At 60.4% G+C, this 57,671-nt stretch carries 45 protein-coding genes and 1 tRNA gene (1 of these 46 only partly in view); 22 read left to right on the forward strand and 24 right to left on the reverse strand.

From position 1 onward, the window contains the following. The 12 genes from ABI_RS25690 to ABI_RS12100 form a co-directional block, all read right to left on the reverse strand. Window positions 1–206: hypothetical protein (locus tag ABI_RS25690; protein ID WP_040309202.1), on the reverse strand; the 206-nt coding region annotated here is incomplete at its 3' end. Further along, window positions 206–1,600 (reverse strand): EH signature domain-containing protein, encoded by a 1,395-nt coding sequence (locus ABI_RS12050; protein WP_040309203.1) that lies wholly within the window; start codon window positions 1,598–1,600, stop codon window positions 206–208. The genes ABI_RS25690 and ABI_RS12050, both read right to left, overlap by 1 nt. Further along, the gene (locus ABI_RS12055) at window positions 1,597–2,355 is read right to left on the reverse strand and encodes an OmpA/MotB family protein (RefSeq protein ID WP_050808284.1); all 759 of its coding nucleotides are present in this window, start codon (window positions 2,353–2,355) and stop codon (window positions 1,597–1,599) included. Before ABI_RS12055 ends, ABI_RS12050 begins: the two co-directional genes overlap by 4 nt. Continuing rightward, a complete protein-coding gene (zorA, locus tag ABI_RS12060; protein ID WP_157138879.1) occupies window positions 2,352–4,145 on the reverse strand; it encodes an anti-phage ZorAB system protein ZorA in 1,794 nt (597 codons plus the stop codon). The genes ABI_RS12055 and zorA overlap by 4 nt, the downstream gene beginning before the upstream one ends. Window positions 4,146–4,481: 336 nt before the next feature. Beyond that, complete coding sequence (locus tag ABI_RS12065) at window positions 4,482–6,563, reverse strand: 3'-5' exonuclease (protein WP_006273270.1); 2,082 nt, start codon at window positions 6,561–6,563, stop codon at window positions 4,482–4,484. Next, on the reverse strand, window positions 6,564–7,601 hold the full coding sequence (locus ABI_RS23695) for a phospholipase D family protein (protein ID WP_006273271.1): 1,038 nt from the start codon (window positions 7,599–7,601) through the stop codon (window positions 6,564–6,566). 69 nt (window positions 7,602–7,670) lie between these two features. Beyond that, a complete protein-coding gene (locus ABI_RS12075; RefSeq protein WP_006273272.1) occupies window positions 7,671–8,321 on the reverse strand; it encodes a hypothetical protein in 651 nt (216 codons plus the stop codon). An 11-nt stretch (window positions 8,322–8,332) separates the two neighbouring features. After that, a complete protein-coding gene (locus tag ABI_RS12080; protein ID WP_006273273.1) occupies window positions 8,333–11,212 on the reverse strand; it encodes a site-specific DNA-methyltransferase in 2,880 nt (959 codons plus the stop codon). Then, window positions 11,205–11,957 carry a hypothetical protein gene (locus tag ABI_RS12085; protein ID WP_006273274.1) on the reverse strand — a complete coding sequence of 251 codons (753 nt, stop codon included), beginning with the start codon at window positions 11,955–11,957 and terminating at the stop codon, window positions 11,205–11,207. Before ABI_RS12085 ends, ABI_RS12080 begins: the two co-directional genes overlap by 8 nt. 2 nt (window positions 11,958–11,959) lie before the next feature. Beyond that, the gene (locus ABI_RS23700; protein WP_006273275.1) at window positions 11,960–12,868 is read right to left on the reverse strand and encodes an ORF6N domain-containing protein; all 909 of its coding nucleotides are present in this window, start codon (window positions 12,866–12,868) and stop codon (window positions 11,960–11,962) included. A 42-nt stretch (window positions 12,869–12,910) separates the two neighbouring features. Further along, window positions 12,911–14,854 carry a DUF262 domain-containing protein gene (locus ABI_RS12095; protein ID WP_006273277.1) on the reverse strand — a complete coding sequence of 648 codons (1,944 nt, stop codon included), beginning with the start codon at window positions 14,852–14,854 and terminating at the stop codon, window positions 12,911–12,913. Window positions 14,855–14,860: 6 nt separating this feature from the next. After that, window positions 14,861–17,917 (reverse strand): BPTD_3080 family restriction endonuclease, encoded by a 3,057-nt coding sequence (locus tag ABI_RS12100; protein WP_006273278.1) that lies wholly within the window; start codon window positions 17,915–17,917, stop codon window positions 14,861–14,863. Between the two features lie 1,380 nt (window positions 17,918–19,297). On the opposite strand from ABI_RS12100, the gene ABI_RS12105 reads away from it, so the two are divergent. Further along, a complete protein-coding gene (locus ABI_RS12105) occupies window positions 19,298–20,152 on the forward strand; it encodes a bifunctional DNA primase/polymerase (RefSeq protein WP_006273280.1) in 855 nt (284 codons plus the stop codon). A 192-nt stretch (window positions 20,153–20,344) separates the two neighbouring features. Here the strand turns inward: ABI_RS12105 and ABI_RS12110 are convergent, their stop codons facing one another. From ABI_RS12110 to ABI_RS12120, 3 genes are all read right to left on the reverse strand, one after another. Beyond that, window positions 20,345–20,695, reverse strand: coding sequence for a helix-turn-helix domain-containing protein (locus ABI_RS12110; RefSeq protein ID WP_040309205.1), 351 nt, complete (start codon window positions 20,693–20,695; stop codon window positions 20,345–20,347). After that, window positions 20,695–20,913 (reverse strand): hypothetical protein, encoded by a 219-nt coding sequence (locus tag ABI_RS12115; RefSeq protein WP_006273282.1) that lies wholly within the window; start codon window positions 20,911–20,913, stop codon window positions 20,695–20,697. The genes ABI_RS12110 and ABI_RS12115 overlap by 1 nt, the downstream gene beginning before the upstream one ends. A gap of 777 nt (window positions 20,914–21,690) precedes the next feature. Beyond that, window positions 21,691–21,767 (reverse strand) — tRNA-Arg (locus ABI_RS12120). Between the two features lie 351 nt (window positions 21,768–22,118). On the opposite strand from ABI_RS12120, the gene ABI_RS12125 reads away from it, so the two are divergent. The 4 genes from ABI_RS12125 (at window position 22,119) to ABI_RS12140 (ending at window position 28,834) form a co-directional block, all read left to right on the forward strand. Next, complete coding sequence (locus ABI_RS12125) at window positions 22,119–25,037, forward strand: helicase-related protein (RefSeq protein WP_245531344.1); 2,919 nt, start codon at window positions 22,119–22,121, stop codon at window positions 25,035–25,037. Window positions 25,038–25,089: 52 nt separating this feature from the next. Continuing rightward, a complete protein-coding gene (locus tag ABI_RS12130) occupies window positions 25,090–25,347 on the forward strand; it encodes a type II toxin-antitoxin system ParD family antitoxin (RefSeq protein ID WP_006273284.1) in 258 nt (85 codons plus the stop codon). Further along, window positions 25,344–25,637, forward strand: a complete 294-nt coding sequence (locus ABI_RS12135) for a type II toxin-antitoxin system RelE/ParE family toxin (protein WP_006273285.1) — start codon at window positions 25,344–25,346, stop codon at window positions 25,635–25,637. The genes ABI_RS12130 and ABI_RS12135 overlap by 4 nt, the downstream gene beginning before the upstream one ends. A 134-nt stretch (window positions 25,638–25,771) precedes the next feature. After that, window positions 25,772–28,834, forward strand: a complete 3,063-nt coding sequence (locus ABI_RS12140) for a glycoside hydrolase family 2 protein (protein WP_006273286.1) — start codon at window positions 25,772–25,774, stop codon at window positions 28,832–28,834. On the opposite strand, the gene ABI_RS12145 is transcribed toward ABI_RS12140, so the two are convergent. After that, window positions 28,821–29,909 (reverse strand): calcium:cation antiporter, encoded by a 1,089-nt coding sequence (locus ABI_RS12145; protein ID WP_006273287.1) that lies wholly within the window; start codon window positions 29,907–29,909, stop codon window positions 28,821–28,823. The two genes, ABI_RS12140 and ABI_RS12145, sit on opposite strands and share 14 nt — an antisense overlap. Before the next feature lie 30 nt (window positions 29,910–29,939). Next, entirely contained in the window at window positions 29,940–32,441 is a 2,502-nt protein-coding gene (locus ABI_RS12150; protein WP_006273288.1) for a glycoside hydrolase family 9 protein, read from the reverse strand. Between the two features lie 140 nt (window positions 32,442–32,581). On the opposite strand from ABI_RS12150, the gene ABI_RS12155 reads away from it, so the two are divergent. The 6 genes from ABI_RS12155 (at window position 32,582) to ABI_RS12180 (ending at window position 41,677) form a co-directional block, all read left to right on the forward strand. After that, window positions 32,582–32,941 (forward strand): cupin domain-containing protein, encoded by a 360-nt coding sequence (locus tag ABI_RS12155; RefSeq protein WP_006273289.1) that lies wholly within the window; start codon window positions 32,582–32,584, stop codon window positions 32,939–32,941. Between the two features lie 103 nt (window positions 32,942–33,044). After that, window positions 33,045–34,265, forward strand: a complete 1,221-nt coding sequence (locus ABI_RS12160) for an ROK family transcriptional regulator (RefSeq protein WP_006273290.1) — start codon at window positions 33,045–33,047, stop codon at window positions 34,263–34,265. A gap of 254 nt (window positions 34,266–34,519) precedes the next feature. Further along, the gene (locus ABI_RS12165; protein WP_006273291.1) at window positions 34,520–37,546 is read left to right on the forward strand and encodes a TonB-dependent receptor; all 3,027 of its coding nucleotides are present in this window, start codon (window positions 34,520–34,522) and stop codon (window positions 37,544–37,546) included. A gap of 92 nt (window positions 37,547–37,638) precedes the next feature. Beyond that, complete coding sequence (locus ABI_RS12170) at window positions 37,639–39,165, forward strand: tryptophan halogenase family protein (protein ID WP_006273292.1); 1,527 nt, start codon at window positions 37,639–37,641, stop codon at window positions 39,163–39,165. Then, window positions 39,162–40,673, forward strand: coding sequence for a tryptophan halogenase family protein (locus ABI_RS12175; RefSeq protein ID WP_006273293.1), 1,512 nt, complete (start codon window positions 39,162–39,164; stop codon window positions 40,671–40,673). The genes ABI_RS12170 and ABI_RS12175 overlap by 4 nt, the downstream gene beginning before the upstream one ends. Further along, window positions 40,670–41,677 carry a cupin-like domain-containing protein gene (locus ABI_RS12180; RefSeq protein ID WP_006273294.1) on the forward strand — a complete coding sequence of 336 codons (1,008 nt, stop codon included), beginning with the start codon at window positions 40,670–40,672 and terminating at the stop codon, window positions 41,675–41,677. The genes ABI_RS12175 and ABI_RS12180 overlap by 4 nt, the downstream gene beginning before the upstream one ends. Here ABI_RS12180 and ABI_RS12185 read toward each other — a convergent pair. The 6 genes from ABI_RS12185 to ABI_RS12210 all read right to left on the reverse strand — a co-directional run bounded on the left by ABI_RS12185 (window position 41,674) and on the right by ABI_RS12210 (window position 46,840). Beyond that, complete coding sequence (locus ABI_RS12185) at window positions 41,674–42,363, reverse strand: DUF6445 family protein (protein WP_006273295.1); 690 nt, start codon at window positions 42,361–42,363, stop codon at window positions 41,674–41,676. The genes ABI_RS12180 and ABI_RS12185 overlap by 4 nt on opposite strands. Before the next feature lie 82 nt (window positions 42,364–42,445). Continuing rightward, the gene (locus ABI_RS12190; protein ID WP_040309206.1) at window positions 42,446–43,339 is read right to left on the reverse strand and encodes a DMT family transporter; all 894 of its coding nucleotides are present in this window, start codon (window positions 43,337–43,339) and stop codon (window positions 42,446–42,448) included. Between the two features lie 133 nt (window positions 43,340–43,472). Then, window positions 43,473–45,182 (reverse strand): M16 family metallopeptidase, encoded by a 1,710-nt coding sequence (locus tag ABI_RS12195; RefSeq protein ID WP_040309207.1) that lies wholly within the window; start codon window positions 45,180–45,182, stop codon window positions 43,473–43,475. Continuing rightward, window positions 45,176–45,859 carry a M16 family metallopeptidase gene (locus tag ABI_RS12200; RefSeq protein ID WP_040309208.1) on the reverse strand — a complete coding sequence of 228 codons (684 nt, stop codon included), beginning with the start codon at window positions 45,857–45,859 and terminating at the stop codon, window positions 45,176–45,178. Before ABI_RS12200 ends, ABI_RS12195 begins: the two co-directional genes overlap by 7 nt. After that, a complete protein-coding gene (locus ABI_RS12205) occupies window positions 45,804–46,352 on the reverse strand; it encodes an insulinase family protein (RefSeq protein WP_040309209.1) in 549 nt (182 codons plus the stop codon). The genes ABI_RS12200 and ABI_RS12205 overlap by 56 nt, the downstream gene beginning before the upstream one ends. 26 nt (window positions 46,353–46,378) lie before the next feature. Continuing rightward, window positions 46,379–46,840 (reverse strand): hypothetical protein, encoded by a 462-nt coding sequence (locus ABI_RS12210; protein WP_006273300.1) that lies wholly within the window; start codon window positions 46,838–46,840, stop codon window positions 46,379–46,381. Between the two features lie 158 nt (window positions 46,841–46,998). On the opposite strand from ABI_RS12210, the gene ABI_RS12215 reads away from it, so the two are divergent. Then, the gene (locus ABI_RS12215) at window positions 46,999–48,366 is read left to right on the forward strand and encodes an MFS transporter (RefSeq protein WP_006273301.1); all 1,368 of its coding nucleotides are present in this window, start codon (window positions 46,999–47,001) and stop codon (window positions 48,364–48,366) included. Between the two features lies 1 nt (window position 48,367). Further along, window positions 48,368–49,015, forward strand: coding sequence for a DUF3885 domain-containing protein (locus ABI_RS12220; RefSeq protein WP_006273303.1), 648 nt, complete (start codon window positions 48,368–48,370; stop codon window positions 49,013–49,015). Window positions 49,016–49,348: 333 nt separating this feature from the next. Here the strand turns inward: ABI_RS12220 and ABI_RS12225 are convergent, their stop codons facing one another. Beyond that, window positions 49,349–50,545: a heparan-alpha-glucosaminide N-acetyltransferase domain-containing protein gene (locus ABI_RS12225; RefSeq protein ID WP_040309372.1), complete on the reverse strand. Its 1,197-nt coding sequence runs from the start codon at window positions 50,543–50,545 to the stop codon at window positions 49,349–49,351. 120 nt (window positions 50,546–50,665) lie between these two features. Here ABI_RS12225 and ABI_RS12230 point away from each other — a divergent pair, with 120 nt between their 5' ends. The 9 genes from ABI_RS12230 to pheT form a co-directional block, all read left to right on the forward strand. Then, a complete protein-coding gene (locus ABI_RS12230; protein WP_006273307.1) occupies window positions 50,666–51,442 on the forward strand; it encodes a DUF3885 domain-containing protein in 777 nt (258 codons plus the stop codon). A 127-nt stretch (window positions 51,443–51,569) separates the two neighbouring features. Further along, complete coding sequence (gene rpmI, locus ABI_RS12235) at window positions 51,570–51,767, forward strand: 50S ribosomal protein L35 (protein WP_006273308.1); 198 nt, start codon at window positions 51,570–51,572, stop codon at window positions 51,765–51,767. A 15-nt stretch (window positions 51,768–51,782) separates the two neighbouring features. Then, complete coding sequence (rplT, locus tag ABI_RS12240; RefSeq protein WP_006273309.1) at window positions 51,783–52,142, forward strand: 50S ribosomal protein L20; 360 nt, start codon at window positions 51,783–51,785, stop codon at window positions 52,140–52,142. A 109-nt stretch (window positions 52,143–52,251) separates the two neighbouring features. Beyond that, window positions 52,252–53,499, forward strand: coding sequence for a hypothetical protein (locus tag ABI_RS12245; RefSeq protein WP_040309210.1), 1,248 nt, complete (start codon window positions 52,252–52,254; stop codon window positions 53,497–53,499). Window positions 53,500–53,502: 3 nt separating this feature from the next. Next, window positions 53,503–53,838 carry a hypothetical protein gene (locus tag ABI_RS12250; RefSeq protein WP_006273311.1) on the forward strand — a complete coding sequence of 112 codons (336 nt, stop codon included), beginning with the start codon at window positions 53,503–53,505 and terminating at the stop codon, window positions 53,836–53,838. A gap of 39 nt (window positions 53,839–53,877) precedes the next feature. Next, window positions 53,878–55,560 (forward strand): phosphocholine-specific phospholipase C, encoded by a 1,683-nt coding sequence (locus tag ABI_RS12255; RefSeq protein WP_006273313.1) that lies wholly within the window; start codon window positions 53,878–53,880, stop codon window positions 55,558–55,560. Continuing rightward, on the forward strand, window positions 55,551–55,955 hold the full coding sequence (locus ABI_RS26255) for a phospholipase domain-containing protein (protein WP_006273314.1): 405 nt from the start codon (window positions 55,551–55,553) through the stop codon (window positions 55,953–55,955). Before ABI_RS12255 ends, ABI_RS26255 begins: the two co-directional genes overlap by 10 nt. Before the next feature lie 64 nt (window positions 55,956–56,019). Then, on the forward strand, window positions 56,020–57,093 hold the full coding sequence (gene pheS, locus ABI_RS12260; RefSeq protein ID WP_006273315.1) for a phenylalanine--tRNA ligase subunit alpha: 1,074 nt from the start codon (window positions 56,020–56,022) through the stop codon (window positions 57,091–57,093). 21 nt (window positions 57,094–57,114) lie between these two features. Next, a protein-coding gene (pheT, locus tag ABI_RS12265) for a phenylalanine--tRNA ligase subunit beta (RefSeq protein WP_006273316.1) crosses the window boundary here: on the forward strand, window positions 57,115–57,671 show its beginning. 1,819 nt of this gene lie beyond the right edge of the window; only the first 557 of its 2,376 coding nucleotides appear in the window; the start codon lies at window positions 57,115–57,117; its stop codon lies off the right edge, out of view.

Consider the following 57,671-nt stretch of genomic DNA (forward strand, 5'->3'; position numbering starts at 1 on the left):
CTGTTGTCGGAGGCGATCCGGCCGTCTTCGATTTCCACCAACACCTTTGTGAGCGCCGTGGCGACATTCGATGCCGCGGCCGCCCACCGCTCGAACGGCACTGACTTGGTACCGAACAACGTCTTTTCCTGCGCCGAGATCAGGACGTCTTCGCCATCCTGGTCAAAGCAAAAGACAATGGATTTGGAAGGCTTAGTGGTGAACATTATCGGCCAAAGCGCTTCGGAACCCAGGAGTATTGCTGCGTCGAAAAGCCGGTTTCGACATCGACTATCCGGGCAATCTTTCTCTGCCAGGTGAAGTTATCGGACCCGTGGTGCGACCCGTCGATCAGGCCACACATCAACTCTTGAGCATCATAGTGGTGCTTATACAGCCGGGGAACCATTGGGCTGTTCGATGGCCAGATATTATATTTCCCGTTGTGGCTCCATTCTGCAATGGTCAGATCGCCTATCTTCATGATGAGCGCAGCATGGCTTTGTGACTTGCCGGTGAGTGTGGCGAAACCCAAGGCCGCTCCGCCGCCCGTTGTTCTCGCGACATGCCTGGCCTGAGATGCCCCGTTAGCACCGAACGCTACCCAGGCCTCACTGATGTAGCCTTGCTCAAGGTAGGAAGTCCAAAATGGACGGCGAAACGCCCACATGTACATTTCATTTGGCGAGAGAACCTGGTCAATGATGTCGAAAAACTGGTACACGGAGGCTCGGGTGAGCCAGCGCATCAGCACGTTATAGGCGTCGGCGGCCTGGCTCTTTACCCTGGCCCATCTCGCCGGCTTGACGCGCGGATCACCAGCAAAGGACTCGAGTTCGGCCAGAAGGGCTACCTTGTGCGCTGCATCTGGTTCAGATGATTGCCAGGGCATCAGAAGGGCCGAAACATAGGCGGGGAATGCTTTTTCATAGCCAAAGCGATCGCCGCGCCGCGCCCATTCCATCAGCCGGCGCTGTTGCCCCGGCGCCATAGTTGAGCGACTGGCCGAAACGATGATACATGCCGCGGCAAACGCAGCCTCACCCAGGCTTCCAGTTAGAATGGTGTCGCTCAGCCCCAAGTCCTCAAAGACTTCGCGAACAGGCGCTTGGCTGGCCAAAATATGGATGGCGAGCTTGGCGGGCGCCTCTTCGGCGTTGAACAGGGCATAGGTTTCTGACCGGTCCCGCCAGGCCCAGTTCCATTGCATCACCTGCTGGTCAAGCCAGTTGGCAACAGCGACACAGCCCGGCTTTGATGGGTTGTAGTGCTCCAAATATTGATAGATCAGAATGCGTGTGGCTGACTTTTGCGCCCGCGTAGCCAGCTCCGATAACAAGGCCGCTGTGACCGTGGGATCATCGATAAACGGCCGAGGTTCATCGAAAAAACCGTAGGGGCATTGACGCATCTCGGCCGGGCTAACGCTGGCTAGGGCGTTGTTGGATACGCGGTCAACAAAACGCGCCTGAAGTTCAGCCACGTCTAGGCCCTTGGGTGTCCCTGAACCGAAGTCTGGCAAGGCTTTGACGGCTTTGCGCATCTGGATGGGCTCGACATCTCTGACGCGGACAGACCAGCGGAAGTCTTTCGGCGAGGTGACCGCATCCCTGAGGCTCATTGGTGTAAACCCGTGTCGTCCTGAATTTTCTTGACCTCTTCACCAGGCGGAGCTGCCATCAAGATCCGCAGGTCGATGCGACGGTTCATAGCTTTAGAGGCGGCATCCGTCTCCGGATTGGCGGGACGTTTGTCGCCATAGCCGCTGATGCTGAGAACGCTCTGATTAGTCGGCCCAGACTTCAGGTTTTCCAGCTGCGGCTCAACCGAGGTCAGGCGGGCATAGGTGTTGGAAGCGCGCTTAACCGAAAGTTCGAGATTGTTGTTGATGCCGGGGCGCCCAGCGAAGGGAGTCGTGTCAGTATGCCCCTCGATAAACAAAGCTTCCACCTTGATGGAAGCGCTGGTGGGTGAGCATGAGGGTGATCTTGGCTCGTAGTTGGTATAGCACGGTATTACCTTGTACAGCGCCTTCGCCAAATACTCGGCCGTCGTCCGGCCAGACGGTGTCAAGGCGTCCTCGCCGCTATCGAACAACGAGCTTGCCGGCAAACGGAGAATGCCGCTCTCCTGCACGATGATTACCTTAAGCTTTGGATCGCTTTTCTTCAGCTCATCCCTCAACTGGGTCAGGATCTGGGTTCGCTCCTGGTTGGAAGCTTTCCGGCTGTCGGACTCCTTGCGGAACTGCAAGGCGTAATACATCATCAGAATGATGAAGATGAACACCAGGCCAACCATCATGTCCGTCATGGACACGAAGTAGTTTTCTTCCTCGACATGCTCGGTGAAATGCTCGTCGTCAGAGGCTATCATCGACCGGCCTCCACCCTGTTTTGTTTCTTAAGCTCATCGGCCAGTTCGGCGATGGCTTCGGAATTTTCCTTGAGGGGTTCCAGAACCCCGCCCAGACGACTGACGGCCTTGCCCATCTCGGCGTCGAAGGCCTGGGAGAAGGTTTCAAAGGTTTTCATCGAGTTGGACAGTTGCTCTTTCATTTCATTCAGCACGCCCTCCAGGGATTTGTCGACGCCGTCAAAGCGGGAGCGATAGCTGGTCCAGGCCTCTGTCGCCGACGCCTGTGTCTCCTCGATGCCGTCAACCAGTTCTTGCATCGACTTCAGTGCCTCGACGGCTGATTTTTCGCTTTCATCCAACTTTGCTGCAATCCGCGTGGCGGCCTCTTGCAGCGCCTTGGCGGCATTGGCCACCGGCGTTGCCGCGGTCGCAAATCCGCCCGCCGCGTCGGCCATCGAGGACGCTGCCGATCGCGCCCCGTCAGCGGTGTTCATGAAGGCCTCGGCCGTGCTGGAGGCATGACGTTCGCTCTTTTCGATAGCGGTAGCCAGAGCGGCGATCCTGAGCGCGGCACTCTCAACGGCGTCCGAAATCGACTTACCGGCGTCGGCGAAGGACTTGCTGGAGTCCTCGATCGCCGCCCGCACCAGCGCCTGGGCTTCCTTTGCCGCCGAGGTCATGGCATCGCCCATCTGGGCCTGAAGATCGCCGGCGACCTTGGTGCCGGCATCCTGGAGCGATTGCACGGCACCGGCCATGGCGGCCTGGGTCTGCTGATTGGCCGCTTCGAACCCGGCCATGGTCAGTTGCAGGAGGTCGGCCTGCTGTTTGCGCGCAGCATCGGCGTCCTGGGTAATGGCCGCGCCAATTTCGCCGACCTGACTGGTCAGGCCGGAAAAGGCTTCGCGAATGTCCTGGGCGGCCTGGGCGAAGTCGGCACCGGCTGCCCTGATTTGTCGGGCGGCGTCCTCGCCTGAGCCCTGTACGTGCTCAGACAGGCCGGCCAGTTGCTCGCCCAGATTTGCGAGTGTCTTGGCCAGTTCGCCCAATTGACCGCTGGCTGCGCCTTCGATGGCCTTGCCGACGCCGTCGCCTAGGGATTTGGAAAGACTTTCGCTCATCGAGTCGATGGAGGTGTGCAGAGCCCCCAGGGAGGCCTGCATCGGGCTCATCACCGCCTGGAACTGCTGGCCGACCTGTTCGCCGATCGACAGGGCTAGGTCGGTATTGAACTTCTCCAACTGTGTCGACTGGCGCTTGAGCTCGTCGAGCTGTTGGACGGCCAGCAATTGGGCCGGGACATACATCAGGCCCTTTTCCAGAAGGTCGCAGAGCCGGTTGACCTCGGTGTTCAGGCGCCGGGTCATGTTGTTTTCGGCAAACCGCAGCATCAGGGACGCAGCCAGGCCGGCGATGGAACTGAAGAACTTGGCGGCAGCGACGTTTAGCAGGCCCTGGAGTGCCGCTTGCTGCTGCTTCACGGTGCTGTCGGCCACCATGCCTTCGGACGCCGTGTGCAAGGCCACGACAATACCGATAAAGGTCAAGATCAATCCGATACCAACAAAGGTGTTGGACCAGAAGATCAACTCCCTGGGCTGAGGGATAACCCGGACAAAGAAGGCGCTGGGCCGCGCAGTATTGAGGATGGGGTTCTTGGTCTCATCGACAATGGTCTTGTGAAACTCCTGCCAGGCGCGCACCAGCGGTTCTGCCCCTGGAGCGCGATCATTCATGGCCTGGCTGACTTCGCCAAAGGCGTTAGCGAAGGCATTTCGCGCCGCCTCGGGGTCCGACTGGTCACCCAAGGCTTGCTCGAGCGCCTGTCGCCGCAGCAAAACCGCTGAGTGGAAGGGCTTCAAGCGCCGGCTGGCGCGAACCCAGAGAAAGACAGCGCTCCCCATTATTACCGGGAGGAGGATGAGCGGTGCAACGAATTCCTTTTTGAAGAAGAAGCCTAAAATGCCGAATATGATATCTAAAATAGGCTTATCCCAAGTCATTCCAACCCCATGGTTCGCAGTTGTGCTGGCAGCAAAGGGCTACCGGTCGAACATCATCAAAATGCGCGCTTGCCCGTTTTCTTAGCCGAGAATTTCGCGTTCAACCAGTCATTGAATAACGAGAAAGGATAACGCTGATCTCTAGAAATCGCCCAGAAACTCCGACGCTGGTTCAACGCCACAGACCAGCAGATGATCGCGGGCCCGGGTGCAGGCGACGTACAGCAGGTGCCGTTCGGTGGTGTAGACCTCCTCAAGGTCCGCCTGATCGCTTACCGTCTCGATGCGCGTCTGGTTGGGGATGACCTCGTCGTCGCAGGCCATGACCGCGACGGCGCGGAACTCCAGCCCCTTGGCGAAATGCATGGTGCTGAGATTAAGCCGTCCGGGCTCCACGGCCGAGCGATCGTCCAACTCTGTTGCATCCAGTCCCGCGGCTCTGGCCACCTTGCGCGCCCGGACCATTTCGGCGTCGGAGCGGACAAAGATAGCGATCTCATGGGCAGCAATACCCTGTGCCAGGCGCTGCGAGACCCAGGCCGCCACCCCCTGCGTTTCGGCGACTTCGGTGTCGAAGGCGCGAACCTCGGGGGCGGGACCTTCGAACAGCGACACGGTACCCTTGCGGCCTTCGCGATTGCCGTCGACATCGGTGACCGCGTTCGGCAACAGTCGATCCGCCATCTCGCGGATCTGCTGCGAGGTACGGTAGTTGATGCGCAGCGTAAACGACCGCCCGCGGACATCCAGCCCCAGGGCCTTCCACGAAAACGGTTGTTGGAAGATGCGCTGTCCCATATCGCCCGCCAGGAACAGGGCGTTGTCGGCGACACCCACGGCTTGGGCCAGGAAACGCGCCTCGGCGACGCCCAGGTCCTGGGCTTCGTCGACGACGGCGAAATCATAAGGTTTTCTGGCGCTACCGTTGAAGTGGCTGGTAAGACGCCCAAAGACGTCGGCCCAGGTGACCAGCTTGCGGTCGTCCAGGGATGCCCGGACCTTTTCGAAGATCGCCCACAGGATTTCCCGCTGGCGCCCGCCGATCCGCGTCTTTCGCCCCAGCCGGGTGACATCGCGATAGGCCTCCCAATCGCCCAATTGCCAGGCATCGACGACGTCGGACCATTCGTTGACAAGGAAGGCTGGCGAGAACTTGTGGCCCTCGACCTCGCCGGCGGCCTTGATCAGCCAGGTCCGCACCTGTGCCGATGAGGCCAGGTTGGGCTGACCGAAGTTTGCGGCATAGAGATCATAGCCGACGGCGGCAAAGGCCTTGACATCGATACACGACGTCAGCTCGCTGTCGCTGCCGACCAAGAGTTTCAGACGGGCATTGAGGGCGTGGGCAAGGCCCTTCGAGAAAGTGGTCAGCAGGACGCGCTTACCCGGATGCTGACGGACCAGGTGGACGGCGCGATGCAGGGCGACTATGGTCTTGCCGGTGCCGGCCGAGCCCGAAACGCGGACTGGGCCGGAAAAATCTCTCGACACCAGCGCTTCCTGGTCCGGGTGCAGGAAGGTGGCCCATTTTTCCCAAGGGAAGTCGAGCGCGCGCTGCAGATCTTCGGTGCTGGCGACCAGGTGAAAGCGGCGTTGGGCGTCGGGGTGGGCAAAGCCGTCTTCGGCAGCTGGGGCGGCAGCGGGCGCCGGGGCGGGTTTGGGCGCCTCGGCCGGCTCACCAACCACCAGGCTTAACAGCGCCTCCTGCGCCTCCTGGGGCAGGTGGCTCAGCAAATCGAACAGGCTGTCTTCGGTGGCCTTGCGGACATCCTCGACCCAGTCCTCGGGCACGCCCAGGGCCATGACTTCGAACTTGCGCAGATTGTCGAACAGACTGGGCTTGGGTGGCATCGATGTCGCCGCCGCATGGGCGTAGATGTCGGCATCCTCGATGCGCTCGCGGATCTGGACCAACTGCATGGCGCCCGTCATCGGGTGCCGGTCCATGCGCCGCTTTTCCGCCCAGCGGTAGGCATCGTCATGGTGATCGACATAGGCGAGCAGGAAACTGGCCGCCGTCTTGTGGACGATCAGACGGATGTCGCCATTGACGCGCACCGACCAGAAGTTTTCATCCTTGCTGCGGTCGATACGATGAAACGACAGGCCGGGCGCTGCCGGGTTCATCTGCAGGTCAAAGGCCGTGGTTTTGACCGCCTTCTGTTCCTGCGAGGTCAGGCGGGCCAGGCTGTCGGTAAAGGTGTCGGCAATGCGGAATTCCATTCACGAAATTCTTTCGTTTGCTTCCGCTTCCTTCAAATATTCCCGCTTGCATTCTACCCAAAACTCTCTGGTCAAACGAAGGCGCATTTTATTGAACCAAGGTTCTTTGTATTCAAGATTTATAAGCTCAAAGAATTCCGGCCGTTCGAGAGTTGCAAAAAATGATCTGATGAAAATCTCATCCACTTCAAAAGGTTCCAGAGACTTGTCGTCGGAGGGGAATACAGAGTCCCGATACTCACCAGGCTCATCATTGTCATCATCACGAAATGTCTTCTCGAAAAACATTCCAGGCTTAAACCAATAGGGCTTTCGGCCCTTTTTTATCGTATTCGACTTATTCATGTACCAGAACATTGCCCACGAAGCGTTCGTCAGGATTTTTTTGTCGTGCTCGTTCTCTACTTCCATGCTGTTGTTGATGAGCGTGTTGATTTTTTCGTCACTCTCCTCCCCGACCAAGCCCAACTTGGCCTTTACCGACTCAATGTTGTTCACGGGGTTTCGAACTTGAAGTGACCAAGTCAAAAGAGGCAGGTCACTTGCCTCTACATCAAAGTGCGCAAAAGAAAATACTGGTTGGGGAGGACGCCTGTCCCAAAGAACTTTTGCTCTTGATAAGTCGGCATCCGAGATTTCCAGGGCATCGTCCCAGAGAGTTTCAAACCAAGCATCAATGGCGGCGGTTTTTTTTACGACAACTCCCGCTTCTAGCCAGGTCTCTGCAACGTTCTCACTTCCCAGGCCATTTGTAGAAACATTGGCAGAACCGATAATCGCGGTTTGATCTCCAATATAGACTTTTGCATGAAGGCCGGGGCTATGGCGAACGTTTTCCAGCTTTAGTTTTTCGATCGTGTATGGATTTGTGCCATTGGACGTCAGGTTGCAAATTACCCGGAAATCACCTTGCCCTTTGTTAGGCAAACGCAATTCCGCGCCGTTTCCCCAGAATGCGACAGCATGACAACCGCCCGACTCCGCCAAAAGCTTGCTAATTTCCGCCGACAACTCCGCCCCGGCTAAAAACTTTGACATCCTGCTGCCTCCCATTTCATCGCATTTTGTACTCAACTATAGGGGTATTTTTTCGCCTAAGGCAACCTATTACGTTGCAGCATCGCCCGACAGATACGCGTCGATGATGGGTGATCTGATGTGGTAGTAGTATATTCCATAGTGACCGTCGTTTTCGTCTTCCTCATCATGGTGGGACATGTAATCCCACTCCCACCAGAAGGTGTCAGGGTCGGGCTTTTCCCAGATGTCCAGAAGCGCCTTGTAGAATGTCGCAACCAGCTTCATGCGCGGCAAACGCAGGTGACAGTCCAGCTTCGTTTCATCGGTGCACCACCGTTCCCAGATAGTGAACAGGACAAAGTCAGGATCAGGATCAGAGGCGACCGCGAAACGCAGCAGCCAGCCTTCCGGATAAATCAACTCATACGTCAACTCTCCGGTCGCCACGCGTTCCAGCCACGCCTTGATATCCTCAAACGGATCGTTGACCTGGCTGAGCGGCAATGTGACGGACTGATCATCGAAGGTGATGATGCAGTCGATGCACCCGACCTCAGGCGGCGTGAAGACAATATCAAAACACGCGACCTCCCGGGCCGGTTCCGGCGCAGGCCCGGGATCCTTTCGCCAGTCCAGGCTTTCCGTAACGGATGCCTGCATCGCAGGCCCGGCTTTCGGATCGTCGCTTTCCAGGGTCATGACGACCCTGCCCTCATAGATGATCTCAGTCTTGGCCATGCCGACCTCCGTTAGACGGCAAACACCTTCATGACCTCGTCGCCCAGGTGGTTGATGACCTTGACGGCGATACGCCGCGACGCCGGGCGGGCAAACGGCCGCGAGGTGTCGCTATACAGCGTCTCCCAGGCTTCCGGGTCGATCTCGGCCTTCAACGACGTCTTCAATGCCTTGTAAGGGTCATTGGCCCCCAGGAAATAAGCATGCCTGACGAAGAAGCTTTCCTCGTTATAGTCGGTGTCCAGCATCCACAGCGCAATGCCGTCGGTGCCTTCGGACAGGACTTCGCCCGACTGTGGCTTGAAGACATCGACCCCGGCGACCTTGACCTGGATTTGGCCGTTGCCGGCATCGATCACCTGGATATCCGGCTCGCCGAAGATAACGAACAGATTGCCTGCGCCGGTCGACTTGAGATCCTTGGCCATATGCAGGTCGGGGTTCATCCGCGCCTTCAGCACCGGAATACGCCCCAGCCGCTCGAACTCAGACGAATGGGCATCGTAGTTGAAGGCGCAGGCGATCAGCACATCGAAACCGGCGTCCCCGGCTTCACGCGCCGCCGCGACCAGGTCGGGGCGCGACACGGTACCGAATTCCGGGCCGATAAAGATGGCGGCCTTTCTTTGGGTCTCGCCTTCTTCGTAACGGCCTTCGGCGCAGATATAGGTACCGGGCCACCCTGTCAGGGCGGTGAAGTTGATCTTATCTTCCTTGTGGGCCTGCTGGACGCCGGCCGCCTTCAGATTTTCCAGGATCATGCCGGCGAAATCTTGAACGTGATCGAAGTCGTCGCCGGTTTCCTGAAAGCCCATCGGATCGATCAGCTCATCGTTCCAATCGACCACTAGGGTGCGGTGCGGCGACAAGCTTTCGACGGTAAACGGCCCAGCGACGCGGACTTTCGAATTATCGGAATAAGGCTTATCAAATAGATATTCGAACTCGGCTTTTGCATTGATGCTGGCATTAATGTCGCGTTGACGAGCAATGCGAGCCTCCCAGAACCGGGTCAACGCTTTTTGCGCATCATCCGGCCACCCGGACGGGGCTTCGCGCGGTATCTCCCATTCCATAAAACCGTTGGCCGGAGCCATTTCGCCAGATGGAAGTTTGTTTTCACCACCGGCTGTAAAGTCGATCTTTGATCCCGCGCGGCCGCCAGACTCGATTAAGAATGGCGTGCCGTGCCTGGTCAGAGCGGCGTTCAGCTCGGCGATGGCGGCTTCGACGGCAGGTTGGAGCCCTTCCCAGATGACGTCGATCTCAGCGTTGTTCGCGATGGATTTGAGCGTGATATGCGGTACGCGATCATAAACAAAGCCCTGGCGGATATTGCGATTCGTCGCGGCGGATTTCGGGACGGACCGCGTGACCTCGGCCTCTTTCTGCTGCCCCTCTGGGCTGTCGGCCAAGAGGTAATAGGGATAGCGCGCGCCCATCAAGCGGGAGCGGGCAAGGGCTATGGCGACGCGGCTCGTGTCGATCGTGATCCAGCGCCGTCCCCACTGTTCGGCGGCGTAAGCGGTAGTGCCAGAACCGCAGGTCGGATCAAGCACCAGATCACCGGGGTCAGTGGTCATCAAGATGCAGCGTTGGACAACTTTAGTCGCTGTCTGAACAACGTATAGCCTAGGGTCGGTATATTGTCCCGTTACCGTGTCCACCCATGTGGAGGCCAACGGTTGCACCGGATAGTCTCGTAGAAAACGAACAAAGCGAACCGAGTTTGAGCTTTCGTGAATGCGATCCGCTTGGGCCATTCGCCTCATACCGTCGGGCGAACTGGTCCAATACCGCCGCCCCGGGTGAAATTTCCTTCCGAGAAAGTTGAAATCGACTTTGCCCAAGCTGTAGTCGTGACTGCTTGTAAGATCGCCAACGGAATAGACGTTCAGCGGATCGGCAGTTTCATTGCTTTCGAGCCGACGCCTCGAACCACTTGGGTCCTCAGTATAGCCATAGAAACTGAGGTCACTCTCATAGCCTTTTTCCACCATAACGCTGCGATACTTTAGCGATGGCCGGGAGCGAGCATACCAAACAATATAGTCAAAATTATTCGACAGGAACTCGGACGTTAATGCAGTGGTCTTCTTGAAAGCGATAAGCGAAGCGAAATTTTCGTCGCCAAACACCTCATCCATTAGTGACCGCACGCGGTGCACATTTTCATCACCAATTTGGACAAAAATCGAGCCGGACTCGTGCAGCAGGTCCCGCGCCACGACCAAACGATCCCGCAAATAGGTCAGATACGAATGAATGCCGTCCTTCCAGGTATCGCGAAAGGCGCGGACCTGTTCAGGCTCGCGGGTGATATGATCCTTCGCGCCATCCTTGACGTCGCGTGAGGTCGTCGACCACTGGAAGTTTGAGTTGAACTTGATGCCATAGGGCGGGTCGAAATAGATGCACTGGACCTTGCCGCGCAGACCTTCGCGTTCGGCTAGCGACGCCATGACCGATAGGCTGTCGCCAGAGATCATGCGGTTAGCCCAATGCTGATCGTGGCGGTAGAATTCGGTCTTGGCCTCCATATCGGGCAGGCCGTTGAAGTCGCCAAACATGTCGATCGTGCCCGACGGCGGCGCGGCCCTGGCACGGCGGGCTTCGGTTTCGCGCTTCAGGTCATCGATCAGGACCTTGGGGTGGACCTTTTCCTGGATATAGAGCGGCGGCGCCTGGACGACCAGGTCTGAATGATCCTGCACATCCTTGCCGCGCCAAACCAGTTGCGGGTCGAGATCGCGGTTGCGCCGTTCATAGGCGACCTGGACCGGGGTCTTGTCTTCGTCGCGCATCAGGCTTTCGAACTCGGCCGTCGGGATATTGCGCCGCGTCGCGTCCGTATGCTTGAGGCTGTCAACTTCGAGGGGCTTTTTAGCCATGGGGAAGGCCTTCGTGGTTTTGAACGTCGCTCATGAACAGCGATAGTGTGGGTGCAATGACCGTGGCAAGGTCGCCGAGACGTTCGGCGACATCCGAGGCGCGCGTGGTCAGATAGGCCTGAGTCCATGCCGGCCCGTCGTAGGGGTTGTTGCGCCCGCCAGCCGCCATCAAGGCCCAGTCGATGATGCGTTCCGCCAACCGGGCGGGAATGTCTCGCGCACTGAGCTCTGCCCGAAGCTTGGCGACACAGGGTTCAAATCCTGCCTTCTCCAGCTTGGTGTAGAAACTCATGAAAGCCTGTTCTCCCGAGGCTTTGACGCCAGCGCCTTTGGCGGCATAGCTATCAAAGAGCATCCAACCGTGCGGACGGGCAAACCAAAGCAGTTTCGAGAAGGCCGAGCGCGGGCTGCGAGTAGCGTCAAAACGTTTTGCCGCGGCAAGGCAGTTTTCCGCCCGGGACAACAGGCCGGCCGGCGCGGTCGCCGCCAGATCGCTGACTGATGCGGCCAGGCGTTCGTAGGTGTCGCCTTCAAGGTCAGAGGTCAGCGATAAGGTCCGGGAGACGCTGTAAGTACGGACGATGCGTTTGGCACTCTCTGCGGTCAAGACGCCCTCTGCGATACGTGCCAGCTCTATCTCATCAAAGGTGGTGTATCCCCAGTGCGCCTGGCAAACCGCAGCTTGGGCGACGCTAATCTCCCTCGGTGCTTTTGGCTCGGATGACATGTCGATGGGGTTCGCCATGATCAGTCTTTCGTCGGTGTGGAGGTCGGATGACCCAGGCGCGGCATCTCGGCCGCCGAGGCGGGCACCGGCAAGCTCGGGTCACGGAAGGTGTCGAACAGGGTGGCGATGGCGTTGGGCTCCATGTCACGGGCCATGGCCATCATCTGTTTCAGCAAATCGATGCGCTTGCCGATATTGTCGAGATGGAGCTGGTCGGACTCGAGGTGACGGTAGCGCAGGTCGGCGGCCCGGCGTTCGCGCAGGTCCTGGACCTGTTCCAGGATCAGAAGGGTTTCCGCCTGGACCTTTTCGTTCTCTATCCCCTTGGCGCTCAGGGTCGCCTTCAAATGGTCCAGAAGGCCATGGCGGGCCGCACCCAGTTCGTCGCGGATGGTGGCCTGGGTCTGGGGGTCGATGACCATGTCCATCAGGTGATCCATGGCGTCCATAAAACGGCGTTGCAGCCGGGTGATGGCATCGGCCTGGTCGGGATCGCCGGCCAGGCGGCTGGGGCGGGTAATGGCGATCTCGGTACTGCCGCGCGCGACTTGACGGTGGACTTCGACGAAGATGTCGATGATCAGGTCGGTCGCCGCCAGGGCCTGGGGCGAGGAAATGATGGTCGCCAGCCGGGCAATGCCTTTCTGCGTAAGGCCCCACGGCAGTGCGCGGCTGCCGCCGCGGCCACTTTTTGAGATCACGCCCTGTGATCTCAAAACCTCGACCTCGCCCGGCGTCAGTTCAAAAGCATGACTTTGCTGGAATTTTTCCGGATTGCGCTTGATGGCCTGGGTGACTTCGCGGGTGGTCACGCCAAAGGCCGACGCGACCATGCCGGCCAGCAAGACGGGTTCGCCGCGCAGCATGACCGGGGCCTGGTCAGGGGCGAATGTGTCGATGTCTGCGTCGTCGTCAGGTGCGTCGGTCATAGGTTCTGAGTTCAGTTGGGTTTGGGATCACCGGCTGTGATGTCAAACGGTTTCCGCGATCGTTGTTTCGCCGTCCATATCCGCCCGTGTATCGGTAAGCGGACCGGCGTCGGCATCCGCATCGACGACATCTTCGCCCTCCTCCGCGACGGAGCTGGCTTTCGCTATGGCATGGCCGGTCGCGCGAGAAATCAAGCCCAGTAACCACTTTTCGCGATAGGCCAGGAAGTCGTCAAAGCGGTCCGCTCGCAACAGCTCCGGTGGGATGCCATGGCTGGCCAGGAACCCATCCAGTCGGCTGCGTTCGATGGGCGGGGCGTCGCCATGGCCCTTTTCCAGCCGTTCGAGGTATCGTGATGGGGCAATGCCGCCCAGAATGCGATTGGTGCGCGCGCCCAGAGGCGTCTTGTTGACGACCGTATCGAAGTCCTTGGTCTCCATGCCCTGTTTCAGGCACCAGTCCCATGGGAATATGTGGTGGATGTCGACATTTTCGTCAAAGAAGACGGTCTGGCTGAAGGCCTGGCCTGAGCGGATGTCGATCGCGCCTTGAGCCATCAACAAGGCGTGGATGCCCTTATAGGCGGCCGACTGCCGTGTCCGCATCGACTTCAGACGCTCGGCGCGGAAGACGCCGTCGCGCACGGTGGATGGCTCCGGGCCGCCGTCCAGCCAGACCGGAACCTCGAGTATGTCCTTGGCGAAACGGGACTCGATGGCCGAGCCGTAGAGTTCGCCAAAGATACCGCACCAATACCACCGCGCCAGCTTCTCGCGGACGGTGGTATGTTCCCATTTGTCGCCGATCCTGGCCATGATGGCCGCGAACGGCACCAGCTGGCCTTGATAGGGCAGATCGATGACCCGGTGGATGTGGTGTTGCCGCAGGAACTTGGCGACGTTCTTGAAGCCCTGTTCAATGGGGTCGCGATAGGTTTTGTACGCCTCCAGGGGGAGGTCCAGCAGGGATTGGCGCGAGGCGCGAACGGCGGACCAGTCGGCATCGGTCTTGCCGGCAGCCACCTGGTCGGCACGGATCTGGGCGGTGTGCAGAAGCGATATCGCCTGCAGGACGTCGGTGCTGGCGACCTTTTCCAGCACGCCATAGGTTTGCTCGGCGGCACGTCCAAACAGCTGGAGGGTTTGTTGCAAACCCAGCTTACCCTTGATGCCAAGCCAGTCGTCACGCAGACGGTAGCCCTTGGCCGCATACATGGCTGTCACCAGTTCGAAGGCATCGAGTGGCTTGCCGCCGGTGTTGACCTTTTCGAAAACCAGGCAGACCGCAGCGTGCGAGGTGCTGTCGTCCAAGGCGATAACCGGGACATGGTAGCCGGTGAAGTTTTCGAGGACCTTCTTCTTGAACTCGAAGAAGACATCCAGCATCGCGGGCTGCTGCTTTGCCATGTAATGCTGGATGTAGGCCGTCTGCCACTGGTCGTAGTCAAAGGCCTGGTTAAGTGGAAACAGCAGATTGTCGAATTCGAGTTCCCGGGTCGACAGGTCGAGGTCAACCTGACGGTCAAAGACTGACTTGACGCGACGATCTTCCGGGACGGCTACGATGGCCTCTTCGCGATCGATGTCAGCATCCAGCGCTTTGCGAATATCGATATAGAACCAACGCTTCACCCTTTTCTGTCGCGCGGTGATGGTCTCAACCACCTCCGGACGCATGCAGGTTTGATACAGCGACGTCATACGCTGCTGACCATCTAGGAGCAGTTGCGCCGGGGCTTGCCTCACAGCGGCCTCAGGCGCGCCCTGGACGGGCCGTCGTGCAAAGAGGTCGTCGGCACCTGCCTTCACGTTGAGGGCCATCAGCGCGCCCACAGGGAAGGCCTGGGAGATGGAAGCGATCAGGCTGATGATGCGATCTTCGTCCCATACCCAACTGCGTTGGAAATCGGGTAACTGGATCTTGCCGGCGCCGCAATCGAGCAACAGCTCTTTCAGACTGATCGGATTGGTTTTGAAAGCTGCCATTTGCTCCTACGCGTCCTGAGGCTGCGCACGAAGCGCGTTATCGACCAGGGTGTTGAAATGGGCTTCGATTTCGAAGACCGCAGTGAATTCGGCAAAGGCCCAGCGGCCGAACTTGCCCAGATTGTTCACACCCGGTACCCAGTAGGCCTTCATAGTATTGGCCTTTTCCTTGGCGTCTTCCTTGCGGAAGCCCTTGATTTCGACGATCAGGTTCAGCGGGTCCTCGCGCCCGTCGTCGATCTGGACGATGAAGTCAGGGACGTATTTGCGGGCGACCGACCCCATCAGATAGGGGACTTCCATTCCCAGGCCCTGGTTCTTGACATAGGCTCTGACCTTGGGGTGCGCTTCGGCGACGCGGCAGAATTCAGCCTCCCAGTCGGAGTCGCAGATGACCCAGTTGAGGTGGCTTTTGCGGGCGTCGGTCTGCCATTTCAGCGACTTGGACGAGGTGAAGTTGACATAGGCCGTCGAACCCGTCGGGTTATAGGCGTCCAGGATGGCCTTCAGCGGCATCTGCCCCTGAAGCGTTTGAGTGATGGCGTTCTTGATACGCTCGGCCGCCATGTCGGCGATTTCCTTGTACATCAGCTGGGCCGGATAGGTGCCGCCGGTGCAGCGCAGATAGCCACCGTCCAGCCATTGCCGGGCGATGCGTTTCAGCTGGCCGAACAGATACATTTTCGGCTCTTCACCCGGATCGCGGTATTTGTGCATCAACAGGTGTTGCGTCAGGTGATAGACGAGGGTCGATGGCCGCATCTCGCCCAGGTGGGCGACGTTCAGGGTGACTCCGGCGCCGATGATGCCCTGGTTGTTGGTCACCGTCGGACCGACCCAGTCGGGTGTCAGTTCCAGCACCGAGTCTTCGGTGAACTCGGCGTCGAGGCGTTCTTCCGGCAGTTCAACGCGGTAGCCTTCAACGCGGGGGAAGACGATTTCCAGGGCATCGCGCTCGGGCTTTACGGCGTGGACGCGGATGGTTTCGCGCGGTTTGGCCGGTGGTGAAATGACCGGCTTGGCGGCGAAGTCGAAGGGAATGCCCAAGACGTCGGCGTATTCGACGTTGAACTTGCCATCTTCGTTCAGGTCGTAGGATTGTCGGCGCAGGCCGCGGCCAACCACCTGTTCGCACAGAAGCTGCGTACCGAAGGCGCGCACACCCAGAATATGGGTGACGGTATTGGCGTCCCAGCCTTCGGTCAGCATCGACACCGAGACGACGCAACGGATCTGCTCGCCCAGGCGGCCCTTCTTGCCGACCGTGTTCATCACCTCTCGCAGCAGATCATGATCGGTGATGTTTTCGCCGTCCAGGATGTTGCCGCTGCGCTGGATCTTTTCCTTGCGGAACTGTTCGATCTCCGCTTCGGCCATGGCCCGAAAATCCTTGTCCAAGGCTTCGCCGGACTCCAATTGCGCGCTGTCGATCAGGATGGTGTTGGGCCGGGCCAGGCGGTTGCCATAGTCGTCGTAGTTGTTGAACAGCGGCAGGCGGCCGTTTTCCAAGGTCACCGTGCCGTCGTCGTTGGTGCGGTCGAACCCCGAGACGTATTTGTAGATCAGCTCCGAGGTCGAGGTGTTGTTGCACACGACGATGAACACGGGCGGGATGCCGATGCCTTCGGCCTGCCACAGGTCAAATGTCTGTCGGTAATGGCCATAGAGGGCGTCCAGAGCCGAAAGCAGGATCGGCGGCAAGGCCAGGGGATCGAGGTCCTTACCGGCCGAGCGGCCCTTCTTGGGCAGACCTTTCGGGCTCTTCTTGATCTCTTCCCACAGATTGCGGAACTTGGGCGTATCGCCGCCCGGCACATTGTCCGCCACGGGTACGCGGGGCAGTTTCACGATGCCGCATTCGATGGCGTCCATCAGTGAGAAGTCGCTCATGGTCCAGGGGAACAGAGTCCCTTCGATATAACCGGAGCCCTTCAGGAAGAATGGGGTCGCCGACAGGTCATAGACCATGGATAGGCCGATCTTGCGCCGGACGGCTTCGAGGCCCGAAATCCACATCCGGGCGGCTTCGTTGTTCTCCTTGGCCTCGTCCTTTTCCTCGCCCTTGAGATCGTCTTCGGTTTCGCCGACAGCATCCTTCACGCGTTCGCGGTAGCAGTGGTGGGCTTCGTCGTTGAGGACGATAATGTTCTTCATACCCATCAGCGGCTTCATGACCCGCTGCAGCATCTGGCCTTCTGTCTCTTGGGTCTGGAGCTTGTTGCCTTGCCACCCTTCGATTGCCTGGCGGGTGCCCTTGGCGATGTCAATCCGCTCACGCGGTTTGAAGGCGTGGTAGTTGGTGATGATGATGACCGCGCTGTCGATCATGGCCAGCATGTCGGTCGGGACGATCTGGCGGTTGCGATAGTAGCTGTCGGGGTCGTTGGGCAGAAGGACGCGCAGACGATCGCGGATGGTGATGCCCGGCGCCACAAGCAGGAAGCCGCGCGAGAAACCCTTATTGGGGTAGCGGACGGCATTGACGGTCTGCCAGGCGATCAGCATCGCCATCACCGTCGTCTTGCCGGCGCCCGTGGCCAGTTTCAGGGCCGTGCGCAGCAGCAGGGGGTTGGCCTGCGCATTTGCGCCTTCGAGATGGTCACGAAACTTGCGGTAGCGCGGTGATTTCGGTGCGACCTCGGCCAGCCAGATGGCGGTCTCAACCGCTTCGACTTGACAGAAGAAAGGCCGCACGCCTTCGAATTTGTAGGTGCGCCAATGGGTGAGGAGGCGTGCCGTTTCGGGTGTGACCTGCCATTGGTCGGGGTTGGGCAGCCTGCGCCAGGCATCAACATACTGCCGGATCTCATTGATGATCGGCGTCGGATTGTATTCCTGCACTTCCGACGAAATGCCGTCTTCCTGGCCGAGACCGAGATGGAGTTGGTCCTTTGGGCTGCGGCGCTTCTTGGGCTTAGGGACCGGGGTAATTAGGTCGGAGTGACGGCGCAGATCAACAATGCGGTTGGTCGGCTGACCATCGGGGTCAAGTTCCCAGTGGCGACCGGGATAGTCGTAGGGTGAATTCAGGATTGGACTTTCGAAGAAATTTTCTTGAGACATCCGCTCTCCTCATCCGCCCAGCGTGGCCCTGGCGATGGTTTCGGCTTTACCGCCACATGACCATCTACTGCTCTCGCCAGACTGGACCTGCCAAGCGTAATGGCTGTCGTCCCAGGCGAGTCACGCTGCCACCTCTTATGGAGGAGCAGTCGGATTTCACAAGGCAAAATTTGAGCGGCCAAGCTGCCACATTCAGGTCGCTCGCATCAGGTCGAGGTCGAGCCGCAGCAGGAAAGCACGCCCTGCGAAGCCGTAGCTCTTGCAGCAATCGATTTCAGCAAGGGTAATTGGGGTGCAGCTTTGGCGTATAGCGGCCCCCCTGCAAATGGTTGGGGTATTGGAGCTGTCGCGAATAATACCGACGGGTTAATTTGAACGCGACCCTCGCATCAGTCCTCAGGTTAAGAGTGGCCGCAAATCGCCACAGGAGGCCCGCACACGGCCATGAGGCGCTTTTGGCCACCACATCGCCAACTGCGCACGGAGCGGCCTCAGCGAGTCTCCAGGCGCCCCTGGTGGCCATGCTGCGGGCAGGCCCGGCCGTGTAGGCATTCACAGCTTTCGCCAGCTGACCGGCAAACTGTCGGCTAAGGCAACCAACACCAAAGTGCGAGACGGCGTTCCCCATCGCTTCGTGTGAGGGACTGGTTGGCCTTTCTATTAAAATATTAAATCCAGTAGATCTAAATTTTCTTGAATAAGAATATATATATAGCTGTAATTACATTTCTAAAATACTCGTATTATATTGATTTTATTTGCATTTATTTTCGCACACCGGTCGATTTTGGCACTTCCGGTCCCGGCGATTTGCCTAGCGAGTGCCGGCGGCACGTCAACAAGCGGCAACGGCGAGATCGGTTGGCAAAATCCCACGGCCTTGGAGTATGCCTTTGGCCACAATTACGCCCCAATTTGGAAAGGAGAGCGCTGCTCGAACCCGTTTTATCCTTGGACAATAGCTGCCTTTTGCCGGAGGCTGTTCAACACCTACTGTCGTAGACCACGATGAGAATGTACTGCCACTGGCCTTGATCGGGCGGACGGCACTTACGAGCAACTATAAATTGAGTCGCTATACACCGTGGTTTTCGAGATTTTCGATACACATGGGGTTGCATGCGGGCCGCATCACCAACGCCTGGGGCAACCCTGCCTGTCAAATAACGCAGTTGGCATTCCCTGCTGCGACCATAGGCAACTGGCATACCGGTCAGCAAATTCGGCCGGCATGAAGTGAAATTACCCGACCTCAGCTGGCATGTATCAAAACAGCCCCGCAACCATGTGACGATGTACACTGGACAACGTTACTTTGTAGATTGCCTCCAAATCTCTGCACATCTAGCGCTTTGCTGAACGTTTCGTGGAGCAAAAAACATGTTCGCGCAGGTCGCAGGACACTATTGGGCAGCCGGGCTTCCGGTCGTACCCGCATTAATCAACACCAAGAAGATCGTCCGCATGAGCGTAAGCTGTACGAGCGCCATGCCGCCAACCGATTTGCAGCAAGACTGGTTAGAACGGCATGCTGGCGATAATATCGCCTTGGCCCTTGGGCCGTGCGCGGGCATCGAGGTGTTGAACATCAACACGCACGATGTCAGCATTTTATCCATCTTAAACAAGGTGCTGCCCAAGTCGCCCTGGAAGTGCTTTGGACGTCGCGGCTTTAACATCGCGTTCAAGTTCGCCGGGCACCGGCCCGGGCAGCTGCTAGATCGCGACCGACAGACGGTCGTCGAGGTTCAATCGTCTGGTCGTTTCCTGCTTCTTCCGCCGTCCGTACATCCAGACGGCGGGATCTACACATCTCGCCATAATTTATACGACTCGACGAAGACGCTTAAGCCCATGCCGAAAAACGTCCTAGACAAGCTGGAAACGGCATTTCAAGGCGCTGGGCTCGATATTGCTCAGCGTCGGCCTGCCAAAAAGGCTATGAATGGCGACTATCTTGCGGCCCAACTCAAAACGTTCGCCGCCGCCCGTGCAACAGATTTTTGCAATGGTCGCTCGTCACTCGCAGACGCCTTGCGTCTGACGTGCGAATGGTGGCTCCATCATACCGCAGAGGACGATTTCCATATTGTGTCGAAGCCGGACATTGAACCGGCGTATGTATTCTATGAGGAGCTTCGCCACCGGGAGTACAGGTGGGAGCTGAAACAAAAAGCAGGGCTGAACACGAAATCCATGCGGTATTACGACAATTACCGACTTGATGAGCGGTAACGTAGCGGCCACGGATCAGAGATGATCCGTGGCCGCTACTTGGAGATGTTCGTGGTTATCCCGAAGCGAGACCGCTTACCTGCATTGCCCCTCAGGTTGAGCCTCAGGCTTGGCGCAAGCGGGAAGAAGGCCATGGCACTGTTGGCATCGTCTGGCTGCCCCCAGGTCCTTAGCCTCGGAAGCGGTATCTGGTTAGCACTTGAAGTCCTCGTCACCACCGGGATGCTTGTGTTTGAGCAAACTATCGCGGTAAGCGCGATTTGCGCGGAGCCAAATCCGCTTGTTAGCGCAGATCCTTTCGTCGAAATTGTACTTCGGTTGATGCGGAAGGTAGCTCATGAACCTGTCACGGCCAAGGCCATGATTATTCGGATCCAGCCAGCCCCAGATCCAGCCTTTGTCGAAGATCCATTCTCCCTGACTCTTGCTGGCATAAGGGATGAGGCCCTGACGCGCCCAGCGGCGTATCTGGTTCGGTGTCGCGTTAAGCTTCTTCGCCATATCCGCTACAGTATAAATGAACGGAGGGTATTTAATCTCCATCACTCACCCGCCATACGAAGCACGTTGACGACGGCCGCCGGTGGCTGAAGGCCAGCCGACAGCAAAAGATCGTGGGCCTCGCGAAGCGCGACGAGCTCCTCGGCCCAGAGTTCAAGCAGCTCGACGCGGGAGCCGTTGATTTCAAGCGCTGTGGCCAGCCCATTGGCCAGTTGGATGATGAGATTGATTTCGCGATTTGAGTTCGTAGATAAAGTCATTAGATTTGCTTTCGCTCCATTTTAAAAGAACGACGTTTTTCTTGTCCGGATCCTCGCACATTCGAATTGCGCGAGATTTTCGGAGTTAATACGTCGTCGTTTCCAAGGTACGCGATAGGCACGAGCGATTATGGGGTCGATGCCAGAGGGGTATACGATTTTTTTTCAACTAAATCAATGACATAGCGACAAGTATGCCACATTCAGGTCCCGGAAGTTTTTGGGTTTTGAGCACTGGTAGACTACCATCACTCGCTCACTTGACCGACGATCCATTACGGCCGTGCCGTGCGCCTGACATCCCGGTCGGCAGTTTATTCACATACCGGCGTTGAAATCTTACAAAGTCCACTGGACAACGTTACTACGGGCCTTCAACAGCTACCAAGTCCAATTTATATGAAACTCGTGAAGTTCACTGAATTAATACGAGGAGTAAATTTATATGCTGGAGAGTCCTTACCTTAATGTTCGGGACGCAGCCTCGTTCCTGAGCGTGGTTTCTAAGTCGACGTTGGACCACCTTCGTGTCAAAGGTGGGGGCCGAGGTTTATCAAGCTGGGCCGCAACGTTGCCTACGACAGGGCTGACTTGGTTGCCTGGGCCGAAGAGCAAAAGCGGACCAGTACCTCAGACACCGGAACAAACTGAAAAACGGCCGCTATCTTGGGATAGTGGCCGTTTCCAATTGGCGATGCATATGCCAATCCCGTGTAGGCCCGGTGTAGGCCCAAGTAAAAACTTTGATTTGCTATTCACCGCAAACCCTTATAAACTTGGCGACCCCTGCAGGACTCGAACCTGCGACCTCTGCTTTAGGAAAGCCTTGCTCTATCCGGCTGAGCTAAGGGGCCTCAACGGCGTACTTACACATTAAGGGCAGGCAAGAGAAGCAAGCCAGCAATAATTTTTGTGGGTGTTTACGCGCTGCATGGAAGTTAGCCCTCCGCCAAATCGGGAGTCTTCATCAGACTTCGCTTGCCTCGCCGAGGCGACTCAGGTGAGCCTTAGGCGGAAGCCTATGGTTAACTCCCCCGCTCCCCACCACATCTGGTAGGGACGAAAACCGGAACGAATCACTTTCGCCGATTCGTGCACGGTTTGTTTTCGTCCCGTTCAGCCCTTCGGTAACCTCTCGTTTACCGCCGCCCTCTCCCTGCAAATTGGCTTTGCAATTTCGTCCGCGCCCGCTTATGACCTCAGGCGTGTCAGACCATTCCCCCACCCGCCCCCTGATCAACGCCGTCAGCGACGCCAAGCTCGCCGCTGTCTTAGGCCCCACCAACACGGGCAAGACCCACTACGCCATCGAGCGCATGTGCGGCTATGCCACCGGCATGATGGGATTGCCGCTGCGCCTGCTGGCGCGCGAAATCTACGATCGCGTCGTCGCGCTGAAAGGTGTCAATGCCGTCGCGCTGGTCACCGGCGAAGAAAAGATCATCCCGCGCCTGCCGTCCTATTTCATCTGCACGGTCGAGGCCATGCCGCTGGAACGCCAGGTCGACTTCCTGGCCGTCGACGAAATCCAGTTGTGTGGCGATACCGAACGCGGCCACGTCTTTACCGACCGCCTGCTGCATGCGCGCGGGCGTTTCGAGACCCTGTTTCTGGGCGCCAATACCTTCGCGCCGCTATTCCACCGCCTGTTCCCCGCCGCCGAGATCATCCGGCGCGAGCGGCTGTCATCTCTGACCTATGCCGGTTCGAAAAAACTGACACGGTTGCCCAAGCGCACGGCCATTGTCGCCTTCTCGACCGAGAAGGTCTATGCCATTGCCGAACTGATCCGGCGCCAGCGCGGCGGCGCGGCCGTCGTCATGGGCAGCCTGTCGCCCAAGACCCGTAACGCCCAGGTCGAGCTGTTCCAGAAGGGCGAGGTCGATTTTCTGGTCGCTACCGACGCCATCGGCATGGGGCTGAACATGGACATCGCCCATGTCGCCTTTTCCGGCCTGTCGAAGTTCGACGGCAAGAATGTCCGCCACCTGACCGCCCAGGAAATCGGCCAGATCGCCGGCCGCGCCGGGCGTCACATGAACGACGGCACCTTTGGCGTCACGGGCGAGTGCCATGAATTGGACGACGACCTGGTCGAGCAGGTCCAGAACCACGCCTTCGCCCCACTGGAAGCGGCCCAATGGCGTAACCACAAACTCGACTTCTCGACCCTGGACACCTTGCTAAAGTCGCTGACCCAGCCGTCGCACACCATCGGGCTCCACCTGGCCAAGGAAGCGCTGGACGAGCGCGCCCTGCGCCTGCTCAGTGCCGACGAAGAGGTGGCTGCCAAGCTGCGCAATCCCGTCACCCTGCGCACCCTGTGGGATGTCTGCCAACTGCCGGACTTCCGCAAGATCGGCCTGGACGAGCATCTGAAACTGGTGTCCCACCTTTTCTGGTCGCGCCTGTCGCCGGACGGCTTCGTCGCCGATGAGTGGTTCGAGACCCAGGTCCGCGACCTGGACCATATGGACGGCGATATCGACACCCTGTCGTCGCGCCTGTCGGGCGTGCGGACGCTCAGCTACATCTCCAACCGCGGCAATTGGCTTAAGCGCAACGAGCACTGGCGCGAGGCGACCCGCGACCTGGAAGAACGTCTGTCGGACCGGCTTCACGAAGCCCTGATGCAGCGATTTATCGATGCCCGCACCTCGGCCTTGCTGAAGGCTTTGGATGCCGACGAAGTCGCCCGTCCCGAAGTCACCCCCGAAGGCCAGGTCATCATCGAAGGCCACACCGTCGGCGAACTGAAGGGCCTGACCTTCAAGTTGAGCAACAGCGACAGCCTTATCGGCGACAAGACCCTGCGCCAGGCGGCCAACCGCGCCGTCCTGCCGGTGCTCCACGATCGTTTGCGCGCCCTGGCCCAGACGCCGTCGAAGTCGCTGAATCTTCGCGGCCATACGGTCGAATGGAACAAGGAGCCCGTCGCGCGCGTCGAGCCGTCCGACTGGTTTGCACCCAAGCTGAAACTGCTGTCCGAGGTCGATCATCCGGCTTTGAGCGAACGGGCTTTAAAGCGCGTGGCCGACTTTGTCCGCATCTTCAACCAGCATCAGCTCAAGGGGCTGTATCGGGTGAAACAGGCGGCTGATGCCGAAGCCACCCCGCCCCAGGTCCGCGCCATAGCGTTCCAGCTTTATGAAAACGGCGGCCTGGTCCGCCGCGATGAAACCGTCAAGCTGACGCCCGAAGACAAGGCGGCGCTGAAGGCTCTGGGCGTCGCCGGGCACCGCTATGCCTGGTTCCTGCCCGAGGCGCTGAACCCCAAGCTGCGCCAGCATATGCGCGCCTTCGGTGCCGGTGAGGGCCAGCGCGCCCAGACGCTGCGTGGCCAACTGATCATTGGCGAACATGGTCCGGTTCCGATCAAGTCGCTGTCCCAGATCGACAAGATCGTCAACAACGCCATCTTCCAGAAGGGCGCGCTGTATATGCGCGAGGCCGACTTCGCCACACTGGGCCTGAACGAGGAACAACGTGACAAGCTGATGCTGGCTTTGGGATTTGTGAAGGTGCCACCGCAGACCTTCCCGGTTGTAGCGCCCAAGCCGAAGCCGGAATCTGTGGTGGACGTCGCGCCGGCGGAAGAGGTTGCTGCCGAAGAGGTATCCGAGGTTGTCGCCGAGGACGGCGCTTCCGAACAGGTCCCGTTGGTGGTCGAAGACGTGGTTGTCGAAGACATTCCCGTCGAGATCATTGCAGAGCCGGTGGAAACCGCTGCCGAACAACCGGCAGAGACCGTCGAAGCCTTGGCCGTCGAAGGGACTGTTGCGTCGGAACCGGCTACGGAAGAGCGTTTGGGCTGGCGGCAGAAGTCGCTGGAGCCGCGTGCCCCGCGGCCGAAGCGCGATAAGCCCCAAGGCAACAAGGAAAAGTTCGACCGCGAACGTTTCCGACCACAGCGGGCGGAAGGTGCCGAGGGCGAACCCGCCCGCGACCGCAACCGGCCTGCGAAGGGTGACAAGGGCAAGCGTCCGTCAAAAGACTTTAAAGGCGACTTCAAGGGTGGCGACAAGTCCCGCGGTGACAATCGTGGCCCGAAGCCGGATCCGAAGCCCTATATCAACCCCTATTCGCCGTTCGCCATTCTGCGCGAAAAGCTGGGGCAGAACTAGGCTTTTGACAAGGTTTGCCAAAAAGTTTACCCTGCGAGTCAGGAGATAAGCCATGGCGACAATGAACATTTCCCTGCCCGACCAGATGAAGGATTGGGTTGAAAGCCGAAGCGGAGATGGTCGCTATGCCAACAGCAGCGACTATGTCCGCGACCTGATCCGCCGCGACCAGGAACGCGCCGAAAAGATTGCTGCCATGCAGGTCAAGATCACCGAAGGCATTAATAGCGGCATCAGTCCACACAGCTTTGATGAGATCATGGCAATCGCCCGGCGCCGCGCGGATGAGTTGGGTCTGACCAAACCATGAGCTACCGCTTTACGGAGGAAGCCGAAAGCGATCTTATAAACATATACCTGACAGGCTCGGAACGGTTTGGCCGGCGACAGGCCGAAGCCTATCTCGATGGTTTGCACATGACCGTCGGCTTCCTGGGGCAAAACCCTCGCGCCGCACGGCAACGCGTGGAACTGCAACCTCCCTTACATGTTCATCCCTACAGGTCACATCTGATCTTCTATCAGATCGAAGAAGAAGGCATCGTGGTTGTTCGCGTCAGACATGGTCACGAGAACTGGCAAGGCGAATATACAAACTGACGGAATTCTGGGCCATCGCCGCCGCTTGAATTCCTGCGCCTTAATGATATTACAATTGAGCGACTGATCGTCGGCGGGAGCGCGTTCAACCTCTGCCGGCGTTGTGGCGTCAACGATAAATCTGCAGGGTTTCCATGGATCTCAATCGCTGTTTCCGCGCGCTGGCGGCCGCTTGTCTGCTTGTTTTCGTACCCGCTGCCATCCAGGCGGCGCCGCAGACCGAGCGGGTTTATCTGTCCGGTAAGGGGCCAAAGGACGCCGTGGCCTGGGAGTTTTCCGTCACCGAAGGGCGCCGAGCCGGCGAGAAGACCACCATCCCGGTGCCATCCGTGTGGGAGCAGCACGGTTTTGGGACCTACAATTACGGCAATGAAGGCGAAGCCCGTGAGCATGGCCATTACAAACGCCGCTTTACCGCGCCGGCCGAGTGGAAGGGCAAGCGGGTCCGCCTCGTCTTCGAAGGCGTGATGACTGACGCCACCGTGCGCATCAACGGCGTGTCTGCCGGGCCGGTGCACCAGGGCGCTTTTTACCGTTTTTCCTACGATGTCACACCACACCTGAAGCTGGGCGAAGACAATCTGATAGAAGTCGATGTTGCCAAGGAATCGTCAAATACCGCGACCAACAAGGCGGAGCGTCACGCCGACTACTGGGTGTTTGGCGGCATCTTCCGGCCGGTCTGGCTGGAGGTGTCGCCGGTCGAAGCCATTCGCCACGTCGCGCTGGACGGTCGCGCCGATGGCAGCCTGAGCGCCGATATTCAGTTCGACGGCGCCCGCGAAGCGACGCGGGTTGAGGGGCAGGTCCTGACCAAGGACGGAAAGGCGGTCGGCGCACCAGTGTCGCTGCAACTGCCCGCCGGTGGATCAGGGCGCGTGCAATGGTCGACGCAGATCGAAGCGCCGCGCCTGTGGACGGCAGAGACACCCAACCTTTATGACCTGCGGTTGACCCTCTACAAGGGCGATGAAACGCTTCACACCACGACCCAGCGCTTCGGCTTCCGCACGTTTGAGGTTCGAGCCGGCGAAAGCCTGTTTCTCAACGGCCAACGCATCCTGCTGAAAGGCGTCAATCGTCACAGCTTCCGGCCACAGACGGCCCGCGCTCTGAACCCGGAAGACAGCTATGACGATGTCCGCCTGGTCAAGTCGATGAACATGAACGCCATCCGCATGTCGCATTATCCGCCCGATCCGGCGCTGCTGGAAGCGGCTGACGAACTGGGGTTGTATGTTCTCAACGAACTCAGCGGCTGGCAGGCGGCGCACGATACGGTCAATGGGCGGCTTCTGGTGCGCGAGATGGTCGAACGCGACGTCAACCACCCCAGCATTCTCTTCTGGGATAACGGCAATGAAGGCGGATGGAACCGTGATCTCGACGGCGAATTTGCGTTGTATGACCCCCAAAAGCGCCGGGTGCTGCATCCGTGGGAACTGCACGACGATATCGACACCAAGCACTACTCCAACTGGGATGACCTGACCAAACGGCTGGCATCGACCAACCTCCTGATGCCGACAGAGGTGTTGCACGCCCTGTATGATGGCGGCGCAGGCGCCGGTCTGGACGACTACTGGACCGCCATTTCGACCTCGCCGCGCGGCGCCGGGATGTTCCATTGGGTGTTCGCCGACGAAGGCATAGCCCGCAGCGATCGCGGCGGTGCCATCGACAATTTCAGCACCTTCGCCCCCGACGGCCTGGTCGGCCCCAACCATGAAAAGGAAGGCAGCTACCACACCATCCGCAGCCTGTGGTCGCCCATCCAGATCATGACACCGCCGATGTACGACGGCACCTTGGCGGTGACCAACCATTACGATTTCACAGCGCTATCGCAGGTACGTTTCGAATGGCAAACCGTTCGCTTCCCCGGTCCCGCCGACAAAGGGACCGCGCCGAACGTCATCGCCCACGGCGCCGTCAACGGACCCGATATCGCGGCGCACCCAACAAGCGCGGTGCATCTGGACCTGCCCGGCAACTGGCGTTCTGCCGACGCCGTCATGGTGACCGCCATCGGACCGGACAATCAGCCGGTGTGGACCTGGAGCTGGCCGGTGGCCACACCTGCCCTGCCCGCCGTGACCGCGGGTGGCACACCCACCGTAACCGCCAGCACCGACGATATTCGCCTGGCGGTCGGCGCGGTCAGCGCCAGCTTCGATCCCACGACCGGCCTGCTGCGTCAGGTATCGCGCGACGGTAAGATCCTGGCACTCAGCAACGGCCCGCGCCTGGTCTTCGCCCGGCCGCGCACGGCGGAACCAACCTGGCTCGACCTGGAACCCCGCGCCTTGGCGCACGCCCTGGCGGCGCCGCAGATGGCCGACATTATCGAGGTCGACCCGGCTCTGGACAAGAATGACAGCTATGCCGGTTTCAAGCTGGAAATCACAGCGGATGGCCAGTCGTGGAAAACCCTCTACGACAGCACGCGTCGTGCTTATGATGGCAACCGCTACAGCTTCGCCCCTCAAATGGTGTCCGCGATCCGCTTCTCGCCGCCAACGAGCGATTCCGGCCGGACGGTACCGATCAAGACGGTTCGTCTTGGTTTCGAAGCCGACCGCTTCCCTGCCCCCGCCGGCCCAGCCGTCATCACCACCGGCACCGCCAACGGCGAAGCCTGGCTCGAGGCGCGCGGCGGCGGTTTGGATACCCTGCGCTGGACGCTGCGCGGCGACGGCTCGTTGAAGCTCGATTACACCTACACCCTGAACGGCGCCTTCCTCTATCACGGCGTCACCTTCGATCACCCGGAAGACCGCATCGCCTCGGTGCGCAGCCTGGGCCGCGGCCCCTATCGCGTCTGGCAAAACCGCCTGCGCGGACCGGAGCTGGGCGTACGCGAAGCCGCCCGCAGCGTCGATAAGCCCGGCGCTGCCGTCTATCCGGAGTTCCAGGGCTATTTCGCCGGCCTGCGCTGGGCGCGGTTCAAAACGGATGCCGGGGCGTGGACGGTGAACAGCGCTTCGGACGATGTCTACCTTCGCATCGGCACGCCGCAACTGGGCCATATCAACACCTCACCGGACTTCCCGGCCGGTGATATTTCCTTCATGGCGGCCATCCCGGCCATGGGGTCGAAGTTCGTCACGCCGGAAAACACCGGACCGGCCAGCCAGCCAGCCCAGGCGTCAGGGACCTACAGCGGTTCGCTGGTCTTCACCTTCACAGGCCCATAAAGGCCAGCATCAGGAAGGCACAGAACAGCACGAAGTGCGTCGTGCCTTCGATAGCGTTGGTCTGACCGTCATTGAGGTTGATTGCGGCCACCAGCAAGGTCAGAGCGGTCATTATGCTCTGGGTCGGGGTCAAGGCCATGATGATCTTCTCGCCCTGGATCAGCGCCAGAAGTTCGATGACCGGTACTGTCAGCACCACAGTCGACAGCGACGCCCCAAGGGCGATATTGATCACCGGCTGCATGCGGTTGGCAAGGGCGGCACGCAGGGCTGTCAGGATCTCCGGACTGGCCGAGATAGTCGCCACCACCAGGGCCGAGAAGATCGGAGGCACACCGGTGCCTTCCATTCCAACCTCCAGGGTCTTTGACATGACCTCTGCCAGCAGGCCGATCAGCACGATCCCGGTGATCAGGATAGCCACCGAGTGCCACGTCTTGCTGCCGCCATGGTCGTCTTGGTGGTCGGCCTCGCCGCCTTTGGCTTCGTAAGCGTAGCTGAAGAAGTAGCTGTGTTTGGTCGTCTGCAGGCGCAGGAACATACCGTACAGGAAGACCATGATGGCGATCGAAAAGACCGAATAGGCCTGCCAGTGCGGACTGGGAATGAATTCGGGCACCAGCATAGAGACGCCCATGCCCGTCATGATCATCACAATATAGGTCTTGCCCGAGGCGTCGTTATAGGGCTGCTCGCCGTGCTTCAGCCCTCCGAGAATGGCGGCGACACCGATAATGCCGTTGATGTCCAGCATGACCGCCGAATAGATGGTGTCGCGCGCCAGGGTCGGCGATGGCGCGCCGTTCAGCATGATGGCCAGGATGACCACCTCGACCAGTACGGCCGAGAGGGTCAGGATCATGGTGCCGTAGGGCTCGCCGACCTTTTCGGCCAGGATTTCGGCATGGTGGGCGACCCGCAGCGACGCCATGATGATGACGCCGATCAGCGCGATGCCGGCGACCAGCGACGCGCCTTGGCCGGCGTGGAGGATGCTGTGCTCGGACAGCATGGCAAGGACGGCCACGATGGCGGCAATGACCAGGAACAGTTCTTTACGGAGGAGGCTGAGCATGGCCCCTCCTCCTCCGTCACGTGCAAGAAATCAAGGTCTCTTTTGCGCCGCGGCCAGGGCCAGGAACATATAGTTGGTCTCCCCACCGCCCATGACATATTCGCCCTGCTGCCAGAAATAGGGCCAGATCTTGAGCTCGGGCAGGTCCGGCCGGATCAGCGCGGTGCCGGAAATCACCCCGCCCGGGATGTAGCTCCAGTCGGCCCGGTTGGTGCCGTAGGCTGTGGTGGCGGAATTCGCCCCAACACCCGAAGCGAACGACCAGGTATTGCTGCCGGGGTGTACGCCCAGAACAAAGTTCAGGGCCTCATGCTGGAGCTTGACCGGGGTATGTTCCGGCCAGGCCTTGCGGAAGAAATACTGGTCGACACCGAACTCCTGGATCTGCCAGCCAGCGCCCCAGATGTTGGGCTTGTACGGCACACCATAGGGCGTTTCGGTGGCCTCCTGCGCCAGTTTTTCCTGGTGCGCCTTGACGGCGACGGCGACGTCCTTTTTGAACACCTTGTCCTTGATCAGCGGCATGACCGAAGCCAGGACCGGGCCGGCCTGGTCAATATGGGCGACGATCTCGGGCTTCAGCGCAATGAGCTTTTTCACCAGCGCCGGATCACCCGTGGTCTGGGCCAGTTCTGACAGCACGAACACCCTGGCTTTCAGGCTGGTCGCCCGGTCGAAAGCCTTGGTATACAGGTCCTGGGCCGCTTTCAGCGAGTCCGCCGCCAGTTGCGGGTTGTAGTCCTTCATCACCCGTGACGCGGCTGCCAATTGCGCCGCCGTCTCGAGCTCGCGGTTGGGATTGTCTTCAGTGAACACCCAGCGATCGTCCTGCAAAGACGAATGGGTGCCGGTCTTTTCGCCGGGTTTCAGGTTCGGGTCATAGCGCAGGTTGTCGGTCTGTGTGGTGACGTCGCCCAGCAGGGTATACTGGTCCAGCCAGGGCTCAATGATGCCGCGGTAGGTCCGGCCCATGGCGTTGTAGCCGCCGACCACCGACAACAGACCGTGCTCGATCTGCTGCAGCATGTCGTTCTTGCCGTCGGGCTTGTGGATCTCAGTGACCCTTGTGACCTGGTCGATGGTCGTGGCGTCATAGTTCACGCCGAACTCCTCGACCATCTTCGACAGCAGCCACACCGTGCCCATCTGGCTTTCCACGCGCAGGTCATAGTCACCGGCGTCGTGCCAGCCGCCTCGGTCCATGCCGGGCACGTCATCACCGGGCTGGTACGTGGTCAGGGTCGAGCCGGCTTGGAGATAGCCGTCGAAATGGTTGAGATTGACCGGCGCCATGCGGACATCATCCAGGTGGTCGATGCCGTGCCAGGTGCGGTATTTTTCCTTGACCAGCATGTGACACATCTGGGCCGGCAGGAAATATTCCAGCGTCGGCTGCCAGACATGGCGGTCAAAGACGTCGTCGCCGATCTTGAAGGCATGGCTGACCTGGCCGCGATACTCGACCTGGTACATGCCGGCTTCAGTGATATCGCTCAGATCGGCCTTGAGATAGTGGTAACGCAGGAAGTTGCCCCATGTCTTCGGGGTCACGCGGCGAACTTCCTGGCGGCCGTTTGCGGTCATCTTGTAGACCACCAACGGATCGGCCGTGGTATCGCGCGGATCCTGCTCGATGACGATCTCCTTGGTCTGGCCGGGACGGTAGCCAACCTGAGAGATCTGGATCACCGGCGCGTAGCGCCAGCCGGGTTCGGTGTGCGGCGTGATCACCCAGGAAATGGCGTCCTTCGTAGCGCCGGGCCGGGTCAGCTCCCGGACAATGTACCAGCCGTTGTTGAAGTTGCCACGGCCGTCGAGCAGTTTGAGTTGGCCGGTGCGGCTTTCAATCTTCATGCGTTGCAGGGGGTTGTCCGGGGCGACAACCAGGGTTTTGCCGCGCGCCATGTCGGCGGTGACCAGAGTGCCCCCACCTTCCCCCATCACGTCCTCTTCCATGGGACCATTGGCCTGGCGCGGGAAGATGCCACTTTGGCTTTCTCCAGTATCTTTGGCCATGAGCCAGGATTTACCGAACAACTCGCCGGGAAAAAGCTCGAAATTGAAACCGACCTTGCCTTCCCAGTCCTTCGGCAGGGGCTGGTCGAGATCGACCGAGACCTGGAAGGCATTGCCCTCCAGCGGCGTCACGCGGACGCCATAGCTGAACTTCAGGTCGGGATATTCGATGGGGTTGAAACCCTTGCGGTCCTTCGACTCGTCGGGATAGCGCAGGCGCTGGGTGACGGTGTTGGTGGCCGCATCGATCGCCAGCGTGCCTTCGCCGGTTGGCATGGGCGACCACTGACCCGGCGACGGCTCCAGGCGCAGATCGCCATTGGCGGCAATGCGCGTACCGTGCTGGATCACCGTCACGCCGGTCTGGTGGCCGTCGGGATAGATGTCGGCAAAGACGGTGACATTCAGCCCCGGGGCTTCGTAATAGCCCTTTTCATTGAGTTTAAGATTGGGTTCGGCGAATGCAGCTCCGGCCAAAATCCAACCGGCCGCCGCCATCATCAGGACGCGTTTCATGATATCTTCTCCCATTCGGACCTATTATCAGGCCTCGTTGTAATCCATTACAATCAACCTAGCTTCCCCGGCCCCGGCGCACAAGCGGGCATTTGCACCCGCTGATGCGCATGTTACCGTGCACGGAAAGGAGATTCTCCATGGCCCATTTCGTCCGTTTCGATCGCGAAGATCTGCCCCCGCCGGAAATGAGCGCACCCTCGCCGGAAAAGGTTCTGGCCGGCGATCCGCGCTTTACCCTGTGGACGCTGGACGCCGATATGGATGAAACGCGCTTTGCTGGCTACTGGGCGTCGACGCCGGGGACATGGCGTGTGTCTTATGACGAATGGGAATACTGCACCCTGGTCGAAGGCCACGCCATCGTGAAGGAGGATGGCAAGGAAGCTGTTCATCTGCATCCGGGCGATCATTTCATCTTCCGGCCCGGCTATACCGGCCAGTGGCAGGTGGTCGAGCCGGTGCTGAAAACGTTCGTGGTCATCATGTCCGCGAGATGAGTGTTCATCCACTATATCTGTTTGAAAATCGTCCGTGCGCTGTTAAGGCTGGAAATCAGGACTAAACAAAAACAAATTTCGTGTTGGGCGACAAAAAGCGAAGATGGTTACGCACGCCAACAAGCGCGCATCGGCAGCACGCGAACTTTCCGGAACAAATCTGTCGCGCGCGGGGGACTATAATCAGCGCGTCGTCCTTCAGGCGATACGTGCCGCCGGCACGGCGACACGCGGCGAAGTCGCCGCCGTCACCGGTCTCACTCAGCAGTCCATCATAAATATCAGCCGTCGCCTCATCGCCGACGGCCTGGTGGTTGAGGCCGGCCGCATAGCCAGTACGCGAGGGCAGCCGGCTACCCGGCTCACCATCAACGCCGATGGCGCCTATGCCATAGGGCTGAATATCGACCGCGATCACATGACCTTCGTGATCATGGACCTGGGCGGGCGTGTCCGCGAACGCATCTATCTCGACAGGCACTTCGCCCTGCCATCGGATGTGCTCGACTTCCTCAAAACCAATCTCGACCTGATCTTCGCTGATCGCCGCTTTGCGCGCCGCCGCCTGCTGGGCGTCGGCCTCGCCATTCCCGACCGGCTGGGAGAGGTTGAGGTCACCGGGCGCCCTGCTGCCTACGACCAATGGTCAACCGTGGATATTGCCCGCCTGGTGGCAACGCAATTGCAAGTCCCGGTGTTTGCCGAAAACGACGCCACCTCGGCCGCCATCGGAGAATCGCAATTCGGCCTGGGGCACAGCCATAAGACCTTCGTCTATACCCTGATCAGCGCGGGTCTCGGCTGCGGGCTGATCATAAACGGCCAGCCCTATACCGGCAGCGTGACCCGTGCCGGTGAAATCGGCAATATTCCGATTGCGTCGCCCGATGGCAGCAAGAGCACCCTGTGGGATGCCGTCTCGCTCTATGCCCTGTACGGTGAACTGGCCGCGCACGGCTTTACGGTGTCGCATCCGGACGAGTTGAACGCCGACGATGACGCCATGACCCCAGCCATCGATGCCTGGGTCGATAAGGCCGCCCGCTATATGGCTGGGCCCTTCCTGGCCATTACCTATCTGCTTAGCCCCGACATGCATTTTATCGGCGGGCAATTACCGGTCTTTATCGCCGAAAAACTGTGTGCGCGGCTCAACGCCATGTTCCAGACCGATCGCAACCGTTTTGCCATGGCGTGGTTTCGTACCGCCTCGACATCGGTAGACGCCGCCGCCATGGGTGCGGCCTCCCTCGTCTTCCAGAATCGGCTCCTGCCGACGCCTGACGCTCTGAAGAACCAGAGCAGCCTGGGCCAGTTAGGCTGAGGCGGCAAAGCCCGTGCTGGGCGATGCTACTGACCGCGCCGTCTCACGTTACCGGTATCAAAATGCCGACGTGACTTTTATGCAACGACACTTGACAGCGCTATCATCTCAATAAATATATGTTTTTATTGCATAATTAATTGCCAAAGACCATTAAAACAATTTGATAATTTTATTTGATAAAAATCTGGTGCGGGCTTATCCCTGTGTGGAACTGCGGACCATTCCGCGGGGTTACGATACAGGGAACAACCATGAAACGTCATTTCAAGCGCCAAACGGCGCTGCTTACGGCTGTGTCCGCCTTGGCCATACTATCGGCCGGTGCCACCCGGGCCCAGGATGCAACCGCTGCGGCTCCACCGGCAGACGACTCCGTCGTCGTCGTTCGCGGGGTGCGCGGATCGCAGGAAGCCGCCATTTCCATCAAGCGTAAGTCGGCGGAAATCGTCGATTCGATCGTGGCAACCGACATCGGCAAACTGCCCGATGTTACCATCACCGACTCGTTGCAACGCGTCACCGGCATCCAGATTTCGCGTTCGGCCGGCGAAGGCGCCGGCGTGTCGGTTCGCGGCGCGCCGCAGGTCCTGGCCACGTTGAACGGCGAGCGCTTCATCACGGCCGAAAACCTTCTGTCGTCGAGCGTCAGCTTCAATGACGTCCCGTCCAGCATGGTGACCGGGGTCAATGTTTACAAATCTCAGCACGCCGGCCTGACCGACGGCGGCCTTGGCGGTCTGATCGACCTGCGTACCACCCGAGCGCTGAAGCTGAAGAACGGCCTCACCGGCGGGGTCTCAGCCCAGGCCAGCTACGGCAGCTTCCTCGATGGCGCCGATACCCGCGTCGATGCGACGGTCGGCTACAACTGGGACAAGCGCTTCGCCATGTCGCTGGGTGTGTCCCTAAACGACAGCACCTCGGCCGGCTCGCAGCAATTCGTCGACCCTGATCTGGTCGATGAATATTCGACCTGGATTGCCAATCCGACCCAAAACCTGAATGGCGACTCCGACAAAACCGACGATTACATTGCGCCGATCGGCTGGAACACCAATGTCAATTCGCGTCAATATGACCGTAAACGTATCGGGGTCGTCTATAATTTCAACGCCAATCTGGCTGACGGTTTTGAACTGATCGCTGACGTTGTCTACAACAAGGCCGAAGAGGCTCAGCACGGCCAGCAACTGTTCGTTAACGGCAACTTCGGCGGTCGGGGATCCCTTCCGGCCTGGGCGGCGGCCAATCCTGGCAAGGCGGCGATCACTGGCTTCGGCGTCGCTTCGGATCAGACCAATCGCGGTTTCTACATCACAGGCCTGCACGGCCTGACCAACGGCCTGCGCGCGGGTGTTCAGTCGACCTATCGTGACACGGACGCCCTCAACACCAACCTGGAACTGCGTTACGATCAGGGTGGCGCCTTTACCGGCAGCGTGCGTTGGGTTCATGCCGACGCAAACCGCAGCCTGAAGAACCTGACGGTCGCCAACCAGACCGATACGCGCATGCTGGTGCGTTCGCTGGGCGGGACGGCGGAAAACATCAATCCCGGCTCGATCCCCACAACGCTCTCTTATGCCTATGACATGCGTCTTGACGACAGCCAGATGTACTTCAACATCGGCTCGGTCCTGGCGGGACTGGCGTCAAATCCGGCAGCCTGGTACCAGCATTCGAGCTGGCTGGAGCGCAATGAAACCGAACTGACGATGGATGTCCTGCGCGCTGACGGCAAGCTCGACTTTGTCGACAACGGCTTCTCGTTTGAATTCGGCGCCCGCTATTCCAAGCGCGACATGAGCGAAAGCCGGGACGACTACTTCTCGCCGTCCGGCATTCCCGGCCTGCTGAACAAGTATGGCGAAGCCGGCTACGCCCTTGGGCAGGCCAGTACACCCAGGGGCACGGCGTTCGGCCTCACCTACGACCCGCTGCCGGTCTACGGTCTCGATAGCTCGACCCTTTCGCCCTACGTCTCCAAGATCGATTACTTCGGCGAAGTGGGCGGTCTGAACGTGACTCTGCCGCTCGTCGATACGCGCGCCATCGGCACCAATCCGGAAGCCTGGCGCGATCTGCTGTACGGCAAGGGCAAGTATATCAACGCCCCGGATCGCACCTACCAGATCAGCGAACAGCAGACCTCCGCCTATTTCAAGATGAACTTCGAGGCGCCGCTGTCCGACCTCGTGACCTTCTCGGGTAATCTCGGCGTGCGCGTGGTCAATACCAAGCTGGAAGTGACCCAGAACGTCACCAATCCGTTGCAACTGCGTCAGGACATCCTGGCCGGCGTCGACCCCAACCACACCGCCTATGTTGACCTGGGTGACAAGGTCACCGAAACCGACCGCACGGTTGCACTGCCAAGCGTGAACCTGAACTTCGACATCGGCAGCGACTGGCGCGTCAAGGCGGCCTATACCGAAACCCAGGCACTGCAAGACCTGCCGAACCTGGGCCAGGGCGAAATCACCTACTACAATGGTGAAGACACAAGCGCCGGTGAAACCTTCCAGCGCGTGTCGTCGGTCAACAAGACCGGCAACCCGAAACTGGACCCATGGTTTGCCCGTTCGGCCAGCCTGGCGGTAGAATGGTATCCGACACGCGACACCCTGGTCAGCTTCGGCGTCTTCAACAACCAGATCGAGTCCTACACCTACAATGCGGTCGGAACCGATCCGACCGTCAAGGACGCGGACGGTGTGGTGCGTCGTGGTGCCACGACCAACACCATTTCGCAGGGTGAAGGCGCCAGCTATCATGGCTTCGAGTTTGGCTATCAGCAGTCGTTCAAGTTCCTGCCCGGCTTCTGGAGCAATACCGGCGCGACCTTTAACTACACCTTCTCGCCCAGCCAGGGCGGGATCGACCCCGGCACGGGTGCGACGCTTTACCTGAACGATGGCTCCAAATCACCGTTCAACAATACGGCTGAGAACCAGTTCAACGCTGTCGTCTGGTACCAGGACGACAAGTTCCAGGCCCGGGTCGCTGTCAACTACCTTGACAAGACCTATCAGGGCTCGATGGCGCACTGGTCGTTCGCGCCCAAGACAACGGGTATCGGCCTCGGCACCTACTACGCCCCGCAGACCTATATCGACGCGTCGGCGTCCTACGATATCAACGACAGCTTCCAGGTCTATATCCAGGGCTCCAACCTGACCGAAGAGGCCCCTGTCCGCTATGCCGGCTGGGAAGACTTCAATGTCGAGTACAATCAGTTCGAACGTGTCGTCACCGTCGGTGTCCGCGCCAAGTTCTGATGATATAAATATCTTCAATATCCCTAGTTGAAGATCCTCGAGGGGGACGGTCCGAGCCGTCTCCCTCATTTTTCTGATATCGGAGCGCTGTCATGGACGATCCCCGCTTACAGTCGATCATTGTCGCCGGTGGCGGCACCGCCGGTTGGATGGCAGCCGCCTCCCTGGTACGTAAGTTCGGCAGTAACCGCCACACGAGAATTACCGTGGTCGAGTCGTCGCAGATCGGCACGATTGGGGTTGGGGAAGCGACTGTGCCAGCCATCCGTCCGTGGCTCGAAAGCCTGAAGATCAACGAGATCGATTTTATCAAGCGCTGCAACGCTACATTTAAACTGGCGATCGGTTTCGACGGTTGGGCCGGCGAAGGCAGCCATTTCTTTCATCCCTTCGCAGAGCACGGCCTGCCGATGTCCGGCGTCCCGTTCCAGCACCTGTGGACGCGGATGCACCAGGCCGGGAAGGCGTCGTCGATCGACGCCTATTGCCTGGGTTCGCAACTGGCCAGCAATAACCGCTTCGCTTTGCCGCGCAAGGACGAGCGCGGCGAACTTCTGTTCAACTACGCCTACCATTTCGACGCCGCCCTGGTCGCCGCCTACCTGAAGAGCTGGTCCATGACCCACGGTGTTCGCCATATCGATGCCCGTATCGACACGGTCGAGCAGAACAGCGAAACCGGCGACGTCACCGGGCTGGTACTGGAGGGCGGGCGCGTTCTGACCGGCGACTTCTTCATCGACTGTACCGGTTTCCAGGGCCTGCTGATCGAAAAGACGCTGAAGACCGGTTACGATACCTGGTCGCAATGGTTGCCGTGCGACCGCGCCGTCGCCATCCCGTGCGAGAGCCGGCAGGAGCCCGCGCCGTACACTCGGTCCATGGCCTGCGAGGCCGGATGGCAGTGGCGAATTCCGCTGCAACACCGTGTCGGCAACGGCTATGTCTATTGCAGCGATTATCTCAGCGACGACCGCGCCATGACTGATCTGATGCGCAACCTGGAAGGTCCGGCCATTGCCGAACCGCGCCTCATCCCCTTTGTCACCGGTATGCGGCGCAACATCTGGACGCGCAATGTCTTCGCGCTCGGCCTGGCCTCGGGCTTCCTCGAGCCTCTGGAATCGACCAGCATCTACCTGGTCCAAACCAGTATCCAGAGCCTGATCAACAACTTCCCGACCCGACGCGACAATCCGCACTTGCGTGACGAAGTCAACCGTCGCAACCGCGAGCACCAGGAACACCTGCGCGACTTCATCATCCTGCACTACGCGCTCAACAAGCGCGTGGGGCAGCCGTTCTGGGACCGGTGCCGCGCCATGAGTCTGCCCGACAGTTTGGCAGCACAGATCGAGTTGTTCCGCCACACTGGCCGCATCCAGGCAGGTGCCAACGACTTTTTCCGCTACAGTTCGTGGCTGGCGATGTTTGCCGGCTTCGGCGTCGTGCCGGAGTACTATCACCCGTCGGCTGACGACATCGCACTCGCCGATCTGGAGCGCGAATTCGAAGGCATGAAAGGCGGCATAGACACCGCTGTTGAAGGTGCGCTCAGTCATCAGGACTTCATTGCCCGCAACTGTGCCGCTGCCCGCATGGCGGAGGCCGTGCAATGACCGCAGGCCCTGTACGCCGGATCGTCATTCTGGGCGGCGGTACGGCCGGATGGGCGGCGGCGGCGGCCATGGCAAAATTCGGCGACGGCCGCGATTTCGACATCACCGTCATCGACTCATCGGAGATTGGCACCGTTGGAGTTGGTGAAGCCAGCGTCCCCAATATCCGCAACTTCAACGCCTGGCTCGGCTTAGGCGAGCTCGACTTCATCGCCAGCACCCGCGGTACCTTCAAGCTCGGTATCGAGTTCGTCGACTGGCGTACGACCGGGACACGGTTCTTCCACCCTTTCGGCCGCTATGGCGTGGATCTGGAGGATGTCGATTTCCACCAATGCCTTGCCCGGGCGCGCGCCGCCGGCTTCGACGCCCCGCTGGAGGCCTTCTCCCTCCCTATCGCCATGGCGCGTCAGGACCGCTTTTCGCAGCCAGTCAGCGACCCGCGCTCACCGTTATCGGATTACGGCTATGCTTATCATTTCGATGCCGGTCTCTATGCGAAACGGTTGCGCCGCTATGCCGTTGAGCGAAACGTAAAGCACCTCGACCGCAGGGTGGCCGGCGCTGCCATGAAAGACAATGGACACGTCGACGCCCTGCTGTTTGACGACGGCAATAGGTTCGAAGCCGACCTGTTTATCGACTGCTCAGGCTTTCGCGGTCTCCTGATCGAAGGCGCGCTGAAAACCGGCTATGACGACTGGACACACTGGCTGCCGTGCGACCGCGCTGTCGCCCTGCCCTGTCGCCGCGCCGGATCGGCCCTGGAACCCTATACCCACGCGACAGCGCGCGAAGCCGGCTGGACGTGGCGGATCCCGCTGCAACACCGCGTCGGCAACGGCTATGTCTATTGCAGCGCCTTCCTTGATGATCAGGCCGCCATCGACCGACTGACGGGTGCCATGGAGTCCGACCCGCTGGCCGAGCCCAATCTGCTTCGCTTCGTCACCGGCACCCGCAAGCAGTTTTGGAACGGCAACTGTGTCGCCTTGGGCCTGGCCGGCGGCTTTATCGAGCCGCTGGAATCAACCAGCATCAACCTGGTCCACCGCGCCTTGTCGACCCTTATGGAGTACTTCCCCGACACCGGTTTCGATCCGCGTTTGCAGGCGGTGGCCAATCGCCGGATGCGGCTGGAGACCGAGCATATCCGCGACTTCATCATCCTGCACTATAAGGCCAGCCAGCGCCGCGACACCGCCTTCTGGCGGCAATGCGCCGACATGACCATCCCGGACAGCCTGGCGCTGAAGATGGATGCCTACCGTGCCGCTGGACATCTGCTGCAATTCGAGGCGGAATCGTTCAAGCCGGAAAGCTGGCTGACCCTGTTCGAGGGTCTGGGCCTGCTCCCGGAGACGGTCGAGCCCCTGGCCGGCCAGATCGACGCGTGTGAACTGACCGGGCCATTGAATGCCATGCGGGCGTCGGTCGTCCAGGCAGCGCAACAGGCCATGCCGCACGCCGCCTTCATCGAGCGCTTCTGTCCGGCGCCGGCGGAATGAGTGCCGGTCGCATTGCCGAGATCACCGGCATCGACCTCGACACCTTCAAGCGCGAGGTGGCGCCGGGCGACCGGCCCGTCGTTCTGCGCGGTACGGTGGCGGACTGGCCCTCTGTCCAAGCGGCGCAACAGAGCGACGAGGCGTTTGCCCGCTACCTAACCCGGTTCTACAACGGCAGCCCGGTGCATCTTATGCTGGGGCCACCCGAGATCGATGGCCGTTTGTTTATGACGCCCGACCTGAGGGGATTGAACTTCGATGTCCGTCAGGGCGATTTCGCCCAGACCCTGGACGCCTTGTTGCGGCTGCGCGACGCGCCGAGACCGCCGGCCATCTATATGGGCGCCGCGACGGTATCGGGTTTTCTTCCCGGCTTTACTGCCGACAATTCGTTGAGCCTGGTCGCGCCAGACCTTGTGCCCAATCTATGGCTCGGAAACCGCATCACCGTTGGGCCGCACAACGACATCCCCGACAACATCGCCTGCGTCGTCGCCGGTCGACGGCGGTTCCGGTTGTTCCCACCCGACCAGTACGGCAACCTCTATGTTGGTCCGCTGGAGCTGACGCCGGCGGGGCGTCCGGCTAGCCTGGTCGATGTACGCGCCCCTGACCTGGAGCGCTTTCCGCGCTATGCCGAAGCCCTGGCAGCGTCCCAGGTGGCCGAACTCGAGCCGGGCGACGCACTATTCATTCCCTCGATGTGGTGGCATAGCGTCGAGTCGCTCACGCCTTTCAATGCCCTGGTCAACTACTGGTGGCCGGCCTCGCCGAAGGACGCCGCGGCGCCGGAAGCCGCGCTTATACACGCCTTGATGACCCTGGCCGACCTTCCCAAGCGTCAGCGCGATGCCTGGAAGTCCGTCTTCGACCATCACGTTTTCCGCGACTCAAGCGATCCGGTGGAGCATATTGCTCCCCATGCCCGCGGCCTGCTGGGACCGCGTACGCCGGACACAGTTGATGCCATGCGCGAACTGATCCGCCGGTCATTGAACCGCTAAACCGGCTCCAGCACGACAAAGCCGTTGATCGTCAGGCGGCCAGTGTGCACGTTCTCGCTCAGCCGCTGCGGCGCCAGAATGTCACCCGAATGCAGAAGCGAACCGGGATAGAAGACGGCGCGGTTGAACTGCGCCTCGACCCCGCCGATGCGTTCGAAAATAGCGCTGGTGCCCACGGTATAACCCTGGCTTTCCAGGCCGTTGCTGTCCACCCGCAAGTGATCGAGATAATTGCCGAGCCGGTCGGGGCTAAGGCGCTCGAAACCCGTCGACATCTGACGGTAGAAGGACGTGCCTCCATGAGCTTCGTCGCAGAGATAGTGCAGAAAGGCCAAGCGCGTTGGCTCGGCGCCGTCGAAATGCGGCAAGGATTGCAGCGCCGACAACGCGTCGGGCGGGGTGGTCACCATCGAAAAGGCGCAAAGATCGAAGCCCCACGGCGCAGCGCCGCCGAAGACCTCGCGAAGTTGCCTCTCAAAAACCTTGAGTACCCAGTCACCATAGCCTGCCGGCGCCGGCGCGCGAACACCGGGGTAGGTCGGGCCAATATCAATAAAATGCGCTGTTTCTGCCGCCGTCAAAAGGGCCGCCGGATCGGCGCACAAGTTGTCGATGACCAGAACGGGCGAACGCTCGGCGCCGACGTAGTCGACGCGCCAGGCGATATCCTGCGATATCCGATACAATTCCAGTTAAGCCTCGTCACGCAAAAGATCAGGTCTCGACGCGTTTTAACCCGGATTTCAGCGCGGACAAAGTGCTGGCGATTCAGGAGATGCTCACCGGTTTGCGCCGTATCATGGCCAAGGGATTGAAGCCGGTGATAAGGGCCGTCCCGACCAGCACAACCGCTCCGCCCAAGACGGTCTGGAGCCCGATCGGTTCGTGCAGGATCAAGGCCCCCCACAGCACGCCGAACACCGGGATCAAAAAGCCAACGCTTAAGGTCGGGGCGGCGCCGATCTGGTCGATCAGGTTGAAATACAGCAGGTAGGCTATGCCGCTGCAAAGAATGCCGACGGCGACGATCGACCAGATGACCGGCACCGATACCGCGACGGCCGGCGCGTAAAACGGCGCCACCGGAAACATAAACAGGCAGGCGGCCCACAGGCTGCCGTGGGCATTGGAAAATCCGTCGACGCTCTTGGCCTGCTTGGCGTAGACCGAGGCCAGACCGTAAAGGAAACCGGCCGCCAGCCCTGCCCCGACGGCCAGCAGTATCCCCGGTGACACTGTGGCGGTATCCAGCCCGACCAGGATGGCGACACCGGCAATGCCCAGCACCAGGCCCAGACCCGATTTCCACGTCATGGCGGTGCGCAGCCACACCACCGAAATCACCGTGCCGAAGATCGGCGCCGTGGCGTTCAATATCGACATCAGCGACGCCGGCAGGGTCTGGGCGGCAAAGGCAAACAGCGTAAACGGCACCGCCGTATTGAGCAGCCCCAGGATGAGGAAATGCTTCCAGTGGGCGCGGATATCTAGCGCCTTTCGTTGCCACAGCGCCACGGCCACCAGCAACAGCGCCCCCAAACCGACGCGCAGCGCGATCAGGAAGGGCGGGGCCACCTCATGGGCGGCAACCCGCATGAAAAGGAAGGACGATCCCCAGATGGCGGCCAGGACGATCAGCTTGCTCAGGTTCACAAACGACATGACGGTTTCTTGTGTGACGGGTTTGGCAGGGTCTTTGACCTCTATTTAGCGCCGCGTCACTCCGTTTCTTGTCATCATGGCGCATTTGGCGCCACGCTTACGCACGCTGGCGGAAACCTTGCGCCGCAGCCTGTCACGGCTCTTCCCGTACCGCCCGGGCCCGCAACACCGCTTCAGGCTTGAGCCAGCGCCGCGCCAGGGTATTGATGTCGCCCTGGGTAATGCTGGTATACTTGCGGAATTCACTGACCCTGTAGTCCCACAGCACCGGGTTGCCGAACAGACCGCCCAAGGTCCGATACCAGTCCTCATTGTTTTTGGTGTCGTCGTTGAGATACTGGATCATGGGATTGCGCGCCCGTTCCAGTTCGGCGGCAGTGACGCCCTTGCCGACGATATCGGCGGCGATCTTCAGAACCGTGTCGTAGAAGATGGCGTCCTTATCCGGCGGAATCGTGCCCTGGGCGGCGATATAGCCGTAACCCTTCATCGTTTCCGACGCCGTCAGCCCGACATAGGTATCATAGGTCAGGCCCTGGCGCTGACGCAGGTCCTCCTCCAGACGGGCATTGAAGATTTCCGCCAGGATTCGCATGCCCCGGGTATCGGCCGGATTGGCCAGGGCATCGGTCGTCGGGAAGACCACCAGGGAGATGGACTGGTCCGGACGGCCTTCATGATGGAAGACCTGCGGCGTGCGATCGGCCGGCAGCCGGACCTTGTCCGCGCCGGGGGCCACCGTCACCTTGTCCGGCACCTTGGGCAGATTGCCGAAGGTCCGACGCACCTGTTCCAGAGCGGCCTCTTCGCGGATGTCGCCGGCAATGGTGATCTCGACCGGCACGCCGGTGATGGTGCGGCGGATGATCGCTTCGATGTCCCGCGGCGTGCGCTGCTGCATCTGCGCCTCGTCCGGCAGAACATAGCGCGGGTCGTTTCCGGACAGCCACGCGCTTGAGGCAAACCCCATGGCCATGCCGGGGGTTCCACGCACCTGTTGATACATGGAACCCAACAGGCCGCGGACATTTTCGAACATTTCCGGCCGGAAGCCCGGATCGACCGTATAGGCCATCAGCAGTTGCATCTGGGTCGCGAAGCTGTCGCGCGTCGTGTCGCCGGTCATCACCGCGGCATCATCTTCCAAGTCGTAATCGAAGGTCACCGAACGAGTGGACAGTGTCTTGCCGAGTTGCGACTGCGACATCTTTCCCAGACCGCCGCTTTGCAGGTCGTAGAAGGCCAGTTGGGCCAGGGAGATCTGCTCCTGCGGTGAAAATAGCAGATACCCCCCTTCGAAGCGGACCTTGACCAGGATCTGGTTCTTGACCAGCGAATTGGGGCGGATATTGACCCGCACCCCGTTCTCCAGGACGTAGTGGGTGTAGCTGAGGGTGTCGTCGCGGGTTTTCTGTTCGACGCGGCTGCCGGGGCCGAACTGGGTGTAGGGCCAGGCGAGGCTGGCGGCCTCTACGGCCGGCCCGGCATCGGGCGTCGCCTCAGCCTCGGCAAAAGCCGCGACCAGGGCAGTCTCGTCCAGAACGGCCTTGTCCTCGCCTTCCCGGCTCAGCAGGATATTGTCACTGTTGAAGATGATGCCGGCCTTTGCCTTCACTCCCGCCACAGTCAGGGCCGGCTTGACCCGCGCCCAATCGGCGCGCAGTTGCGTGGCCGTTTCGAAGACGTTGTCGTAGATCAGTCCGGACAGGATGTCCTCGGCGATGTCAAAGCCGAAACGCGTCTTGTGCGTCCGGACCAGGTTCTCCATCTGCGCATCTGACACGGCGATGAACTCGGCCAGTTCCCCTGCGGTCACGCCCTCGGCCTTGAGCCGGTTCACCATCCGAACGGCTTGGGTGAAAGCCTCTTTCTGACGGCCGGGCTTGGGCACCACCCACAGCCGGGTAACGTTTCCCCCTCGCGCGTGTTGTCGTAGCCGACCGTCGCGGTCACAAAGGGTGAGGCCGGATCTTCGGCGGCACGTTGAAACCGCACGTTCATGGCCATCAGAGCCACCTGTTTGAGGTAGCCCGTGGTACGCGATTCCAGGCTGTCAGGCCGGTCGATATAGCTTCGGATCCAGGCCGCGCCCACGCTTTCGTTGAGATTCTTCTCGGTATGGACCACCGCACTCGTCCGCTTCATGGGCTTGGGCGCGTAGTCGATCCGCCGGACGGGGCCCGGACGCGCCGCTTTCCAATCGCCGAAGACCGCGCGAATTCGCTTCTCCATGCCGGCGACATCGAAATCGCCGACGACGACCAGGACGGCCAGGTCCGGACGGTACCAGTCCTGATAATAGTCCACCAAGGCCTGGCGCGGCGCCGTGCGAATGCTGTCCAGCGTCCCGATCGGGTTGCGTTGCGGATAAAGGCCCCCCGGATAGGCGGCTTCCAGCCAGACCTGTTGCGCGCGCGACGCGGCCGACGCACGCATGCGCTCTTCGCCCAGGATCACGCCGCGCTCATGCGCGATGGCCTCGTCGTCGAAGCTCAGATTTCCGGCGATCTCGCGCAACAAAAGAAAAGGCGACGTCGATCTGCGCCAGGTCATTGCCGGGAAGGTCCAGAACGTACTTGGTGGTCTCGTAGCCCGTAAAGGCATTGACGTCGGAACCGAAGCCGAAACCTTCCGCCTCGACGATCCGCTTCAGTTCGCCATCCTTCAGGTTTTTCGAGCCGCGAAAGGCCATGTGCTCGACGAAATGGGCGATACCCAGTTGGTCGTCGCGCTCCTGGAGCGAGCCGGCGGCGACGAGGAAGCGCATCGATGTGCTGCGCCCCTGGGCGGTGTTGCGATAGATGACGTAACGCAGGCCGGTGTCCAGCCGGCCAAACCGGGCCTCGCTGTCGGGCTTGAACTGCGCGTGGCTGTGGGGCCAGTCCGGCCCGGCAATCATCTCAGCCAGAGACTCACCAGCCATGGCCGTACCGGCCGGCAGGCTCAGGCCTACAAGGCACACACCCAGGGCGGCGGCGATCCCCCTCACTACGCGCCCGAACAGATTACGCACCCTGCTTACAATCCCTGCTTTTCAAACTATCGCGCATCGTCGCGGCTGGACGAGCGTGACGTGACCTCTTCGGCGACACAATCGGGCCCCTCGAAGCCCGAACTGACCACCCTGTTGTCGGGCGCAATGACAAACCGGGTCTCGCAATGGGTTTCCCAGCTCTCGGGCGGCACCCAGACGGGTTCATAGGTGGTAACCGTGCGGGTCTTCTTCTTGCCCTTCTTGTCGGTATATTCTTCCTGATAGGAACCGGTCGCCATCTGGGAATAGGAATTGCCGGAATGGTGGACCTGGGTCTTGGTGTAGACCCACATTTCGTCGCCATTGCTCAAGGGCGACACGCGGTCCGGCGGCCCCCACTCCACCTGGAGCCGGTCGCTGTGCGTGCCGGCCATCAGGTCGAGACGCTGGCGGTACCCTTCCGCCGTCGCGCAGCCCGTCACCACGGCGACAACCGCAATCGCTATCAAAAGACTTACGCGCTTCATGTATTTCCCCCATGTGCGTCAGGCATGCCTGCCCTACCCTAACAGAGTTTTTTTCGGCCGTACACGGCCATTGCCGCAGCATCTGTCGTCTCGATTTCATCACGCACTTGCGGTAAAGAAACGTTCGCAATGGCCGACAAATCCGCTATACCGGCGACATGTCCGAGCTTAAACCTGCCCATCCACCGCTGGAAGACCTTGCCGTGCCTGCGGCAGATCCGGTCCGGATGGACACAGTCGGTGCAGACGCGGCCAGGGTCTGGGACAGCCCGGACGACGACGACGACAACCCCCGCGACACGCGCACATTCTTCCGTGGCCGGCTTCTGTGGACGGTGCGTCAGTACATTCGCGAGCACGGTCCCCTGGCGGCCATGCTGGCCGTGGTCTTTGTCAACCTGGCCGGCTACGGCATCATGGTGCCGCTGATCCCCTTCTTCGCCTCCAGCCTGAACGCCGCGCCCTGGCAGGTGACGCTGATGTTCAGCATCTACTATCTGGGCCAGTTCTTCGCCGAACCTTATTTCGGGCGTCTGTCTGACCGTATCGGTCGCAAGCCGATCCTGATCCTGACCACGGCGCTCAGCGTGCCCTTCTACATTGCCCTCGCCTTCGCCCCCAATATCTGGATCGCCATTGCCATCCGCTTCTTCAGTGGCCTCAGCTCCGGCAATATCTCGACCATCCAGTCCTATGTTTCAGATATTTCGCGGCCGGATCAGCGCGCTTCACGCATGAGCCTGATCGGCGCCGCCTTCTCTTTGGGCATCATGATCGGCCCGGTCATTGTCGGCCTGCTCAGCCATGCGCCGGTCACGGGCGGTCAGTTCCGCCCCCCCCTGATCGCCGCAGCCATCCTGTCGGCCATCGCCTGCGTGATGGTCATGCTCTATGTCCGCGAAAGCCGCCAGCGCACCCAGACCACCGTCCCACCGCCCATTCTGCGCAGCCTGAAGGACGCCCTGAAAAATCCGGTCACGCTGCGGGTCATCCTGGCCACCCTGGGCTATATGGCCACCTTCGCCACCCTGGAAGCCACCTTTGGCCTCTGGGTCAAGGTGCGGTTCGGCTGGGACGTCGCCAAGACCGCCACCATCTTCCCGATCATCGGCGTTACCGCCGTCATCATGCTTCTGGTGGTGATGCGCCCGCTGGTGCGGCGCTACGGCGAGAGCAAGGTTCTCGCCTGCGGCCTATTCCTGTTTGGGCTTAGCTTCGCCCTGCAAAGCCTGCACAATGTCGAAGGCCTGATCGCCCCGATCGTCGTGCTGGGTACCATCGGCCAGTCGGTCATCTTCTCGACCATCTGCGCCATCCTCTCCATCACCACCCCGTCCGACCGCACCGGCGCCATGCTGGGGCTGAACATGTCGATCGGCGCCATGGCCCGCATCACGGGACCGATGATCGCCGGCGTGCTTTTCAGTACCTTCGGCCCCAATGCGCCACTATGGATGGGCGCCGCACTGACCATCCCGGCCGCCGTGCTGGCGCTGCAGATCGGCCGGCTAAAGAAGGCATACTGAGTTGGATCCGTTTCAAATCGACTGGCTGCACCTGCATCCCAATTCCTGGCCGATCGCGCACCATCTGCGCGACACACCGGGCTGGAACATGACCCGCTTCCACCTGCTGCCCGAAAGTCGCAAGGCGTGCCGCGACCATCTGGAACTGCGCTACCTGCTGAACCGGTTCAACAAGGTGGCCGATACTGTGCTCGGCAACGGTGAGGCTTGCTGGATGGTCGTCCTGTCCTCGCCCAATGAGAACACGCTGCACCGCAAGCGCATCGCGCGGATTGCCAAGCGCTGGAAGCTGACGCCACGCTGGTCGTTTTATAGCGACACCGACCGCCTTACCTACACCGTCATGGCCAATATGGTCATGTGGCGCCCCGACCATTTCAACCGGATCTTCCTGGACGTGTATCATCAGCGGCTGTGGGGCGTCCTGTGGATGAACTACGAGACCGGCGCCGTCCTGACGCCCAATGAAGCCGGGGTCGAGATATCCCAGCCGACCCCGCAGAAACTGATGGACATCGTTTCACGCTATTACGGCTGGTTGCCGGAGCCGGGTCTGGGCCTGCTCAAATTCGATCCCGCCCAGATGGCCGGCGCCAGCTTCCAGGTCAGCAAGGCGTGCAGCGACGCGATTGCCCGGTCTCTCGGCTAGTGTCGCGTCGCGCTGAACATACTAACATTATACCTTCCCGTTATACGGTGAGCGGGGCGGCCCGTGCCGTGGATCATTTGCGGTAAGCAAATCAGACGGTGGGGGATTTGGCCCGCAGGAATTTCCGTTACCTACGCCAACATTCTGCCGGGTTTGGTGCCAAGAAATCCCCCCTCCGTCTGCTACGCTCCGCTGGCAGACACCTCCCCCGTATAACGGGGGAGTATAAGGAAAAATATAGTCTGACAACTCTTTGAACGACCGCTCGGCGCCTCGCAACCGCCATTCGTGGGGTGGACCAACCCGTCAAATTCACTGCGATGCAACACTAGGTCACAGCTTCAGTTTGATGCCCAGCCGGCTAAGCCCGCCCGCGAGCCAGACGCAGATCAACGCCAGCAGCAACGACTTGATCAGGCCCACGCCCCCGGTGACCAGGACGTCGGGCAAGGTCAGGGCGCTGTAGGCCATGGCGGCATAGACCAGGTACGGCATCAGATAGCACAGAAGGGTGTCCGTGCCGGCCGGCTTGACGAAGCCAAACCACTTGCCTTGCCGGGCGACATCGCCGATCCAGTATAGCGCCACAAAAGCGGCCAGGGTGATGGCGCTGCACAGGAACAGCCAGGCCGGGGTCGCCGACAGCTTGGAAATCCCCCAGAACTGACGCGTGAAAAAGCCCAGTGCTACCAGGGCCGCGGCGATGGCGGCGAAGGCCAGGGTCATGCGCAAATTATCATTCTTTTTTTCGTTTTCTGGGGGCTGCCACAGTTGGAACATCCGGCCGATCACGGCGCCGCCCAGGACCAGGGCGGTCAGGGTGCCGCCGATGATCGGCTCAGGGATGATGTGCAACAGGGCCGGCACAAGACCGGCGGCCCAGGCAAGGCTCAAGCCCGCAAAGGCCAGCCAGGCCAGGGCCAGAACGATCAAACGTCCCTGAGCCAGAGCCGTCACCAGGCCGGCCGCCAGATAGGCCCAGCCAATCAGGCCGAGAATCCCCCACCATTGTGGCGCGAAGGTTTCCGTGCCGTCACCGCCACGGTACGTGACCGCCATGACCAGCAGGACGGCGGCGCCCAGGGCCTTGAGTCCGCGCTGTAGCCAGATGTTCATCGTCTTTGGGTAGGCGTTCCAGATCAGAATGAAACAGACACAGCTCAACACGTTCCAGATCAGGCGAGGAATGCCGGTCGCCTCGTGGATGGTCTCGCCATTGACCAGGAAGACGCCCATGACCAGCAAGGCCACCGAACGGCCGAGTATGTGAAGGACGGTGCTTCCCAGACTGTCGCCGCGCGCCTGTCGGCTCGACACCGCAAACGGCAGGGACAGGCCGACGATGAAGAGGAAGGCCGGGAAGACGACGTCGGACAGGCCCATGCCGTCGACGCCGCTGGCGACATGTTCCAGCCAGACCGGCACGCCTTTAAGAGACCACAGGTCATTGACGAAGATCATAAGCACCATGGTCAGAGCGCGCACCAGGTCAATGGCGCCGACGCGGGAGAATTGGTTTTTATTTGGCATTGTTTTGGCCCTACCCTTTTCCCAGGCATAACCCATATTTCTGCCGCCGTCGAATCTGTCATGCCGGCCGTGGTTTTCTTGAGACGGGCAACATGCTAGGGCGTGCCAGGGAGCAACCTAATGACCAAGCTTACGGATTTCAGAACCTTATGGCAGCGCTTTCACGGAAAAGAATTGCCGATCAATCATGGTGTGAAGCATTTCGACGCCTGCCAGGTACGCTTCCACGTCTTGCCGGACAATCTTGATCGATGCCTCACTCCGAAAGACCAGTCAGATATGCTGGCGCGCTACCATACTCTTGCGATGGAAATGCTGGGGTCGAATGCGTGCTGGATGGTCTTAACGGAAGTTCTCGACCCCACGGGACATCCTGATCACGTTGAGCGAGACGTTGATGACGTTCGGGACTTGGCGAAGGAAGACGCGGAGGCCTGGCGACGATACCAACGGCATAGCCGCGCTTACAAAAAGCTCGAACGACGCATCCAGTCTGTTTTCGGCCTGACCCCGGCGTGGGAAATTTACGACCACGACGATGAGAATTTGTATAGGTTTTGGGCAGGGAAAATAGTCTGGGCGCCCGATCGCATGGACGCTCTACTGAATTTGATCCATCGTGACCGGCTGTTAAATCCACTGTGGATGAACCAAGAGACCGGCGCCCTGTTTGCACCTTACCACGCTGGAGTCGATATCACGCTGCCGAATGCCGAGGCCCTGATCACGACAATTGAGCGCTTTGGCGATTGGCTTCCCGGCGGTTGGGGATTCTTCAATCTCCCTTCAGATGATACCGCAAAGTTGTCAGAACGGCCAAAAGCTGCGGCCCTGGTACGCAGCGCTTTGGCCAACAGACCTGATTACCGCAACTGCCAGGAGCGATACGGGTTCTGAATCAGTCCTTGCCACACCGGGGCTTTTCCTGTAATGCCCCGCGTTCTTCCGACCCGCCAGGCCCATGACATGCCTGGGCGGTGTCATCACCCCCTAAGAAGGGCGGCCCTAACCGGCCGTAATCGAAATGTCAAAACTGAAGACCAAGTCGGGCGCCAAGAAGCGCTTCCGCTTTACTGCCTCTGGCAAGGCCAAGGCCGGCGTCGCCGGCAAGCGCCACCGTTTGATCTCGCACAACGGCAAGTACATCCGTCAAAACCGCGGTACGCAGGTGATGTCGGACGCCGATACGATCAAGATCAAATCCTACATGCCTTACGCCTAAGAGGGAGCACCACACATGGCCCGCGTAAAAAGAGGCGTCGTTTCGCACGCCAGACACAAGAAGGTCCTGAAGCTCGCCAAGGGTTTCTATGGCCGCCGCAAGAATACCATCCGCACCGCCAAGGCGGCTGTCGACAAGGCCGGCCAATACGCCTACCGCGACCGCCGCACCAAGAAGCGCAACTTCCGCAGCCTGTGGATTCAGCGCATCAACGCGGCTGCCCGGATCGAAGGCTTCACCTATTCGCAGTTCATCCACGGCCTGGACGTGGCGGGCATCGACATCGACCGTAAGGTTCTGTCCGACGTCGCCATGAACGACGAAGCCGGTTTCAAGGCGATCGCCGAAAAGGTCCGCACGGCCCTGGCCGCGTAAGCGAACTTTCAGGTTACAGCTCAAACCCCGCCAGGTCCCCCTGGCGGGGTTTTTGTTTGCCATCGCCGCCGCATTTGTTAATGTCGCCTTAAGCAAGTGTGGGGCGGTGATGACAAGCGAAGTCTTGTTGATGAATCTGGAAGCGGTGGCCTTGGGCGCGGATAGCGCCGTGACCATCCTTGACACCAGCAGCGGGCACAGCGTGTCGCAGGGCGGGATTGAGAAGATTCATATCCTCAACGAAGCCGGCCCCGTCGCTGCCATGGTCTATGGCGGTGGCGATTTCGCCGGTCTGCCATGGTCCTCCGTCGTCAGCCAGTTTCGAGGCGCCCGCCCCGGCCGGCGCGGTCCCGTCAAGGACCAGGCTCAGGACCTGATCCGCTTCCTGGCCGGCGAAGAGGTCAAGGGCGACGATAAGGCCGAACAGATCAGCTTTGCCCGCTATATGCTGAGTTTCGTGCTCGACTATGGCGACCGGTTGAAGACCTTTGGCTGGGAAGAGGGCAAGTCGGTCAGTCTTGAGACCGCGTCCCAGGCTCTGGCCCGCCTGACCGAAGACGTGATGTTTGCCGGTCGCGATGCCAAGGGCCAGCCGGTGGGCCGCGCCCTGTTGCCGGACTCGCCACGTCTAACGCCCTTCCTGCAGCAGCATCTCGGACCTTTCCTGGAACATTTCCTCGGACAGATGCTGAACGGTGCTGCCTTTCCGGAAAAGCAGGTCGCCGCCTTGCGCGATCTTGCTACAGCCTCGGTCCTGGTCGAATGGCTGCCAGCGCGCGCCGGCATGTTCCTGACGGGGCTGGTGATTGCCGGTTTCGATGGTGCCGGCTCGACCCCAGCCATGGTCCATTTCGAGTTTCTCGGATCCTTTGGCGGCGTGCTCAAGTCGGGCCCGGTCGGCGCCCTGGCGCCTAAGCCGCGCACAAACCCGATCATCGCAGCGACCTTTGCCCAGGACGACATGACCCGGGCCTTTATGTATGGCGCCACGCCAGCCTACGAATATGTCTCGCAGATGGTCAGCGCCAGCTACATCTACCGTGAACTGTCCGCCGCCCTGGGCGAGACCGCCAAAGGCAACGCGGCCATCGCCAAGGCCCTGGCCGGCCGGCTGGACAGCCTGGCCTTCGTCGCCCCGCAACTCGGCGGCGGCGTCGCGCGCCAGGCCCGCAACGAACAGGCGACACGAAAGCTGTGGCCATTGCTGGAAGCCGCCAATGCCGGTATCCTGGCCGGCTATGCCGCCAAGTTCATGGAACTGCCGGTCGTCGAACACGAGCTGATGCGCGACGAAGGCGTATCGCGTCCGATCCGCATCCTGGCCATGGAACCTGGCCGCTATTTCTGGAAGGATTGAACCATGGAAAAGTCCGTCAATCCCGAAGCCATCGCCGACGACATCCGCGCCTGGAACGACCGCGCCGAACGCCTGATCGCCGAAGTCGCTGGCCGCGACACGCCCGTGACGACGACGCACAAGGCCGTGCGCCTGACGGCGGAAAAGCGCGGCCTGGCCGACCTGTTCCGCAAGAAGACGGCGCCTTTCGAAGTTTCGGCGGCGACGATCAACTCGGCTCTGGACAAGGTGCGCAAGGGCCGCCGGACCCGCAGCGACATTCCCGACTTCCCGGAATCGTTCGCCGGCGGCAGCCGCATGGACATCCTGCGCCCACGGCGAGACCGGTACGAAGGCTGACCTTCATAGAGACGTCGTGATCGGGCGGTACAACACCTCATGACCAACCGCCGCCAACTACTCAGCGCCGCCCTTGCGGGAACGCTCGGAACCCTCCCGCCCGCCATTGCCCGCGCGCTCGATATCCCCGCGAAGGTGCGCACCGGCACCCTTCAGGACGTCGAACACATCGTCATCCTGATGCAGGAGAACCGGTCTTTCGACCACTATTTCGGCACGCTGAACGGCGTCCAGGGTTTCGGCGACCGCTTCGCGATTCCGGTCGCCGATGTCGGCGCGCGCAAGGGCGGGACGATTTTCGCACAACCGCGCGACGGGGATCCCGACACGCTCATCGCCCCCTTCCCGCTCGACACCGCCAAGGATTTTCGGCTGATGCGTGTCGAGGGCACGCCGCACAGTTTCAAGGACGCCCAAGACGCCTGGGACCATGGCCGTATGGGACGCTGGCCCGATGCCAAGCATAACCACGCCATGGGGTACTTCACGCGCGCCGACCTGCCGTTCCAGTACGCCCTGGCCGAGGCCTTTACCCTGTGTGATGCCTACTTTTGCTCGATGCACGCCGGGACAAACCCCAACCGACTGTTCCACTGGACGGGAAAGAACGGCGGCGCCATCGATAACGGGTACGACTCGCTGAGTGCTGATCCCGCCGGCCATGGCGGCTATGACTGGACGACCTATCCCGAACGCCTGAGTGCCGCCGGTGTCGAGTGGCAGGTCTATCAGGATATGGACGACAACTTCACGGATAATCCGCTGGCCGGATTCAAGACCTACCGCGCCGCCCATAAGGCCTCCAGTCAACGCTTGATGGATCTGGCGCGGCGGTCGATCCGTACGCGTGACCTGGATGCGTTGAAGGCCGATGTGGTGGCCGGAAAGCTTCCGGAGGTGTCGTGGATCGTCGCCACCGCGGAAGGGTCGGAGCATCCCGGGCCGTCCAGCCCGGCCCAGGGCGCCGACTATACCGCCCGCGTTCTGGACGCCTTGACGGCCAATCCCGATGTGTGGGCGAAGACGGTTCTGCTGATCAATTTCGATGAGAATGACGGCTATTTCGACCATGTGCCGCCGCCGGCGCCGCCGTCCTTGGATGCCGATGGCAAACCGCTGGGGCACAGCGCTATCGATACCGCCGGGGAATATCACGTCGGTGACGGCAAGTATAACGGCCGTCCCTACGGCTTGGGCCCACGTGTGCCGATGTATGTCGTTTCGCCATGGTCGCGCGGCGGCTATGTCGCGTCAGAAGTGTTCGACCACACATCGGTGATCCGGTTTTTGGAGACGCGGTTCGGTGTGGCGGAGCCCAATATCTCGGCCTGGCGTCGGGCAGTGTGCGGCGATCTGACATCGTGTTTCGACTTCGCCACGCCGAATAATCAACCGTTCTTTCAGCATTTGCCGGTCACGAAGTCGCTGGCGGATAAGGCGCGGAGCCTGGGTGGACGCACGACACCGAGGGCGCCCAGCCTGGCGGCGCCGGTCCAGGCGCAGGGTCAGAGGCTGAGGCGGGCGACGCCTTACGACCTGACGGCGGATTTTGCCTGGGAACCGGTGGAGGTCTTTCCATACCTGTACCTGCGTAACCGCAGCGCTGAACGATCGGCCGTTTTCCATCTGTATGACAGGCTGAATCTGGAGCAGCCGCCGTTGCGTTTCACCGTGGCGCCGGGGAAAGCTATCACCACGCGCGGCTCAACGACATGCGTTTGAAGTCGTACGGCGAAAGCACGGAAGGCGCCTATGACTGGTGGCTGCTGGGGCCCAACGGCTTTTTCCGCCGCTTTGCCGGTACGGGTTATGGTGTCGAGGCGTCGGTAGAGGGCGGTGTCCTGACGCTGCAGAATCCGTCGTTTGCACAGGCAGTACAGGTGACGGTTCGTGACACCCATGGCAGCGAACGCCGCTTCAACCTGGCACCGCAGCCGCCACATCCGGATGACCATGCAACCGTGTCTGAGACCGTCGATCTGGCCCTATCGGCGGGCTGGTATGACGTGACGTTGCGCGGTGATGGTTTCGAGCAGCGTTTCGCCGGTCATGTCGAAAACGGCCGGGCTTCGCTGTCCGATCCGTTGGCGTTCGGACCGGCGCCGCTTAAGGTGTAAAAAGCGCTTCACAGGCTGGGCGGTAAGCACTAAAGACGCAGGACCTTTTCAAGAAGCCTGTACCATGACCGTCTACGCCGACCTGCAAACCGAAATCGAAGCCGAGATCGCCTCCGCGCCCGACCTGTCCGCCCTCGACGCCGTGCGCGTGTCGGCGCTGGGCAAGACCGGCCGTATCTCCGGCCTGCTCAAGACCCTGGGCAGCCTGCCGCCGGAGGAGCGCAAGACCACCGGCGCCGCCATCAATGCCGTGCGCGACCAGATCCAGGCCGTGCTCGATTCCCGGAAGTCGGAACTGGAAGCGGCGCACCTCGCCGCCCGCCTGCAAAGCGAGCGCATCGACCTCAGCCTGCCGTCGGCGCCGCGCGCCAAGGGCGGGGTTCATCCGACCTTGCAAGTGATGGACGAGATGATCGCCATCTTCGCCGACCTGGGCTTCGAAGTCGCCGAAGGCCCTGATATTGAAGACGATTTCCACAATTTTACCGCGCTGAACTTTCCGGAAAAGCACCCGGCGCGGGAGATGCACGACACCTTCTTCTTCCATCCGGACGAGAACGGCGTGCGCAAGCTGCTGCGCACCCATACCTCGCCGGTGCAGATCCGGACCATGGTTTCGGGCAAGCCACCGTTCCGCCTGATCGCGCCGGGGCGGGTCTTCCGCTGCGACAGCGACCAGACCCATACCCCGATGTTCCACCAGATCGAGGGCCTGGTCATCGACCGCAACGCCCATATGGGCCACCTGAAGTGGGTGCTGGAAACCTTTATCTCGCGGTTCTTTGAGACCGGCGACGTGGTCACCCAGTTCCGCCCGCACCACTTCCCCTTCACCGAACCGTCGGCGGAGATGGATGTGCGCTGTTCGTGGGAAAAGGGCGAGTTGAAGGTCGGCCACGGCGACTCGTGGCTGGAAATCCTGGGCTGCGGCATGGTTCACCCCAATGTTTTGAAGGCTTGTGGCGTTGATCCGGATGAGTATCAGGGCTTTGCCTGGGGCATGGGCGTCGACCGCCTGGCCATGCTGAAATACGGCGTGCCGGATTTGCGCGACATGTTCGCCGCCGATTCCCGCTGGCTGAACCACTATGGATTCTCGGCCTTCGCCGCTCCGAACAGCGCGTCCGGCCTGAACTAACTCTTTCAAAAGTTTCATAAAATGAAATTCTCGCTTTCCTGGTTGAAAGACCATCTCGACACCACGGCCGATATCGATGCCGTTGCCGCCGCCATGACCATGGCCGGGCTGGAGGTCGAGGACATCCACGATCCCGCCAAGGCGCTGACGGCGTTCAGCGTCGCCAAGGTCGTCGAAGCCGCTCGCCACCCCAATGCCGACAAGCTTCAGGTGCTGCAGGTCGATACGATCGACGGCCGCAAGGAGATCGTCTGCGGCGCCCCCAATGCCCGCGCCGGCATGACCACCATCTATGCGCCGATCGGTGCTTACGTACCGGGGCTGGGGGTCACGCTGGTCGAAAAGCCGGTCCGCGGCGTCGTGTCGAACGGTATGATGTGCTCGGCCGCCGAGCTCGGTTTGGGCGACGATCACGACGGAATATTGGACATTTCTATGATTCTGGAAGTCGGGACGCCTGCCGCCGTGGTTTTCGGCGCCGAGCCGGTGATCGACTTCGAAGTGACGCCCAACCGTCCCGACTGGCTGGGGGTGCATGGTATCGCCCGCGACCTGGCCGCCACCGGTCTGGGCGCGTT

The sequence above is a fragment of the Asticcacaulis biprosthecium C19 genome (assembly GCF_000204015.1).
Classification (GTDB): domain Bacteria; phylum Pseudomonadota; class Alphaproteobacteria; order Caulobacterales; family Caulobacteraceae; genus Asticcacaulis; species Asticcacaulis biprosthecius.

What these genes read in the sequence shown, in the direction of transcription:
- ABI_RS23700 (WP_006273275.1), bottom strand. Translation starts at nt 12,868, where the DNA reads ATGACCGACGCACCTGACGACGACGCAGACATCGACACATTCGCCCCT.
- ABI_RS12215 (WP_006273301.1), top strand. Translation starts at nt 46,999, where the DNA reads ATGTCCGAGCTTAAACCTGCCCATCCACCGCTGGAAGACCTTGCCGTG.
- ABI_RS12245 (WP_040309210.1), top strand. Translation starts at nt 52,252, where the DNA reads ATGACAAGCGAAGTCTTGTTGATGAATCTGGAAGCGGTGGCCTTGGGC.
- ABI_RS26255 (WP_006273314.1), top strand. Translation starts at nt 55,551, where the DNA reads ATGCGTTTGAAGTCGTACGGCGAAAGCACGGAAGGCGCCTATGACTGG.
- ABI_RS12170 (WP_006273292.1), top strand. Translation starts at nt 37,639, where the DNA reads ATGGACGATCCCCGCTTACAGTCGATCATTGTCGCCGGTGGCGGCACC.
- ABI_RS12195 (WP_040309207.1), bottom strand. Translation starts at nt 45,182, where the DNA reads ATGGTGAACCGGCTCAAGGCCGAGGGCGTGACCGCAGGGGAACTGGCC.
- ABI_RS12230 (WP_006273307.1), top strand. Translation starts at nt 50,666, where the DNA reads ATGACCAAGCTTACGGATTTCAGAACCTTATGGCAGCGCTTTCACGGA.
- ABI_RS12105 (WP_006273280.1), top strand. Translation starts at nt 19,298, where the DNA reads ATGTTCGCGCAGGTCGCAGGACACTATTGGGCAGCCGGGCTTCCGGTC.
- ABI_RS12050 (WP_040309203.1), bottom strand. Translation starts at nt 1,600, where the DNA reads ATGAGCCTCAGGGATGCGGTCACCTCGCCGAAAGACTTCCGCTGGTCT.
- ABI_RS12110 (WP_040309205.1), bottom strand. Translation starts at nt 20,695, where the DNA reads ATGGAGATTAAATACCCTCCGTTCATTTATACTGTAGCGGATATGGCG.
- ABI_RS12160 (WP_006273290.1), top strand. Translation starts at nt 33,045, where the DNA reads ATGGTTACGCACGCCAACAAGCGCGCATCGGCAGCACGCGAACTTTCC.
- ABI_RS12255 (WP_006273313.1), top strand. Translation starts at nt 53,878, where the DNA reads ATGACCAACCGCCGCCAACTACTCAGCGCCGCCCTTGCGGGAACGCTC.
- rplT (WP_006273309.1), top strand. Translation starts at nt 51,783, where the DNA reads ATGGCCCGCGTAAAAAGAGGCGTCGTTTCGCACGCCAGACACAAGAAG.
- ABI_RS12115 (WP_006273282.1), bottom strand. Translation starts at nt 20,913, where the DNA reads ATGACTTTATCTACGAACTCAAATCGCGAAATCAATCTCATCATCCAA.
- ABI_RS12075 (WP_006273272.1), bottom strand. Translation starts at nt 8,321, where the DNA reads ATGGCCAAGACTGAGATCATCTATGAGGGCAGGGTCGTCATGACCCTG.
- ABI_RS12190 (WP_040309206.1), bottom strand. Translation starts at nt 43,339, where the DNA reads ATGTCGTTTGTGAACCTGAGCAAGCTGATCGTCCTGGCCGCCATCTGG.
- ABI_RS12210 (WP_006273300.1), bottom strand. Translation starts at nt 46,840, where the DNA reads ATGAAGCGCGTAAGTCTTTTGATAGCGATTGCGGTTGTCGCCGTGGTG.
- ABI_RS12150 (WP_006273288.1), bottom strand. Translation starts at nt 32,441, where the DNA reads ATGAAACGCGTCCTGATGATGGCGGCGGCCGGTTGGATTTTGGCCGGA.
- rpmI (WP_006273308.1), top strand. Translation starts at nt 51,570, where the DNA reads ATGTCAAAACTGAAGACCAAGTCGGGCGCCAAGAAGCGCTTCCGCTTT.
- ABI_RS12175 (WP_006273293.1), top strand. Translation starts at nt 39,162, where the DNA reads ATGACCGCAGGCCCTGTACGCCGGATCGTCATTCTGGGCGGCGGTACG.
- ABI_RS23695 (WP_006273271.1), bottom strand. Translation starts at nt 7,601, where the DNA reads ATGTCAAAGTTTTTAGCCGGGGCGGAGTTGTCGGCGGAAATTAGCAAG.
- ABI_RS12225 (WP_040309372.1), bottom strand. Translation starts at nt 50,545, where the DNA reads ATGCCAAATAAAAACCAATTCTCCCGCGTCGGCGCCATTGACCTGGTG.
- ABI_RS12100 (WP_006273278.1), bottom strand. Translation starts at nt 17,917, where the DNA reads ATGTCTCAAGAAAATTTCTTCGAAAGTCCAATCCTGAATTCACCCTAC.
- ABI_RS12080 (WP_006273273.1), bottom strand. Translation starts at nt 11,212, where the DNA reads ATGGCTAAAAAGCCCCTCGAAGTTGACAGCCTCAAGCATACGGACGCG.
- ABI_RS12155 (WP_006273289.1), top strand. Translation starts at nt 32,582, where the DNA reads ATGGCCCATTTCGTCCGTTTCGATCGCGAAGATCTGCCCCCGCCGGAA.
- ABI_RS12095 (WP_006273277.1), bottom strand. Translation starts at nt 14,854, where the DNA reads ATGGCAGCTTTCAAAACCAATCCGATCAGTCTGAAAGAGCTGTTGCTC.
- pheS (WP_006273315.1), top strand. Translation starts at nt 56,020, where the DNA reads ATGACCGTCTACGCCGACCTGCAAACCGAAATCGAAGCCGAGATCGCC.
- ABI_RS12180 (WP_006273294.1), top strand. Translation starts at nt 40,670, where the DNA reads ATGAGTGCCGGTCGCATTGCCGAGATCACCGGCATCGACCTCGACACC.
- ABI_RS12130 (WP_006273284.1), top strand. Translation starts at nt 25,090, where the DNA reads ATGGCGACAATGAACATTTCCCTGCCCGACCAGATGAAGGATTGGGTT.
- ABI_RS12065 (WP_006273270.1), bottom strand. Translation starts at nt 6,563, where the DNA reads ATGGAATTCCGCATTGCCGACACCTTTACCGACAGCCTGGCCCGCCTG.
- ABI_RS12140 (WP_006273286.1), top strand. Translation starts at nt 25,772, where the DNA reads ATGGATCTCAATCGCTGTTTCCGCGCGCTGGCGGCCGCTTGTCTGCTT.
- ABI_RS12085 (WP_006273274.1), bottom strand. Translation starts at nt 11,957, where the DNA reads ATGGCGAACCCCATCGACATGTCATCCGAGCCAAAAGCACCGAGGGAG.
- ABI_RS12165 (WP_006273291.1), top strand. Translation starts at nt 34,520, where the DNA reads ATGAAACGTCATTTCAAGCGCCAAACGGCGCTGCTTACGGCTGTGTCC.
- ABI_RS12055 (WP_050808284.1), bottom strand. Translation starts at nt 2,355, where the DNA reads ATGATAGCCTCTGACGACGAGCATTTCACCGAGCATGTCGAGGAAGAA.
- ABI_RS12250 (WP_006273311.1), top strand. Translation starts at nt 53,503, where the DNA reads ATGGAAAAGTCCGTCAATCCCGAAGCCATCGCCGACGACATCCGCGCC.
- ABI_RS12135 (WP_006273285.1), top strand. Translation starts at nt 25,344, where the DNA reads ATGAGCTACCGCTTTACGGAGGAAGCCGAAAGCGATCTTATAAACATA.
- ABI_RS12145 (WP_006273287.1), bottom strand. Translation starts at nt 29,909, where the DNA reads ATGCTCAGCCTCCTCCGTAAAGAACTGTTCCTGGTCATTGCCGCCATC.